The organism is Amycolatopsis sp. NPDC051371 (assembly GCF_040682155.1).
GTDB lineage: Bacteria > Actinomycetota > Actinomycetes > Mycobacteriales > Pseudonocardiaceae > Amycolatopsis.
The window spans coordinates 1-55,313 of record NZ_JBFBAG010000030.1; the positions used below are offsets into that span (position 1 = coordinate 1).

Below are 55,313 nucleotides of genomic sequence, written 5' to 3' on the forward strand. Positions count from 1 at the left end.
ACGAATGGCGCGACCGGCCGTCCTCGACTCGGGACGAGGAGAACACATTGCTGCTGAAACATATCGAACGGATTCATGCCGATTCTCGTGGCACCTACGGCTCGCCGCGGGTGCACGCCGAACTGACCATGGGACTTGGATTACCGGTCAACCTCAAACGGGTCGAGCGGCTCATGCGCGAGGCCGGGATCCAGGGCCTCTACCGGCGCCGACGCCACCACACCACGGTCCGTGACCCAGCCGGGCAACCCAGCGCCGACCTGGTCAACCGCCGGTTCGCCGCCGAAGCCCCGGACCGGCTGTGGATCACCGACATCACCGAACATCCGACCGAGGAAGGCCGCGTCTACTGCGCCGCGGTCATGGATGCCTATTCCCGGCTCATTATCGGCTGGTCCATCGCCGACCACATGCGCACCGAACTGGTCACTGACGCGCTCGGCATGGCCATCCTCCGCCGCCAACCCGAGAACAATGCCACCATTTTACATTCCGATCACGGCTCGCAATACACGTCGTGGGCCTTCGGGCAACGACTCCGCGCCGCCGGAATACTCGCCTCCATGGGCACGGTCGGCGACTGCTACGACAACGCCATGATGGAATCGTTCTGGGGCACTCTTCAGCTCGAACTTCTCGACGCGAAAACCTGGAAAACCCGCGACGAACTTGCCAACGCGATATTCGAATGGATAGAGTGCTGGTACAACCCGAAACGGAGACACTCCAAGATCGGGATGCACAGCCCCGCCACGTTTGAGGCTCTCAACCAGCCACCAGATGCGGCGACCTGACCCCACACCCGCCGTGTCCGGCGAACAGGGGGAAGCTCATCGCTACTTTATGGTCGTGTCGTGAAACCCATAAGATGGGCTATCATGGTTGCCCTATTCTTAGGGGCTTTGCCGCTTTGGATGATTGTGGCCGCCATTAGCGAACAACGCCTCCGAAAGAGCAAAACCGGAGTTGAGGAGGAAGATTCTTAGTCTCGGAATCGGTCGACTTCGTGCTGTCGTCCGTCCGAGGATCGGCCGGTGACCGCTACGTGGACCGGGCGTGAAATCCCGTCCTGCCTAAACCTCAAGCACCTCGCGCCCACCGCGCGTTTCAACCTTCGGCCGGGTTGACCGACCCCGATGGCATGCTTGCCCGGCTCGAGCGCAGCCACGAGCGAGGTCCCGGACCTATAGATTGGGGCGAGTGCACCGCGAACGTAGATCCGTCGACCCAGCGGCCGCTTTGGTCGACGGATCTACGCGTCCGAGCTCAACCGGATGTGTGGTCGCAAGCCAGCTGACTTGTATCCCGACCAGGAGTACGTCGTGCGTCGCTGCCTCAAGGGGACCCGACCAAGTGGCGAAGCGGTGTGTGGCAGCGAAATGACCGCACACTCGTTGGCATGAGCTGACGTTAGTCGGGCCTCTGCGATCCCCGCGCTGACGGTTCAACTTACGAGCCCTGTTGGGCGTGTCCTCGGTCGTCAAAGGAGACTGTGACGTCTTATGCCTTCGCCTTGCAGAGGAGTGAACGGACTCACTCATGCATAAGGACGCTTATGCATGAGCGAAACTAGTTTACGGTGTCTTCGGTTACTTCGACGCTGTTCTGCTCAGCCCAGCTCTGTAGTGCGGCACCGATCTGCGTGGTCCAGTACTTGATCCGTATGTGGCCATCGGCGCTGACTTGCAGAGCCTCGGGGTACCCGAACTGCTGCTTCAGGCCGCTGACGAGGGCGAAGGTGGTGGTTAGCAGCTGTGGCCCGTCGCTGGCCAGGTCATCCAAGTCGGCTAACGTCGTGGCGACCGGTGGCGTGACCAGGCTGATTGTGCCTCCCAGTGTCTGTGTTGAGCCGAAGTTGCGGCTGTGGACCAAGCGGGCTGGGAGTTCTGGAGTGACCGGTACCAGCGTGGCGCGGAGTGAGACGGAGCCGCCGGCTGCGGCACGATCACGGGCGTTCTTCGCGAGGAACTGCAGCCCGCTGATGACTCGTGCTGTGAGGTATTCGTCCTCGATGTCGGAGGAGCTCGAGTCTTCCCGTCGGCGGTCGACGGCTGCGGCGAACGATCCCGCTCCGGTGCGGTGCAAGACGAAGGCGATGAGGTCCATGCGATGATCGCCGTACCCAGCGTCCGTCATCAGCCGGTCTGGTCCGACGAATGCGCGCTTGAAGTCGGTCCCCGGGTAGATCTGCATCGGGTCCCGGTTGAGCATCGCCGTCCGGAACGCGTTGAACGACGAATAGTTGATCTCGACGTGGCCGTCCTGGTCGGGCACGAGAGTAAGGACGACGTAAGTCATCAGGTCGGTATTCAGACGTTCAAGCAGGAATCGTTCGTGGACCTCAGCGACGTCCAGCCTGCTCTGAAGCCCGGCGAACCGCTCCCGGTATGCCTGGGCCACCTCAGGTTCGGACAGGTAGGCCGTTGTACGGCCGTTCCGGCGCGGGAACCGCAGCGAGTCGTTGACTAGGACGGCGTGCGGGGCAGTCAGACTGCGAGGTACGGCAATCAGGTAGAAGCCTGTGCCCGGTTTCTCTTCGTTCTCGACGATGCGGATATCCATCGACGGGAGCGGTCCTACTCCCGCCGCAACGATCTGTGACATGCGGTTGACCTCGGCGTCGGTTACCGCGAAGTCCTCGACCGGCTTCAACGCCCGGGCTTGATCGTCTTCCTCCATCCCAAGGATGATCAACCCGCCGGCGGTGTTGGCCATGGCAGCGACGTCGATCGACAGGTTTCGTTTGCCTTCGTCGCTGGGCTTGTACGTCTTGCTCTTGAAGTCGAGATCAAAGTCTTCCGGAGCCTTGGCTGAAGCCAAGCCGGCTACCTGCCCGTACGAGGCATCGGCAACCAGCGCCCCCAGCAGGGCCTCCAACCGACGAGAACGCAACGGCGCCATCGGCCAAAGTTACTCCATCTGGTGCAGCTCGACGTTGTGCCCTTACCTCAAGCTCCTGGCCACTGTCGTGTTCGCGCGCAACTTCAAACGGCGTGACGACGACGCACCCTTCGGAACCGCCCCCACGCGTGCCTGCAGCGGCTCAATCGATGGGTGGCCGGTGCGGAGGGAGCACGACCTCGGTTTCGGATAGTCGTCGAAGGTGGTCCTGGACTTCGACGACGAAGCGGGGCGCCACGTCGGCGAAGCGAGCGAGGAACTCCTCCAGCACAAGCGGCGGTCGGTGCCGTCCGGCGACGAGGTCGAATAAGCACTGGAGCGTTTCGTCTGGGTAGAGCTCGAGTTGGTCGAGCAGGAAGTCGTCAGGGGGTACCGCGGTGATGTCGTAGGGCGCGAGTGCTTCCGGCGGGAAGTCCTTGAGGTTGAACGTGACGATCACCGCGGCGTCGGCTCGCACCGCCGCGGCCAGAACGTGCCGGTCCTTCTTGTCGTTGGTCATTGTGCTGATCAGCGGTTCGAAGCCGGTGACCATGGCGTCCGGGAAGGCCTCTCGCATCGTCGTCAGCCGCCGCTGCGCTTGCTGCGGGGTCTTGCCGAGCTGGTTGACGAGGTTGCGTTGGACCTCGTCGAGGATTTGCTCGGACCACAACATGCGGAACGTGTCGGCCTCGGCCAGGCGCAGCAGCAGGTCCGCTGTGTTGAGCGGGATGAGGACGTTGGCGTCGAGCAGCGCGGGAAACGGCACGATTAGCGAGTCTGGATGATCCTGTCGACGTTGTCAGCCTCAACGTCGGATTCTTCCTCGCTGGCCCGCGCGGTCATCTCGTCCAGCGCCATGCGGCGCCGGTGGCGCGCTCGCTGCTGGTAGTCGAGCACGTCCTGCAGTCGGACCTTGCGGTGCCGGCCAGGCTGTTCGTAGCGGATCTCGCCCGCCTCCAGCAGCTTCACCAGCGTTGGCCGGGAGATGTTGAGCATGTCCGCGGCCTCCTGGGTGGTCAGCACCGCGTGCCGCGGTACGACGTTGATCGCCAAGCCCTGGGACATGGCGGTCACTACCTGCCGCAGTACCTCATAGACCTCGTCAGGCAGCTCGACGGCGCTGCCATCCGGTCCGATCAGCCGCGCGTGGGCCGCGGCCGCGGTCCGGCTGCCCAGCAGGCCCAGCAGGCTGTGCAGGGCGTGGTGAGAGCCGGTGTCCGCGTCGGCCGGCGGAAACACCGTGTGCTGCTCAAGTGCCGAGGTCATCGCGTCTCCGGTTCATGCTGGTCAGTGGACGTGAGCACTACCCAAAAGGGTAATCGAAAGAAACGAAAAAGGCGACAGGCGGCGACGGGATGCGACTCACGCCACAGCGGACCGCGCTCCCTGCGCCTGTGAATGCAGTGGCGGACGCGACCTCGACTCGGCATGCGCTCGGCGGGCATCACAACGAGCTCGCCGCGCCCCGGTTGCTTCGGGGGCGTAGGGCGGGGGGCTGAACAGGTGGCAGTCTTGATCCGGGCCGGTCAAGAGATCGCTCCTCCCCGGGTGGGGGACACGCGTCGCACTGCGCTAGACGTGACAGAAAATTAAGTGATATAACGTCCTCGTTGCGCGGATCGAAAGCGGTCGGCGCTTGGCCACCTGGAGGTCCGGATGGGGCAGCTGAAGCCATCGGCGTGGGCGTGTGCCCGGTTCGGCACCATGGCTGCCGACTTGCTGGAAGCGATCCCGGTGGCGCTGCGGCGGGCGCATCGACGTGCCCTGGCCAGCCATGTCGAGATGGGCTTCAGCACCAATGAGGCCTATGGCCTGATCTGGAAAGCGCTGCACGAGGAGCTGGTCTCGGCGATCGGTGATCACTCTGGCGTTCGTAGAACGAAGCCGAAGGGCGCGTCCTACGAGCTGGTCGTCATCGGCGAGCACAACGTCATCCTGTACCCATGGCGCTACGGCGACGACGCCCACACTCGGGTCGAGGATAAGCGGATGCGCCTGTCCGAGGTACGCAACAACCTGCTCACCCTGAACCCTGAGTCGCCCGAACCCCAGCTCACGCTCGAACACGCCGAACTGACCGAAGACGACCTTGCCTCGCTGTTCGAGGAAGAGCGCCGCGATGCGCAGTCGATGGCATCAGCTGGTCGTGCAGTCGTGCTGGCCTACGCCAGCAACCCGGACGCCGGCCTCCTGCGCCTGTTCTGGGGCGACGCCGAGAAGGCCGATGAGGACGGGTACCTCCGCTGGACCCACCTCGAAGAGATCTCGTTGCGGGCCGCCGACGACGGCACCGACGCCGGCGGCATCGGTGCACGGCCGCTCGTGCCCGTTGGACCCGACACGGCAGCCGGTCGCTTCGACCAGGCGCCTTTGGAAGAACCCGTCCTGGGCGTGCGACCGCCGCTGACCTCGCCGGACACAGATCCCACAGCAACGCCGCAGCCAGAAACCGGAAGCGATGCCTGACCTGCCTCCACAGCTACGCCTGTTCGGTGACCACGAAGAACCACTAGGCGCCGCCGAGATCGCCGCCGTGTTCGATCCGGCACGCCTGACTCAGGCCCGCTGCTTGGCCGGCATGACCAAGGCTGCGCTGGCCGACCGGGTCGGGGTGTCGGCTCCGGCCGTCACCCAATGGGAGGCCCGCAGCAGCCCACCTCGCCCCGACCATCTGCGCACGCTCTCCGAGGTCCTCGACGTTCCCCTGGGGTTCTTCGCCGCCGGTCGACCGCACGCCCGGCTTGATGCCTCCACGGCGCATTTCCGTAGTCTGCGCTCGACCCGGTCGTTCCAGCGCGCCAAGGCTGTCGTATTCGTCGAACAGGTCTGGGAACTCACCCATGCGCTGGAGAAACGGATCGCCCTGCCGTCAGTGGACCTTCCCGGCTTCGTCGCCGGCGAGGACGACCCAGACCATCCCAATATCGTCGAGTGCCAGGACATTCCGACCGACCCTGTGGCCGCTGCGGGACTGCTACGGCAACGGTGGGGGCTGGGCGTCGGTCCCATCCCGCATCTGATCCGAACCATGGAGACCCGCGGCATCGTCACCACGATGGTGCCCTTTGCCGGTGAGGACACGCCTCGCATCGACGCCTTCTCAACATCCCGGCTCCCTCGACCGCTGGTCATCCTGACACCCGATCGAGCGAACGACGTCTACTGGCACCGCTTCACCGCCGCCCACGAGCTGGGGCACTTGCTCCTGCACCGCGACAGCGTGCCCGGCGACCCAATGCAGGAGCAGGAAGCCAACCAGTTCGCCGCCGAGCTACTCACCCCCGCAGCATCGGTCAAGGAACTGCTCCCATCCCGCATAGATTTTGCCGCGCTGGAACGACTCGGGCGTGAATGGGGCGTATCAGTCAAGTCGCTGATTTATCGCTCCCGAGAGCTTGGTGCGCTATCCGACGCGAGCGCGCGGCGCGCCTATCAGAAACTCAACCAGCTAATCAGCGTGGGCCTACTGCCTGCGCAGCCGGTCGTCAACTATCCCGGCGAAGTACCCAGCCTGCTGGCCAAAGCATTTGCCTTGGCCGAGGAACACCGACTGCTCACCTTGGTTGGACTGGCTCGAGAACTTCAGTGGCGCGTGCCTCGCCTGCGACTTCTGTTGGGACAGGTCGACGAACGTCCCGCTCTCCGGCTCGTGTGAGAGCGCATCTAACAACTTCCCTTCTTGGTCAAGTGTCCCGGCCAGCTCGGTCCGGAGCCGATCGGACCGTCTCCAACGTCATCGCCGCCGACTATCACGGCGCCGCGCCGACCGCGTTCTCGCTGGGAGCCGACGGAGACGTCAACCGCATAGGTTTGCGTGCGCTGCAGTGACTGCGGAGACTGCCGGGCCACGCCGGGGGTAAGTGTTGACTGGGGCGCCAGGCATGCAAGACGTTGAGGCGGCGAGCCCGATCTGCTGCGATTGCATTCGCAGTACTGTTCGAGCAGGTCGCCCGACATCGCGTTGCATGAGTATAACGGTGCAGCGACGCGGACGTTCACTTGTAACAAAGTTGCCCAGCTCGACGAGTGGTAGTTCAACGGGCTGCCGGTAAGGCGGTCGCTTCCGGCACACGAGGAGGTCTGGTCTTGAGCCGGACACGGTCAGCGTGGCTATGGTCCGCTCTCGCCGCGGCGATCGCTGGCGGCGTTGGAATCGCGATCAATTTTGCCACGGACCTGAGGACCAGCGTTCTCGCGTGGAGTCTCGTCGGCGGGTTTGCGGTGGCGGCGGCTGCGGCGGCTGCGGCGGCCGCGGGGGCTGGTCATCTGCCGCGAAGCGCGGAGTCTAAACTCAGGAATGCGGTAGTTGACAGGCAGCTTCGCAAATTAAATGAGTCCACGGGCGACGAAGCGGTAGTGGAGTCGATTGAAATCATCGCCGAATTGCGCCGCCTTTCTCAATTTTCAGGGATGCGGCGTTCATTTTCACGACCAACGGCGATGAGTGTAAGGGCCCATGATTCAGTTGTGAACCTCAATTCACCTGCGACTTCGCCCGTATCGCAACTCGGTTACAGTATCTTCAAATGGCTACTGCTGCTCGCTGGAATTCTCATCGGAATCATTTCGCTGTACGCCTTCCCGACCTATCCGAGTCCGTCGGATGTTGCTGCCCTGATCGGTAGGGGTGGCGGTCAAATTGATGCCGTAGAAGCATCACGTCGACTGCACGCGGACTGGCTGCAGCAAATAAAGGACTTGGGTCAACTATTTCTTCTTACGCCGGTATTTCCGCTTATTGCCGCCGTGATTGGGTACATTTTCGGCGTGCGCAATGGGAAGCATGAGCTAATCGTCTCCGACGCTGATGTCGCTGGCGAAACCCCGAAAAAGGAGGACTAGGAAGTCGGCAATGTGTGCGCGCTTAGTGCATTCAGGTCACGGCAATGGGGCTAGTGTCGCGCGACGTTAAATTAGTTTACGGCTGTGGGTTTGCGATGATGGGTCATGCCTTCGTCGGGTTTGATGGTCAGTGACGAGGATCGGGCCATCCTGGAGCTGATTGTCAGCGTTGAGGTATCGGTACTTAGCGACCGGTGCCGGGCGTGTTGCGGCGGTCAGCCACCCGAAGGCGGAAATTCGAGCGGCTCGGCAATGCGCTCGGCGGCCGGGCCATTTATCGACCTGAGCCGTAAACTGGTCTCGTACAGGACTGAAGCCGGTGTTGGCTTTCCGCGGATCGAGAGGGGCTCGCGATGGCGATCATGCTCTACTACCCGCTGATCGAGCCACCGCGAGACGTGATGTACCAGGGTCTGCTGTATTGGGACATGATCAGCACGATCGTGCCGGATCTCGCAGATCCCGACCGGGAGTCCGGGTGGGTTCGGCCGAGCATGATGTCTCCTGACATGGCCGCCGTCGCGGATGCAGGCCTCTACACCCCGCTGAGCATCGCTTCTCACGTTGAGCCGTCGGTCGGCATCGGCGGAGTCGACCTGACAGCTAAGCTGCGGGCCGCACTCGCGGACCTTTGCTCGGAGATGCCCGAACGCGAGTTGAAACCACGCCCAGCGGTCGAAGACCCCGAACAGGAAATCGTCTACTCGGACAAGTTGCCACCGCATTGTGTTGATCTCCTGTTGGAGAACGGACTGGCCCGGGTCGCCAGACGAGAGCCAATGCTGATCGTCTCCCCGGCCGTGCACTTCACCCTTCTGAGCGTTCTGGCCCGCCAGTTGGCCCACGATCTAACCGCGTGGCAGCGGGTGGCCGACCGCGCGGAGCCGTGCCTTCCCTACACCGACCAACCGTGGGCGTTCCGCTTGGCTCACCTGCCTGCGACGGGGAAGCCGGAAAGGTGCTGGCAGGTGGAACTCGGCGGGCTATTGCCCGTGCCTGATCCGTCTGTGCCAGTGAGCGAGGTCATCGCGTTCCGGTTGAAATACAACGACGAGCGAGTCAGATTGGTGCGTGCGATACGGAACCTTCTGCGCCGGCTGGGTGGTGGTGAAGATCCGGACGAAGTGTTCGCGGAACTCCGGGCTGAACTCGCAGACGCGCTGTCCGACTTAGACCGTGCCAGTCAGCGCAGGCGCGTCCACTGGATGCGCAGATCAGTGTCTGTCCTTGTCGCGCTGGGCAGCGCAGCCGGTGCGAAGGTCAGTCCTGACTACGCCTGGCTGCTCGGGCTGATCGGCGGATACGCAGTGAACGTGGCGACGACCAGCATGCCGTCGTTGCCCGGCGATCAAGGAGTCGACCTCAGCTACCTCCAGCGCATCCGGAAAGCAGTCGAGTGAACTACAACCCGGGAGTTCGGCCGCCGTCGCCGTGGTCGCTTCGCAAGCTGGTGCTGGAGCACGTCCTCGCGGTGGAACACCTGTTGTTTGGTGGGGCCAGCAACCCGGCAATGTGGTGGACAGGTCAACTTGATCGGTTGGCTGTTGGCGTCGGCGAGCGTTGTCGGTCACACCCCACCGCGGCCGCGGAATCCGGACGACGTCGATCTCTGAATCGATCATATCGATGGGATCCGCCAAGGTGGGACCTCCCTCCAGCTCGTTGCTTGATACTCCACCGAGTGGGCCCGCCACGATGAAACTCTGCAAGAAGAGCCGCCAGCTTTCCGAACTGGAGTTGTCCGGTCTCCGTCGTCAGGACTGGCTGGGACGCGTCCGGGTCGGTGTTAGGTGACCCGCACCGGACGCGTCCCGTTGAACCATGATCAGTCCCTCGAAGACTTCGTATGTTCGGGCTGGCGGGCGTGGTGAGCGAGCGTCGCGGGGGCGTCGATCCAGGTTGCGCCGTCCCATGGCGAGAGGGTCGGCATCGTCAGTAGCGCGTCGGTGGCCCGCTCCGCGGCTAGCGCTCGGAGCAGGTCTGCCGTCGCTGTGTCGGATCGGCCAGCGCCGGAGGCTCGTGTGGCGCGGGCCAGGCGGTGCCGGCTCCAGGGGGTGAGTTCCGGTTTGGATGCGAGTCGGGCGGCGCGGGTGAGGGCTCGTTCGCGGCGGATGACGATCCAGGTTTGGTCGCCGGTGCCGGCGCCGACGTAGGACAGCAGGTGCTGACCGACTGACCGTAGGGCTTGGCCGAGTCGGCTGAAGCGTTGGCGGGTGCCTGTGGCTCGTAGTTCGAGTCCGAGGGCCAGGTGCAGCGCGAGTACTGAGGCGACTGGTCCGCCGAGGGCTCGCCATAGGCTGCCGGGCCATTCGGAGACGAGCAGGGCGGCGACGACGCCGAAGCCGGAGAGCAGCCAGACGACCGAGCCGTACATGCCGGGGCGTCCGGTTCGTTTCAGGTTGGAGCGCATGGCGAGGCCGGAGCCGAGCAGGAGTATTTCGACGACGGTGAAGAACGCGGCGGCTTCCCAGAGGTGGACGTGGAGCACGTCGTGCCACACGCGGAACGAGGCGTCCGCGGACGCGGCCAGGGCCCCGGTGAACCCGAAGTAGAACACGCGTGCCTCCACTGACAGCGGCTGCAGGGTCACCTGCCGTCGCGGAGCGTTCCTCCAGGTAATGCCTGCAAGAGCGATAACCAGCGCACCTGCGATTCCCGCGGCTCCGGCGATCCGCCAGTCGACCAGCGGCAGCAGGCGAGTAGCGAGCAGCCGGTCGGCGACCACTCCAGCCCCGCTGGCCAGCACGAGCGCGCACCCGATCAGGGCGAGCACCGGTGCGGCCCAGGTTTGCCAGCCGAAGCGGATCATCAGCTTCACTGGCGGTGTCCGGTCGAGCGCCGGACGGGTGTCCTCCGCCGTCGACTTCGCGGTAGCTGTCGTCCGGTTGAGGACGTCGTCAGCCGAGGTGACCGTATCTGCCTGCTCCGCCAAAGCGGTCGTGACCGCAGGACGCGCAGGGACGAAGCCGGACGCGTCCTCGGCGTGCTGGCCTGCGGGTTCCGGTGTCCGGTCAGCGACGCCCCTGCTCGGAATCGCCTCGGTCGCGGTGGTGTCCGGCCAGGTGGCGGACGCGTCCGGTCCGGTGGCCGGTTGCCTCGGGAAGGCGTCCGCTCCGGGGTCCGAAGGCGCAGCCGGAGGGGACACTTGGGTCGTGGTGGGGCGTCCGGTCGGATGTATCCCTGGTGTCTCGATCGAGGGGAATGGGACGACGACGCCCTCGTCCGGCACGGGCGGGATCGGGGACATCCCGGCCGGCGTCCAGTGCGGCATTCGACTGCTGGTCGTGTCGAGGTTGTGCTGGCGTCGGTAGGCGGCGACCACCGGGGAGACGCGGTTGCGTTTCTGGCCGTGGGGGTCGTTCTCGCCGTAGCCGTAGGCAGCCAGCCACGCCATGACCGCCGCTGTCGACACGCCGGATGGGTTGAGTCGGTGCAGGACCTGGCACGCGTACCGGGTCCGGTCTTGCTTGAACGGGATCTCGTGGAGACGTGCCACGTGGTGAGGATCGAGTTCGGTCCGGTGAACGTCGGTCAATTTTCGAGCCTTGATCACGGCTTGGTCCCCTCGTACAGCGCATGGAACGGTGAGATCGACGCGGCTGTGTTGCCCTGGGACCAGCCAGCGCTGGGCCGCCGTGGGTCGCGCGGTGCGCGGGTCGTGCCGGCGGTGGTGAGTGGGTTCATCGGTCTCCTGCCACGGCGGCGAGCAGGCCGGGGTTGTCGGGTGACGAGGCGAGTTCGTGGGGGTGGCAGCGTGGGCATCGGCGGACTTGGTCGCGGCCGGGCACGGGGATGGTGCGGGCGGCGATCGTGTCGCCGGGGCGGGCGTCGCATTGCCCGCAGGGCGGCGGCACCGGCGCGGCCTCGCCGCCTTGCGCGCGGGCTCGCGCGGGACGGTTCCTGGGTGGTTCAGGGACGGTTCGGGGGCAGGCTCTGCCCCCCGTTGAGGCGTGGTCTGCCCCTCGGACCTGTGCTGCGTGCCCCCCGTCCTGGTCAGCGGGCGGCAGACTGTGCCCCTCGTGACTGACCTCGCCGTAGCGGTTGTCCACAGGCTGGGTGGAGTTGTCCACACTTGTGAGTGACAGGTTGAGGTCGTAGCCGTTGGGGCGCCGGTCGGCGCGGCTGATGTAGGCGGCGACGATGCCGGGGTCGGACGGGTGGATCAGCTCGAGGGTGGCGAGTTCGCGGAGGATGTTGCGGACCGAGCGCTCGGATAGTCGGGTGTAGCGGGTCAAGGTGGCGTTCGAGGGGAACGCGTTGCGGCCGTCGGGGTCGGCGTGGTTGGCCAGTCCGACGAGCACCATCGCCAGCGACGAGGCGTCGCGTCGGTCGGTGGGGATGGGTGCCTCGTTGAGTGCCCAGGAGATCGCTTCGATGCTCATCGCCCACCTCCGGACGAGGCTGCGGTGGGCGCTGGCTCGCGGCGGACGCTGAGCTGATTCACGCGCCCGGGAGCGGCTGCTCGCCGGCTACGTGGCGTGACCAACGAGGCGCCCGTTGCGTAGCCCCGCGGCGTCGTCGGCGGGCCCTGGGGAGACGGCGGCAGACCGTGCCCCGGCGTCTCGATGATCTTGATGTGGGTATGCGGCTGGGTGCCCGGTGATGGGTGGTGGGCGTGGTCGTTCATGGGTCCCTTTCGGCCGCCGCGTCTCACACACGTCTCACGGACGTGGTGGACGGGGCTGGACTCGGGGCCCCTGACCTGGACGTGACCAGCCGAAACGTGCTACCCCGGACCCTCCTGAACTGATCTTGTTTGACTACGGATCAGAAGGTCAGGGGTTCGAATCCCTTCGGGCGCACGTCTGGTTGAGACAGCACTAGAGCCCCCTCGCAAGAGGGGGCTCTTTTGTGTTCGTCTTCCAGTCGGGCGCATCAGGCCCGTTCGACCTCGTAGTCGTCACCGGGAAAGCCCTCGGGGATGACCGAGGCTTCGATCCTCCCGGCGGCGAGGTTCTCCCAGAACTCGCCAAAGCCACCGTCGAACTCCCACCACTGGCCCCAGCATCGACAGGGCCTTCCGAATCCGTTCACCGTGGGCCAGGAGACTCAACAGCTCGTCCGGTGCGTTCGGGTGCAGGACGGTGCCGAGTTCGGCTTCATCGACTGCTTTGCGTAACTGGACTGGACCAGTGAACACGCCAACGTCTCAGCTGGTCAGCTGCCCGTCGGCACTCTCCGTGGTTGTGCTTCCCTAATTGGTCTGGACCACGTAACGTCTTCGCAAACGGCGCATAAGCACCACCCCGGTCCCCGCCTGGTGGTCCCGCCGTCCCCGTACCTGGCTCAAAGGAGAGCGATGTCCAGAAAGAGATGGCACCTCCTCGGTCTGTTCACCGCGGTCGGCGCGATCGCGGTCGGTCTCGTCACCGTGCCGGCGAGCGCCGCCGGCGGCGTGGGCGCCAGCTTCACGAAGGGCTCCGACTGGGGCACCGGCTACGAAGGCAAGTACACGATCAACAACGGCTCCGGCTCGACGCTGGCCGCCTGGACGGTCGAGTTCGACCTCCCGTCCGGCGCGAAGATCGCCTCCCTCTGGGACGGCAGCTACACCGCGGCCGGCCAGCACGTCACCGTCAAGAACAGCTGGAACGGCAACGTCGGCAACGGCTCGACCGCCAGCTTCGGCTTCAACGTCAGCTACTCCGGCACCTACTCGGCGCCCGCGAACTGCAGGCTGAACGGCGGTTCCTGCGACGCCGGCGGTGGCACCCCGACCACCACGCCGACGACCCCGACGCAGCCGACGACCACCCCCACCACCCCGACCACGCCCCCGACGACCACCACGCCGCCCCCGCCGGGCGGCCTGAAGAACGTCGGCTACTTCGTGCAGTGGGGCGTCTACGGCCGCAACTACCACGTCAAGAACATCGAGACGTCGGGCTCGGCCAGCAAGCTGACCCACATCAACTACGCGTTCGGCAACGTGAAGAACGGCCAGTGCACGGCGAACGACGACCCGTACGCCGACTACCAGAAGACCTACGACGCCGCGGGCAGCGTCGACGGCGTCGCCGACACCTGGGACCAGCCGGTGGCCGGCAACTTCAACCAGCTGCGCAAGCTCAAGAAGCTGCACCCCGGGCTCAAGGTGATCTGGTCGTTCGGCGGCTGGACCTACTCCGGCGGCTTCGGCCAGGCGTCGCAGAACGCCGCCGCGTTCGCGCAGTCCTGCTACAACCTGCTCAAGGACCCGCGCTGGGCGGACATCTGGGACGGCATCGACATCGACTGGGAGTACCCCAACTCCTGCGGCCTTTCCTGTGACACCAGCGGTGCCGCGGCCTACAAGAACCTGATGGGCGCGCTGCGGTCGAAGTTCGGCTCCTCGTTCCTGGTCACCTCGGCGATCACGGCCGACGGCAGCAACGGCGGCAAGCTCGACGTCGCCGACTACGGCGGCGCCGCGCAGTACGTCGACTGGTACAACGTCATGACGTACGACTACTTCGGTGCTTGGGCGGCGCAGGGTCCGACGGCTCCGCACTCGCCGCTGACCAACTTCGCCGGTATCCCGACGCCGGGCTTCTACTCCGACGCGGCGATCCAGAAGCTGAAGAGCAAGGGCGTCCCGTCGAGCAAGCTGTTGCTGGGCATCGGTTTCTACGGCCGCGGCTGGACCGGCGTCACGCAGAGCACGCCGGGCGGCACGGCGACCGGCCCCGCGCCGGGCACCTACGAGCAGGGCATCGAGGACTACAAGGTCCTCAAGAACACCTGCCCGTCGACCGGCACGTTCGCCGGCACCGCGTACGCCAAGTGCGGCAGCAACTGGTGGAGCTACGACACCCCGTCGACCATCAACGGGAAGATGTCCTACGCCAAGCAGCAGGGTCTCGGCGGCGCCTTCTTCTGGGAGCTGACCGGCGACACCACCGGCGGCGAGCTCATCACCGCGATGAAGAACGGCCTGTCGTGACGCGCCGGTGGTTGCCCGCACTCGGGCTGGCGGCCGCGGCCGCCACGATCGGCGCGATGTTCGTGATCGCTCCGGCGAACGCGGCGGGCGGCGTGTCCGCGAGCTTCGCGAAGGGCTCCGACTGGGGCACCGGGTACGAGGGCAAGTACACGATCGCCAACGGCTCGGGCTCGACGCTCGCCACCTGGACCGTCGAGTTCGACCTGCCTTCGGGCGCGAAGATCTCTTCGCTGTGGGACGGCAGCTACACGGCGTCCGGCCAGCACGTCACGGTGAAGAACTCGTGGAACGGCAACGTCGGCAACGGCTCGAGCGCGAGCTTCGGCTTCAACGTGGCGTACTCGGGTTCGTACGTCGCGCCGTCGAACTGCAAGCTCAACGGTGGGTCGTGTGCGGCCGGGGGGACACCCCCCACTACGACACCGCCGCCTACGACGACGCCCCCGCCGACCACCACCCCGCCGCCAGGGACAGGTGGCAAGGGCGCGCCGTACCTCTACATGGGCTGGGGCAGCCCGCCCAACCCGCAGACGGTGATGAACGCGACCGGCGTCAAGTGGTTCACCATGGCGTTCATCAACGCCTCCGGTGGCTGCAACCCGGCGTGGGACAGCAGCCGTCCGCTTTCGGGCAGCGCGGACGCGAGCGCGATCGCGCAGATCAAGGCGGCGGGCGGCCAGGTCGTCCCGTCGTTCGGCGGCTGGAGCGGCAACAAGCTGGGCCCGAACTGCTCGACGTCGGCCGCGCTGGCCGGCGCCTACCAGCAGGTGATCAACGCGTACGGGCTGAAGGCGATCGACATCGACATCGAGAACTCCGACGAGTTCGAGAACGAGGCCGTGCAGGACCGGATCCTGGGCGCGCTGAAGATCGTCAAGCAGAACAACCCGGGCGTGCAGACCATCCTGACGTTCGGCACGTCGACGACCGGCCCGAACTACTACGGCAACCGGCTCATCGACCAGTCGAAGGCCCTGGGCGCCGGCGTGGACGTGTACACGATCATGCCGTTCGACTTCGGCGGCGGCTCGAACATGTACCAGAGCACCGTGAACGCGGCGAACGGCTTGCGCGACAAGCTGAAGTCGACGTTCGGCTGGAGCGACGCCACGGCGTACAGCCACGTGGGCATCTCGGGCATGAACGGCCTGTCCGACCAGCAGGAGCTGACCGACCTGTCGACCTGGACCCAGATCACGAACTGGGCCAAGTCGAATCGCCTCGGCAGGCTGGCGTTCTGGTCGGTGAACCGGGATCGTGGGTGTCCTGGCGGTGGCGTGCAGTCGGCCTGCAGCGGCATCGCCCAGAACGATTGGGACTTCACCAAGGTGACGGCGGGTTTCTGACGTCGTCGTGAATGAAGGCCTCCTTGCCGGCTCCCCGGGCCGGCAAGGAGGCTTCTTCGTTTTCAGAGCGTCTTGACGGCGTCCCCGATCGCTTCGTCCAGGATCGACAGGCCGAGCGAAATCTCCTCTTCGGACGCCGTCAGCGGCGGCGCGATCCGGAACACCCCGCCCATTCCGGGCAGCTGCACGATGTTCATGTGCAGCCCGAGCTCGAGGCAGCGCGCCGTGACCCGCGCGCCCAGCTCGTCCGAGCTGCGCTTGGTCTCGCGGTCGACGACCAGTTCCAGCCCCGCCAGCAGGCCGCGGCCGCGGATGTCGCCGACGACCTCGTGCCGGTGGGCGATGCTTTCGAGGCCGTGGCGCAGCAACGAGCCCAGCTGGAGCGCACGCTCGTCGAGGCGGTCGCGCTGCAGCACGTCCAGGACCGTGTTGCCGACGGCCGCCGGCAGCGGGTCCGCGACGTGCGTGGTGAAGAACAGGAACCCGCGCTCGTGCGCCTCCTGCTCGATTTCCGCGCTGGTCAGCACCGCCGCTAGGGGCAGGCCGGCGCCGAGCGTCTTCGACAGCGTCAGGATGTCCGGGACGACGCCGTCGCGCTCGAACGCGTACCAGTTCCCGGTGCGGCAGAGCCCGGTCTGGGCTTCGTCGAGGATCAGCAGCATGCCGCGTTCCCGGCACTTCTCCTTCAGCGCGGCGAAGTAGCCGACCGGCGGTTCGATGATGCCGCCGGAGCTGAGGATCGGCTCGACGATGCACGCGGCGAGGCTCCCGACCGACTGCGCGTCGATCATCTCGAACCCGAAGTCGAGCTGGCGCCGCCAGTCGAGCTTGCCGTCGGCGTCGGTGAAGTCCGGCCGGTACGCGTTGGGCGCCGGGATGGCGAAGTTGCCGGGCGCGGCAGGCCCGTACCCCTTGCGGCCGGCGCTGTAGGTGGCACTCGCCGCGGCCTGCGTCATGCCGTGCCACGACCGGGCGAACGAGACGATCTCGTGCTTGCCGGTGACGAGCTTCGCCATCCGGATGGCCGCCTCATTGGACTCGGCTCCGGTCGTCAGCAGGAGCGCCTTCTCCAGCGGGTCGGGCAGCGACTCGGCCAAGCGCCGCGCGAGGTCGACGACCGGGCGGCTCAGCATGCCGCTGAACAGGTGGTCGAGCTTCGCGGCCTGCCGCTGGACGGTGTCGACGATCTCCGGGTGCGAATGCCCGAGGATCGCGCTCATCTGGCCGGAGGTGAAGTCGAGGATGCGGCGGCCGTCTTCGGTGAAGACGAAGCTGCCTTCGGCGCGGTCGATGATCTCGTGGGTGAAGGCGCCGCCGTAGCGCACCAGGTGCCGGTCGGCGTCGGCCCAGAAGGCTTCGGACGTGGACAGTTCGGAGGTCGGAGCAGCCATGCATCGACGGTAAGTCCGGTCCGAGCGACACGTCCAGCTCACAATTCCGGCTGTCCTGTTCGGATTTTCCGTACAAGAATAGGGCGATGCTGAACCCGTGGCGCCTGCGGCTGCTGAGCCGGCTCGACACGCTGGGGACGGTCCGCGCGGTGGCGCAGGACGCGAACCTGAGCGCGTCGAGCGTGTCGCAGCAGCTGGCCGTGCTCGAGGCGGAAACCCGCACGCAGCTGCTGGAACGCACCGGCCGCCGGGTGCGGTTGACGCCGGCGGGCCTGATGCTGGCGCGGCGCGCGCGGTCGATCCTCGACCACATGGACACGGTCGAGGCGGAGCTGCGCAGCCTCGGCGAGGAGCCGGTCGGCCAGGTCCGGCTGGGCGCGTTCCAGAGCGCGATCCACACGATGGCGGTCCCGGCGGTGACGCGGCTCGCGAGCGCGTACCCGCACCTGGAGGTCGAGCTGCTGGAGCTGGAGCCGCACGAGAGCATCCCGGCCCTGCGCGGCGGCGACGCGGACGTGATCATCACGACGACCGACTTCGTGCAGCTGCCGCTGGGCCCGGACCTGGACATCGTCCCGCTGGCGACGGACCCGATCGTGCTGGTGACCCCTTCGGAGGGCCCTCGCGGCCCGGCGGTCCTGTCGGCGTACGCGGACTCGCCGTGGGCGCTGGACACGCCGCGGTCGTACATGGCGAACCTGACGCTGCGCCTGTGCCGCGAGTCGGGTTTCGAGCCGCGGGTGGCGTGCCGGTTCAGCAACTACTTGATGACGTTGCAGCACGTCGAGGCCGGGTTGTCGATCGCGCTGCTGCCGGAGCTGGCGGTGGACCGCCGGTACCGGGTGTCGACGCGGGAGCTGGCGTCCCCGGTGACGCGCACGATCGCGGCGGTGGTGCGAAGGGGAACGCCGTTGCGCGCGGGGGTGAACGTGGTCTTGGATGCCCTGCGGCAACCCCCGGATCTCCCGGCTCTCACCGAGTGGAGCGCGTAGCGGCTATTTCTTGTCGTCCTCTTCGGGGTCCGGCGGCTCTTCCGGCATCATCGACGGCTCGCCGCCGCGCAGTGATCTGAACGTGTCCGTGAATCCTTTGAGCCCCCGCTCGGACAGCGCGGCGATACCCAACGCGGCGGAGGTGAGGACGCCGATGGTCGGTTCCGGCGGCGGCACCGAATCGATCCTCGCCTCGTGACCGGTCCGGATCTCGGTCTTTTCGTGGCCGGTCCTGGGTTTTTCGTCGCTGGTTTCGGCTTTCTTCTCGTTTTCGGGACGCCCTTCGATGACCGAGTCGACGTACTCCTCCGCTTCCTCGGACTCTTCCAGTTCGTCCTTCTCCGGATCTTCCGGCACGTCGTCTTCGGCGACCCCGACCTCTTCACGGTTCGGCTTGTCGCGCTCGGGAGCCGGCTGACCCGGGGTTTGCCGCTCCTCGAGTTCTCCGCGTTCGTTGACGACCGCCAGGTAGTCGTTCGGCCCCAATTCCGGGATCCTCGACTCCGGCGGGGGCGGGCCTCCGGGGTCGTCGTCCGCTCCGGGGTCGTCGGGCGGGTCGCCGGCCGACGCGTCGGGACCGCGCGGCCGGCCGGAATCCCGCGTTTCCGCGCCGTCGGCGAGCCGGACCTCCGACGAGTCCGCGCCGGTCTGCCGGACGCCCAGGTCCAGCTCCTGCTGATCTTGGCGCGCCGGAATCTCGACGGGCGTCCGCTGCGGGTCCTCGGGTCGCGCTTCGGCTTGTTCCGGTCCGCCGGGGATCTCGGGGATTTCCCGGCTCGGCGCCTGCTGCTCGACCCGTGCCTCGGCGGACGACTCGTTCCCGGCTTGGGCGCGCGGGTTGAGTTCCCGCTCTCGCTCGAAGTCGCCGTGCTCCGGGGGCGCATCGCGTTCGGTGGCCGGCTCCTGCCGCTCATCCCGATTCGGCTCGGCTTCCTGTGGGGATTCCGCCGGCTCCTGGTGCTCTTGCTCGGTGGATTCCGCCTCGGCTGCCGGTTGTTCGGTCTGAGCCTCGGGAGTCGTCGAGTTCCAGGGGCCGTCCCAGCGCGGGTCGTCCGGCTTCAGCTCTCGTTCCCGTTCGACGTCGTCCGGGTCGTCGGCGCCGGTGTCGGACTGGTCGTCTTCGGGCTGGGCCCGGTCTTCGGTGGGCTCGGTGTCCTCGTCGTCGCGGCGGTCGGTCTCGTCCGCGGTGGTGTCGTCTTCGAGGCGCTCCCCTTCGTCGGTGTGGTCTTCCGCGCCCTCGGTGTCTTCGGGAGGGTTGGGGTCTTCGGTTTCTTCGGCGTTGGTGTTTTCGGGAGGGTTCGGGTCCTCGGCCTCTCCGGCGTCGTCGCCGGCGGGCGGAAGCTCCTCAGCGCCATCGGTCTCGTCGGTGGCCTTCTCCTCGGGAACCTCAGCGTTGTCGGGTGCCGGCTCGTCGTCCTCGACCGGGCCCTCCTCGGGCACCGGCGCCTCGGCCGAATCCACCGGCTGGGCGCCGTCCTCCACCGGGCCCTCCTCCGGAGGAGCCTCCGACGACTCCGCAGTGCCCGGCTCCTCGTCCTCCACCGGGCCTTCCGCGCGATCGCCATCCGGCGGGTCCGGGGGCGGCTCCGGTGCCTCCGGCGCGTCGCTCGTCTCGCTCACCTCAGCCCCCTCGCTTCGTGTCCATCCTCAGGACCCGGGCCGCCGGGAACTTCAGATTCAGGAAGCCCGTCGCCGCGTTGAACTGCTCCACCCGGTCTCGCGCGTTGCTCAGGCGGCCGGCGGCCACGCTGATCAACGTCGGCGACGTCGTGCCCAGCACCGTCGCGTCGTCGTTGCGCCACGTGTCCGGGCGTTGTCGCAACGACGAAAGCTGCTCTGCGGGCGTCGAACCCGGAAGCGTCAACCCGCGCGACGTCGTGTCCACCGATTCGTCCCGCTTCAGCGCCACCAAGACGTCGTACCAGCGGTAGCTCCCCGCCTGCCAGCGGACCTCGGGCCCGGAACAGGCCGAAGAACCCGACAACGTCTGCCAGGCGGAAGAAACCAAATGTGAGAGGAACGCGTCCGCCGAGTTGTACTCCGTGATCCCCGCGTACCGGGCGTCCACCGCCGTCTGGAGCCGGTGTGCCACCGCGCATTCCAACGTCCGCGCGTCGTGGGCAGCGTGCAGCGAAGCGATCCAGGAAGCGGACGGCGAAGGGGACGGGCGGCCGGTGATGTGCGCGACCGTCAACAGCTCCAGCCACAGCACCAGTCGCGGGTCCTCGTCCGCGAGGTACACCGCGTCGCCCAGCTCGCGCAGCGAACACGGCCGGGTCGCACAAGCCTGTCCACACGCGACACTTCGCCGGGAGGCCAGAGCCGGAGCCGAAGAAACCAGAGCAGCGTCCTCGCGAGCCGAACCGAGCGGCATCGAGAGGCGCAACGGCCGGTCCATCCCGTCCGTGAACACCGCCGCGCGACCCGGGGGCAGCGTCACGACGTGGCGTGATTGGGCCTCGCTCAGGTTCATCGTCGCGCCGACCGCTGAACGGTCGTCCAGAGCCGGGAGCCGGTGGAGGATCTTGCACGCCGTGTTCTTGATGACGTCGGGGACGATCTTGCCCGGGATCTGCTCGGCGACGACGATCCCCTCGCCGTACGCCCGGATCTCCGCCAGCAGCGACGTGAACAACTCCACCGCGTGCTCCGTCGGGCTCCCCGGCTCGGCCCGCTTCAGCAGCCGGTGCGCCTCCTCCAGCACCAGCACGTGCTTGAGACCCGACGAACCGGCCACGTGGTGGACGCGCAGGTGCTCGAACAGCCGGATCAGCACCGCGCCGATGAAGAACGCCTTGTCCATGTCGGACCCGATGTCCTCGATCTCCAGCACCACGTTGCCGCGCAACAACTCCGCGACGTCCAACGGGTGGCCGCCCTCGAAGAAGCGGCCGGGTGTGCCCAGGCGCAGGGAGCCGATGCGGACGTCGACGAAGCCGCGGACGTTGTCGGCGACCTCCTTGCCGTAGCCGATGCCCTTGACCACCTCGATCGCCGTCGTCTGCAGGTCGCCGAGGCTCGGGTACTTCACCGGCCCGACGCGCCCGCGCACCTCGCCGGTCACCGGGTCCCAGCCCTGCTCCGTGTAACACCGGGTCAGCGCCTGTGCGAGCACCTGCGGGAACGGCTCGTCCGCGTCGAACGCCGCCAGGAACAGCGCGCGCGTGAGGTCGAGGTGCGTCTGCAGCGGGAAGCCCGCCGCCGGTTCCAGCGGGTTGAGCCCGGCCGGGTACGCGTCCGGGTCGCCCGGCCGGATCACCGTGACGCGGCCGCCCGGCCCGAGCCGGCCCGCCATCGCCGCGTACTCGGCCTTCGCCGGTTCGATGACCAGCCACGGGACGTCCGCGTCGTGCAGGCCCTCCAGCAGGTGCCGGACGGTCTGCGACTTGCCCGAACCCGTCGCGCCCGCGACGAACGTGTGCCGGTTGAGCGTGTCGAGCGCGACGCGGAACTCGCCCACCGGCTGGTCGGCGTCGTCGAGGACGGTGCCGAGCGGGATCTCGCCGGTGAACTCCGGCGTGACGTCGAACAGCGGCGGCTCGGTCATCCGGATTCCCGGCAGCTCGCGCCGCGGCGGGCGCGCGACCGCCGCGACGAACTCGCCGGTCGCGGAAAACGGCGAGGTCAGCGTGCCGGAGGTCGGCTTTTCCCACACTTCGGAGAGACCGGCGCAGTCCGCGCCGGGGGTCAGCACGTACGGCAGCGCGTCGAGGTCGCTGGCGCTGCAGAGCAACGCCGCCGCCGCGCGGGTGCTCGCCTCGTCCGGGCCGCCGACCAGGACGTGCACCGTCCACAGCCCCGCGGGCCGCGCCCGCGACAGCTCCCGGTACCGGCCTTCCGCCCGCAGCAGCGCGATCCGGTCCGGCTCGGAGTTTTCGCGCTGGCGCAGCCGCGGAATCGTCGTCTCGAGCCCGAGCAACTGCCGCTCGACGGCCTCGGCGCCCAACGGCTCGGCGACGACGAGCCAGACGAACTCGCCGGGCAGATGGGCGACGTAGTCGTCGAAGCCGCCGCGGCCCGGCGCCGCCGAGCCGGCCTCCGGTGTCCACAGTGGATCGGGACCGCCCGCGCAACGCGTCCACGCGGGCAGCGCCGCCCAGTCCGGCGTGGGCACGGGCGTGCCGAGGCTGCCCGGCGGGTAGAGGATCGGCACCGGACCGGGCGACGCCGGCCGCGCGACCGGCGAGTGCGGGCGTCCGCCGACCAGCACGCGCAGGGGGCGCGCGCCGCCCGAGCGCTCCCAGGCGACGGCGAACGCCGCGTTCGGACCGCGGTAGCGCAGGTCGGCGTGGGCCGCGGTCAACGCGGCGAACAGCTGGGCCGGGGCGCGGCCGCCGGTCTCCTCGGGCCGGTCGACGCCCGTGGCCAGGTCGTCGCCGCGCGGGACGGACAGCAGCCGATGGAAACTGAATTCGGCCGGAAAGGACATCAGCGCGGCAGCGCGTCGCGGGCGACCCGGTCGAGCAGGACGATGCCCGGGTTGCAGTCGCCCATGACCACTCGCCGCCCGCCGGGACCGGCCTCGACCAGCACGAACGCCGTCGGCGCGAGCGACTGCAGCGCGGTCGGTTCCACCTGGAACTCGTAGACGCGGCCCCGGGTCTCGCCTTCGCTGCGCGAGATCGCCTCGGACTGGTTGACGGTGTCCTGCCAGTTGCTCTCGCGCGAGCTCGACGAGCTGGTGTTCCGGCTCCAGTTGGAGCCGGACGACCACGACCCGCCGCTGCCACCACTTCCGCTGTTGAAGCTGCTGCTGCCGCCGACGCTGTAGCCGCGGCTGCTCGACGAGCCCACGGAGCCGCCGGTGCTGGAGGAGTTGCCCTCGGTGAAGGTCTTGCCCATTTCGGCGGTGAGCTGGGAGAGGACGAACTTGAAGCCGCGGCCGATGAACTCCGCCGCGTTCGCCGCCTCGTTTGCGTTGCCCAGCTGCATCAGCAGGCTGACGCTGCCGGAGCCGCCCAGCAGCTTCTGCAGGTCGTCGCGCAGGTGCCGGAGCAGGAAGACGAGCCGGACGCCCGCGCGCCGCGCCTGCTGGGCCATCGCTTCGAGCGCTTCGAGGCCGATCTGGTCGGCGCCCGCGACGACCAGCACCTCACGGCCGGTGGTCTCACGCGAGTGCAGTTCTTGCAGCGCGCGGTGGAAGACGACGTGGTCGAGGAACCGCTTGTGCCGCCCGATCTTCGTCCGGGTCGCGACGACGGAGAGACCGCGCGAGGGCCAGCTCGCGCGGAACCCGGTGGGCGCGCCTTCGGCGGCATCCTCGGCTCGCGCCAGCCCGCGAATCTCGCCTTCGAGCGCGATCAGCTCGTTGCGGACCTGCTCGGTGTTGCCCACGGTGTCCACATAGGAGTTGAGCTTCCGCAGCTCCTCGGCCGACAGCGTCTCGTCGGAGCCCGCGTCGTACACGCGGCGCAGCACCTGCAGCCCGGCGACGAGCTTGGTGAACGTGACCGGCCCGCTCAGCCGCTCGGCGACGGTGGTGAGCAGGTCGGCGTGCAGACCGCGCAGGTCCTGCCCGAGCGCCGTCCGGTTCAGGTTGTGCATCGCCTCGGCGAGGACCTCGGCCAGCTCGTGTGGGTCGAGATCGGCGAGCAGGCCGAACGCGCCGAGGTCGCGCGGCAGCTCGTGCACCGCGACCTCGTAGCCCTTGCCGGCCGCGGCGATCGCCAGGTCGTCGCCGACGGCCATGTCGGTCAGGTCCAGCAGCAGCATCGACGCGCCGCCGGCCAGCTGGGCGGCACCGCTGGTGGCGAGCAGGCTCGCCCAGCCGTCCTCGGTCCCGCCGAAGACGTCGACGCGGTTCGGCCGCGAGCTCAGTTTCACCGGCTGCCACAGCATCGCGGAGCCGACACGGTCGCGCTCGCGGCGGTCGTGCTCGGCGACGCGCTGCTGCCAGGCGAAGTGGGCCTGCGTGTACGACTCGAGCGCGCGGTTGTAGTTGGACTCGTAGCCGCGCTTCATCACGGTGAACCGCCGCCGCGTCCGGAAGAAGTGCACGATGGCGAGCAGGACGCCGACGCCGAGCACGACGCTCGTGGTGATCTCGGCGGCCAGCGGGATCGTCTTCGAGACGGCGTCCATCATGCCGCCGACCAGCACGACGAGGACGACGGTGAGCGCGAGCCAGCCCAGCAGCCCCAGCCACGCGCGCTTGCTGCGCTTCTGCCGGAACTGGTAGTCGTGGGGCGCGTACACCTGCTCGGCGACCGGCGGCGCCGCCGCCTCCGGGCTCACGGTGACCGCCGCCGGCGGGGTGAACTCCCAGCCCCAGTTTTCGCGCGCCCCGAAGAGCCGCTCCCACATTTCGGTCGTGCCGCCGACCGCAACGTCCCGCCCCTGCACTGGCCCCTCCGGAGTCCGCCATTCGCCCGGTTGCCGGATCAGTCTGCCCCAGGACGAGCAGGGAAGTGACATCGTTCCCCCGATCGTCCACATCCGGACACTGTCCGGTGGACGGCGTCCGGCCGCAGGCGGACACTCGGTGCGTGGACCAGCGCGTACGCGTGGCGATCAGGGTCGGCGGGGTCGTTCAGGGCGTCGGTTTCCGGCCCTTCGTCCACGGTCTCGCGCGCCGGCTGGACGTCGGAGGGTTCGTCGGCAACGACGTGCACGGCGTCTTCATCGAGGCCGAAGGCCTTTCGTGGCAAGTCAAGGCCTTCGCCGAGGCACTGCGGGAGCAGGCGCCGCCGCTGGCCGTCGTCGAGGACGTCGAGACCCGCGAAATTCCCCCGATCGGGGACGCCGGCTTCGTCATCGTCACCAGTCCGACGGGCGGAGCCGCCGACACGCTCGTCTCGGCCGACTCCGCCACCTGCGCCGACTGCCTGCGGGAGCTGCGCGACCCCGGCGACCGGCGGTTCCGGTACCCGTTCGTCAACTGCACGAACTGCGGCCCGCGGTTCACCATCGTCCAGGGCGTGCCCTACGACCGGCCGCTCACCACCATGGCCGCCTTCGCGATGTGTGCCGGGTGCAAGCAGGAGTACGAGGACCCGGCCGACCGGCGGTTCCACGCCCAGCCCGTCTGCTGTCCCGCCTGCGGACCCGCGCTCCGGTTCGAGCCGGGTGGCGGGGAGCCGATCGCGAGCACCGCCGAAGCCCTGCGCGCGGGGAAGGTGGTCGCGATCAAGGGGCTCGGCGGCTACCACCTCGCCGTCGGCGCCCGGCACGAAGAAGCCGCGCGACGGCTCCGGCAGCGCAAGCACCGCGAGGACAAGCCGTTCGCCGTCATGGTCGCTGACCTGGCGGAGGCCCGGGAACTGGCCGAAGTCGACGATGTCGCCGCGCGCACCCTCGAAAGCCGGCGACGGCCCATCGTGCTGCTGCCCAGGAAAGGCGATCTCGCCGACGCCGTCGCGCCGGGGAACCGGCGGATCGGGCTGATGCTGCCCTACACCCCGCTGCACCACCTGCTGCTGGAGCAGACCGGTCCGATCGTGCTGACCAGCGCGAACGTCTCCGACGAGCCCATCGTCCACCGCGACGAAGACCTCGGCCGCCTGGCGGGCATCGCCGACGCCTTCCTCACCCACGACCGGCCCATCCACGTCCGGACCGACGACTCCGTCGTCCGGATTTCCCGCGGCGAAGCGCAGCTCCAACGGCGTTCACGGGGTTACGCGCCCGAGCCCGTGACGCTGCGAAGGCCTGCGAAGCGGCACCTCCTGGGCTGCGGCGCCGAACTCAAGAACACCTTCTGCCTCGCGAAAGGCCACCACGCGTTCGTCTCGCACCACATCGGCGACCTCGAGAACTACGAGACGCTCAAGTCCTTCACCGAGGGCATCGCCCACTTCGAACGCCTCTTCGCCGTCGATCCCGTGCTGGTCGCGCACGACCTGCACCCCGACTACCTGTCCACGAAGTACGCCCAGGACCGCGAAGACGTCGAACTGCTGGGCGTCCAGCACCACCACGCCCACATCGCCGCGTGTCTCGCCGACAACGGCGAGGACGGGCCGGTCCTCGGCGTCGCCTTCGACGGCACCGGCTTCGGCCCCGACGGCACCATTTGGGGCGGCGAGTTCCTCCTCGCCGACCTGACGAGCTACCGGCGGCTCAGCCACCTCAGACCGGTCGCGATGCCCGGTGGCGTCCAGGCCATCCGGCAGCCGTGGCGGATGGCGGCGTCTTATGTGGACGAACTGGGGCGGCCGGCGCGCGAAGACATCGTGAAGCTCAAGCGCAGCGGCATCAACTCACCTCTGACGTCCAGCGCCGGGCGCCTCTTCGACGCCGCCGCGGCGCTGCTCGGCGTCCGGGACACCATCACCTACGAGGGCCAGGCCGCCATCGAGCTGGAGCAGCTGGCCGACCCGGCGGAGCAGACCGCCTATCGGGCCCGCGTCGACGACGTCGTGCACGGAGAAGACCTCATCGCCGCCCTCCTGGACGACCCCGATACCAAGCCGAGGAGAGCCGCCCGGTTCCACAACGGGGTGGCCGACGCGATCGCGCGGACCTGCGACCGCTTCCGGGATCACAGCAGCACGGTCGCGCTCTCCGGCGGCGTGTTCCAGAACGTCCTTTTGCTCAATCGAACCCTAGAAGCTCTGGAAGAAATCGGCTTCCGCGTCCTGACCCACCGGAGGGTGCCCACCAACGACGGCGGGATCAGCTTCGGCCAGGTCGCCGTAGCCAGTCGTGCCACTCGGTGACGCCGTCCCCGCGGGTCGCGCTGACCTGGATCAGCGCAGCCGACGGGTTCACGCGGCGGACGTCCCGCTCGAACTCGGCGACGTCGAAGTCGACGTACGGGAGCAGGTCGACCTTGTTCAGCAGCACCAGGTCCGTCGCGGCGAACATGTGCGGGTACTTCAGCGGCTTCCCGGGCCCCTCGGTCACCGACAGGATCACGACCCGCGCCGCCTCGCCGAGGTCGAACAACGCCGGGCAGACCAGGTTGCCGACGTTCTCGATGAACAGCGTCGAACCGTGCGCGGGCGCCAGCGAATGCAGTGCCCGGTGCAGCATCGACGCGTCGAGGTGGCAGCCGGCACCGGTGTTGATCTGCACGACCGGCGCGCCCGTCGCCTTGATGCGCTCGGCGTCGAGCAGCGTCTCCTGGTCGCCCTCGATCACCGCGCAGGGCGTGTCCAGGACACGGATCGTCCGCTCCAGCAGCGTCGTCTTCCCGGCGCCGGGCGAACTCATCAAGTTGATCGCGAAGACATCGGACGAACGCAGGTGCGCGCGGTTGTGCGACGCGAGTTCGTCGTTCTTCGCGAGGATGTCCTGCTCCATGACCACCGTATGGGTGTGGTCGGTGATCCGGACGTCCGAATCCGAGCAGCCGCAGGTGTCACACATGGCTGACCTCCACCGAAGTGATGCGCAGTTCGCGCCCCGCGAGCACCGCGACGTCGGCGCTGCCGCAGGGACACAGCAGGATGAAGTCGTCGAGGGTGAACTCCTCGTCGCAGTCGCGGCACCGAGCGCGGCCCATCGGCTCGGCGATGTCCAGCCGGGCGCCGTCCAGGGACGTGCCGGCGCACAGGACGTCGAAGCAGAAGCGGACGCTGTCCGGCACGACCCCGGACAGCCGCCCGATCTCCAGGCGCACGCACGACACCCGCGCGTCGCCGAGCCGGGTGACGATCGTGTCGACCACCGACTGCGTGATGGACATTTCGTGCACTAGCAGATCCTCGGCAGCGGGTCCCCGACCAGCAGGTCCACGATCCGGGTGCCGCCGAACGCGGTGTTCAGCAACACGATCCCGGGCGGGTCGTCAGCGATCCGCCCGATCACCGCGGCGTCCGCACCGAGCGGGTGCGCGCGCAACGCGGCCAGCGCATCGTTGGCCTGTGAGCCGTCGACGACGACCACGATCCGGCCTTCGCAGGCGACGTACAGCGGGTCGATGCCCAGCAGCTCCGACGCGCCGCGGACCTCATCGCGCACCGGGACGGCCTTCTCGTCGACGACCACGGCGACCTCCGCCGCCTTCGCGATCTCGTTGAGGATCGTCGCGACACCGCCGCGGGTCGCGTCCCGCATCGCGCGCACGCCGGGCACCGCGGCCAGCAGCCCGGCCACCAGGTCGTGCACCGGCGCGGTGTCGGACTCGAGGTCGGCGTCGATGTCGAGCTCGCCGCGGGCCAGCATGATCGTGACGCCGTGGTCGCCGATCGGCCCGGAGACGAGGACGGCGTCTCCGGGCTTCACGGTGGCCACGCCGAGGCCCGTGCGGGTGAGCACCCCGACCCCGGCCGTGTTGACGTACACGCCGTCGGCCTTGCCGCGCTGGACGACCTTCGTGTCGCCGGTGACGATCTGGACGTCGGCCGCGAGAGCCGCGGATTTCATCGAGTCGACGATCTTCAGCAGGTCCTCGACCGGGAAGCCTTCTTCGAGGATGAACCCTGCGGTCAGGTACAGCGGCCGCGCGCCGGACACGGCGAGGTCGTTGACCGTGCCGTTGATCGCCAGGTCGCCGATGTTCCCGCCGGGGAAGAACAGCGGCGAGACGACGTAGGAGTCCGTGGTCAGCGCCAGGCGGGCGTCGCCGATGGTCAGCGACGCCGCGTCTTCGAGGGGTTCCAGCAGCGGGTTGCGGAACGCGTCGAGGAACACGGCCTCGATCAGCGTGTGCGTCGACTTGCCGCCCGCGCCGTGCGACAGCGTGATGCGCTCTTCACGCACCTTCGCGCGCCGGCGCCGCGCCCGCTCGATGCGGTCGAGAACCTGCTGCTCGCGTTCGGTGGTGGTCATGCGCGGCTCGCCTCCCGCACGCGCTTCCGGCTGAACCGGCCGAAGTTGTAGTACGCCGCGCAGGCGCCTTCGGGCGAGACCATGCACGTCCCGATCGGCGTCTCCGGGGTGCACGCCGTGCCGAACACCTTGCACTCCCACGGCTTCAGCACGCCCTTGAGCACCTCGCCGCACTGACAAGCCTTCGGGTCGGCGACGCGCAGGCCGGGGATCTCGAAGATGCGCTCGGCGTCGAAGGCCGCGTACTTCTCGCGGATCGCCATCGCCGAGTGCGTGATGAACCCGAGGCCGCGCCACTCGAAGTACGGCCGCAGCTCCATGACCTCGTTGATGGCCTTCAAAGCCACGATGTTGCCGTTCCAGGGCACGACCCGCGAGTACTGGTTCTCGACCTCCGAGCGTCCCGAAGAGAGCTGAACCATCAGCAGGTAGATCGACTGCAGGATGTCCAGCGGCTCGAACCCGGCGACCACGACGGGCTTGCCGTAGTCGCGCGCGATGAACTCGTACGGCCGGCAGCCGATCACCGTGGAGACGTGCCCCGGGCCGATGAAGCCGTCGAGCCGCAGGTCGGGGGAGTCGAGGATGGCCTTGATCGCCGGGATGATCGTGACGTGGTTGCCGAACACCGAGAAGTTCTCGATGCCTTCGGCGGCCGCGCGCAGCAGGGTCATCGCGGTGGACGGCGTGGTCGTCTCGAACCCGATCGCCATGAACACGACGCGCAGGTCCGGGTTCTGCCGCGCGATCTTCAGCGAGTCGAGCGGCGAGTAGACCATCCGGATGTTCGTGCCCTCGGCGTTGGAGTCGAAGAAGTTCCCGCCGGACCCGGGCACGCGCATCATGTCGCCGAACGACGTCATGAGCACGCCGGGCTGCCGGGCGATGTGGATGGCATCGTCGATGCGGCCCATCGGGATCACGCAGACCGGGCAGCCCGGCCCGTGCACCAGCGTGATGCTCTCGGGCAGGTAGTCCTCGAGGCCGTGCTTGTAGATGGTGTGCGTGTGCCCGCCGCAGACCTCCATGAACTTGTAGTGGCGGCCCGGCTCGCACAACGACGTGATCTTCGCGGACAGCGCCCGCGCCTTCTCCGCGTCGCGGAACTCGTCGACGAAACGCATGACGACTCCTACTCGATCCGGGATTCCAAGAGCGCGGCCATTTCGTCTTCGTACGCCTTGCCGATGCTTTCGAGGAAGTCGAGGGCGGCCGCGGCCTCTTCTTCGTCTATTTTGGACAGAGCGAAGCCGACGTGGATGAGGATCCACTCGCCGGGCTTCGGCGGGTCGTCCTCGAGCAGGCCGATGTTGATGGTGCGCTTGACACCGCTCACGGACACCTTCGCGAGGTCCGGGCGCTCCTCGCTGATTTCGATGATCTCGCCCGGGATCCCGAGGCACATGGTCAGACCTCCGTCTTCTCCTTGAGCGGCAGCTCCGGACTGGTTCCCCAGGCGAGCTCGGTGACGGCGCGGACCGCGGCCGGAATGGCCGCGGTGACTTCGGGTGACAGCCCGATCCCTTCGTCGAGGCAGGCCGGTTCGCAGCCGACGAGCAGGACCCGCCCGGCGTCGCCGCCGAGCAACCTGAGCAGCCGGAACACCGCGTCCGGCTGCATGCCGTGCGCGTCGATCGACGACGTCGCCAGGTCCTCGGTGTCGGCCTCGATGAGCGAGAGCGTGCCGGGTGGCCGGCCGTGCGGGGTGGCGTCGAGCAGGATCGTCGTGTCGTAGCCGCCCATCAGGTCGTAGGCGAGGTGCATGCCGGCGATGCCGTAGTCGGCGATCTGCACCCAGGGCGGCAGGTCGGTGCCCTCCAGCTCCTTGATGACCTCGACGCCGAAGCCGTCGTCGCTCAGGAAGATGTTGCCGATACCGGCGACCAGGACTCGTGGCCTCATTCCGTGACCTCCAAGGGCTCGATCTCGTCAGGGGAGAAGTACCGGTACCGGCCGTGCGTGTGCTGCAGGTCGGCGCCCGGGTCGTCGTCGAGGGTCACCGCGACGTACGTGACACCGTCCACATCGGACAGAACGACCCGGACGGTGGCGGTCTTGCCGGTGAGGAACATGTCCTGCGCGTCGGCGCCACGCAGGTTCGGCCGCAGGCGCACCTTCGACCCTTCGGCGACCCGCACCCCGGCGACGGTCACCGAAGGCTTGACCGGCCGCAGGGACCGGACCGCGCCGTGCAGCCGTTCGAGCAGCTCGGGCGGCATCGTGTCGACGCGGTCGACGATGGCTGCCGCGCGCGGGTCGGTGGCCCGGGCCTCGCGCTTTTCCTCGTCGGTCAGGGTCATCGTGCGCAGCGTGAGGATCTCGTCGATCTCGGTGCCGTCGAAGAGGTCACCCGGGCTTTCCGGCGCGATCGCCGGGTCGTCGTAGAGGATGATCGGCGACGCGAGCATCACCGTGCTGCGCGAGGTGTCGCCGATCAGCACCGGCCACAGCCGCTCCTGCCGGCAGGCTTCGACCGCCGGTTTCGCCCACTCCGGCGGGTCCAGCATCGACAGGAAGTGCCCGGTGTCGACGCTGAGCACGAGGTGGGCGGCGAGCAGTGCGTGGCGCAGGGCGTGCTCGCGGACGCCGTCGGAGTGCCACGACGTCGTGTTGTGCAGGTCCACGCGCAGCCGGGTCCCGCCGAACGGCCCGTCGCCCGGGTCGACCCGGGCGGTGAGGATGCCGGACAGCTCGTGCGTGCCGTCTTCGCCGACCGGCACGGGGAACGGCGTCTCGACCGGGAGTTCCGAAAGCGGCAGCTCGAAGTCGATCTCGTGCTCGACAGCTTCGTCCCACGTCGTGTCCTGGACGAGCCGGGTCCGGGCCTGCAGGAACCGCAGCTTGACGCGCAGGATCGTGTGTTCCAACGGTTCGAGAACACACTCGACGCGCGCCGACGCGTGCTCGCCGATCTCCGCCGACGCGTACGACGGCGGCACCAGCACACCCCACTGCCAGCGCACGCGGTTCTTCCCCGCCGACGCCCGGTACGGGTAGAGGAGGTAGCCCTCGTAGAGCACGGCGTCACCGACCGCGCGGGCCTGGTCGAGAACGTTCACGGCGCACCGGCCAGCAGCTGCTCGACGGCGGCTTCCCAGGTCGGGATCGCGTGCCGCGCCTTGTACTTGAGCAGCGCGTCCACCGTCTCGCGCGGCAGCTTGATCCACGCGACGTTCGGGAAGTAGCGGGACATCAGCTCGTCCCAGACGGTCACCGGCATCCGGCACTCGGCCTGCGTGTGCCACGGCACCTGCTCGACCCAGAACCCCGGCCCGCCCTTGCCGAACACGGTCCCGCTGAACAGCAGCACCATCGGCACGACACCCTCGGTCAGCGCGTGGAAGTACTTGCCGGCCGCGACTTCGAGGTCGTAGGTGCACGGCACCTCGGCGTCGACCTCGGTGGCGCCGGAGAACCCCGGCACGGTCACCGAGATCGTCGTGAACTGGAACGGCTTCAGCGTCTCGCCCCACCGGGAGCGCTCGCCGAAGAGGTGGGTGAGCAGCTCCGACTCGTCGTCGGCGTACCGGCGGCGCTGCGGTTCGATGCGGATCTGGACGCGCAGCACCATCGCGTGGACGGGCTGCCCGGTCAGCTCGGAGATCCGCAGCTTGAACGCCAGCGTCGGCGACGCGGCGTACTTCAGCGGCCGGACGTCGATGCAGTCGAAGGTCAGCTCAGCCATCGGCCACGACCTCGCTGCGCGCCCGCAGGTGCGCGAAGAACCCGTCGATCGCCTCGTGCGCCTCGGTGCCGCCGTCGAAGCCCCGCCACGTCGTCCGGACGAGCCCGACCAGCTCGTAGCAGACGTCGATCGGTACCAGGAAGCACTCGAAGCCCAGGTCGAGCTTGTTCATCAGCAGGGCTTCGACGTCGTCGGCGATGTCGGTGAAGGCCGGCGTGCCCGCCAGCAGCTCGTCCCACGTGCCGAGCGGCAGCAGCGACTCGGTCGCCCCCGCCGGGCTCGGGTAGAACGCGACCGGGCGGTCCTGCACCGAGTTGCGGAACAGGAACGCCGTCTTCACCGGGATCCCGGCCGACTCCCACAGCGCCGTCCCCGGCCCGAACCGCGGCACGTGCCGGAACCGGTCCGGCACCGCCCGGTGCCGCTTCCCGCCTGCCCCGCGGTGGGTGAAGAGCAGGTAGCAGCCCCGGCAGGTGCACAGGATCGTCCGGGACTCGAGGTCGATGACGTGCCCGTGCTCCGCGCTGATCGGTTCCGCGCACATCTCGCACCGCTCGCCCGGCGCGGGGCGAGCGGCGGGAGTGCGGAACCTGCGCAGGCCGCCCGTCACGGGACCTCCACGGGACACGGGACCAACGGCAGCAGCGGCCGGCCGCCCGGACCGGTCTCTTCCGGTACGACTCCCTCGACGACGACGTCGGAGATCTCCGGCGCCGCTTCCCGGACCACGCGCTCGATGGCGTACTTCGCGGTCACCGTCGACGACGGGCAGCCGTCGCAGGTGCCCTGCAGCCGCAACCGCAGGACACCGTCGGCTATCTCGACGAACTCGACGTCACCGGCGTGCGAACCCAGGTACGGCCGGACCTTGTCGAGCGCCTCGGTGACCCGCTCGTGCGTCGACCTCGGGTGCAGGTCGTGCAGCACGAGCAGGCCGCGGATGTGGTCGTCTTCCGCGAGGCGGTCGAGCAACGGCCGGTCGACGACCTCGACGATCCGGGCCAGGCCGGCGCCGTAGAACTCGAGCAGCGTGTGGACGAGGTCCTCGGCGAGCTCGGCGTCTTCGCCGGAGAACTCGCCCAGCAGCTGCTCGATGCGCTCGCCGACCCGGTCGACCTCGGTCATCCGAGCTCCCCGCCGAACGCGTGCGGGGTGTGCAGCCGCTCGATGACCTTCCCGGACCCGGTGTACATGTGGACGCCGCAAGGCAGGCACGGGTCGAAGCTGCGGACCGCGCGCATGATGTCGATGCCCTTGAAGTTCTCCTGCGTGTTCTCCTCGAAGATCGGCGTGTTCTGCACGGCGTCCTCGTACGGCCCCGGCGTGCCGAAGCTGTCGCGGACGCTGCCGTTCCACGGCGTCGGCGGGTACGGGTGGTAGTTCGCGATCTTGCCGCCCTTGATCACCATGTGGTGCGAGAGCACGCCGCGGACCGCTTCGGTGAAGCCGCAGCTCACGCCTTCGTCGGGGACCTTGAACGGCTCCCACGTCTTCGTGTTGCCCTGGCGGACCTCACCGAGGGCCTGGTCGGCGAAGTGCAACGCCAGCGCGGCCGCGTACGCCTGGAAGTACGTCCGGGCGCGGTTGCGCTCGAGCGCGTTGCTCCACTTCGGGATCTTCCACTCGAAGGTGACTTCGGGCTTGGTCGCCGTGCGCGGCAGGTTGATCACGACGCTGTGGCCGGTCGACTTCAGGTACGGCGTGTCGACGAGCCCGGCCAGCGCGGTCACCCACAGGCGGGCGATCGGGCCGCCGCCGGTGTCGAGGGCGAGGTGGTCCTTGCCGTCGAACCAGCGCGGCGACATCGTCCACGAGTACTTGCCGTCGAAGTCGCGCTTGGCCGGGCGCGGGATGGTGTGCTGGTTCCAGGGGTGGCGCTGGTCGACCGGGTTGCCCAGCGGGTCCTGCGTGACGAACATCGGCTGGTCGGCCCAGTCCTCGTAGAACGAGCTGCCGAGCAGGATCCGGATGCCGAGGTTGATGTCGAGCAGGCTGGTCGTGACGAGCTTGCCGTCGACGACGACGCCCGGCGTCACGAACATCTTCCGGCCCCAGGACTCCATGTTCTCGTAGGTGAAGTCGCAGTACTCGGGGTCGTTGAGGCTGCCCCAGCAGCCGAGCAGGATCCGCCGCCGGCCGACCTCTTCGTAGCCGGGCAGGGCTTCGTAGAAGAAGTCGAAGAGGTCGTCGTGCATCGGCAGGCAGCGCTTCATGAACTCGACGTAGCGCATCAGCCGGGTCAGGTAGTCGGTGAACAGCTGCACGGTCGCCACCGTGCCGACGCCGCCGGGGTACAAAGTGGACGGATGGACGTGCCGGCCTTCCATCAGGCAGAACATCTCGCGCGTGCTGCGGGAGACCTGCAGGGCTTCGCGGTAGAACTCGCCTTCGAGCGGGTTCAGCGAGCGCATGATGTCGCCGATGGTGCGGTAGCCGTGGTCGCCCGCGTGCGGCGCTTCGGTGCGGTTGGCCAGCTCGAGGACGCCGGGGTTGGTCTCGGCGACCATCTTCTCGCAATAGTCGACCCCGACCAGGTTCTCCTGGAAGATGTTGTGGTCGAACATGTACTCGGCGGCCTCGCCGAGGTTGATGATCCACTCGCCGAGGTGCGGCGGACGGACGCCGTAGGCCATGTTCTGGTTGTAGACCGAGCACGTCGCGTGGTTGTCGCCGCAGATCCCGCAGATCCGGCTGGTGATGAAGTGCGCGTCGCGCGGGTCCTTGCCCTTCATGAAGATGCTGTAGCCGCGGAAGACCGACGACGTGCTGTGGCACTCGACGACCTTCTTCTGCGCCCAGTCGATCTTTGTGTAGATCCCGAGGCTGCCGACGATCCGGGTGATCGGGTCCCACGCCATCTCGACGAGGTCGGTCTTGTCCTTCATTTCGGTCATGACCAGGCCCCTTTCAGCGCCACGAGGACTTGTAGCCGGTCTTGAGCTTCTCGCCCGTGCGCCGCCACTTGGGCTCCTTGTCGAGCTTGCGCTCGGTGATCTTCCGCAGCCGCCGGATCACCGACCCGTACGCGCCGCTGGCCAGCGACGACACCTGCGCGCCCGGCGGCTCGTCCATGAACGGCATGAACTTGTCCGGGAAGCCCGGCATGGTGCAGCCGATGCAGATGCCGCCGACGTTCGGGCAGCCGCCGACGCCGTTGATCCAGCCGCGCTTCGGCACGTTGCACTTCACGACCGGTCCCCAGCAGCCCAGCTTCACCAGGCACTTCGGGGAGCCGTACTCGGTGGCGAACTCGCCCTGCTCGTAGTAGCCGCCGCGGTCGCAGCCCTCGTGCACGGTCGCGCCGAAGAGCCACTGCGGCCGCAGGTGGTCGTCGAGCGGGATCATCGGCGCCTGCCCGGCGGCCTGGTAGAGCAGGTAGGTGATGGTCTCGGACAGGTTGTCCGGGTGGGTCGGGCAGCCGGGCACGCAGACGATCGGGATGCCGGCGCCGGACTTCCAGTCCCAGCCCAGGTAATCGGGCACGCCCATCGCGCCGGTCGGGTTGCCCTCCATCGCGTGGATGCCGCCGTAGGTGGCGCAGGTGCCGACGGCCAGCACGGCGAGGGCCTTCGGCGTCAGGCGGTCCAGCCACTCGCTGGTCGTCATCGGCTGGCCGGTCTCGGGGTTGTTCCCGAACCCGCACCAGTAGCCCTCCTCCTTGATCGCCTCGTTCGGGATCGAACCCTCGACGACCAGCACGAACGGTTCCAGCTCGCCGCGGTCGGCTTTGTAGAACCACTCGATGAACGTGTCGGCCCCCTTGTCGGGGCCGCATTCGAAGTCGATCAACGGCCAGTGGACCGCGATCTTGGGCAAGCCGGGCAAAGCGCCGAGGACGATTTCCTCGATGCTCGGTTGCGTGGCGGCGGTCAGTGCGACGGAGTCGCCGTCGCACGACAGGCCGGCGTTGATCCAGAGGATGTGGATGGGCTGCTCTTCTTGCTGCGCATGCGTCACGGCTGTTCAACCCCGGGGTCGTCGAGCGCGCCGAGGGTCAGCTCCCACAGCGCGTGGTAAAGGGTCGTCTGGGCTTCCTGGATGCGGTGCACGGACGGTGACGGGACGACGAAGAGGTGGTCGATGCTGTCCAGCTCGGCCATCTTCCCGCCGTCGTAGCCGGCGATGCCGACGGTCACCAGGCCGCGGCGCGCGGCTTCGTCGAAGGCGCGCACCAGGTTCGCGGAGTTCCCGCTGGTGGACAGGCCCACGGCGATGTCGCCGGACCGCCCGAACGCGCCGATCTGCCGGGCGAACACAACGTCGAACCCGATGTCGTTGGACAGGGCGGTCACCACCGCGATGTCGTTCGTCAACCCGAAGGCGGGCAACGGTTTCGCGTCGCCCGCCGGGCTTAAGAACAGGCTGGCGAGGTCCTGCGCGTCGGTCGAGCTCCCGCCGTTGCCGAACGCGAGCAGCCGGCCGCCGCCGGCGAACGCGCGCGCGAGGTCCTGCGCACACGCGAACAACCGGTCGCGGTCGGCGGCGAGGACGTCGGCGCGCAGGGCGACGATCTCGCGCACCTTGTCCACAGTGGACTGCTCGACCTGGCGGAGGACGGCGTCGAGGTCGCTCGTGCCCGAGTACAGGAACGGGTACAGCGCTTCGAGACCGTCGGTGACGGGGTGTTCCCGCGTCATGCCGATTCTCCCGCGGCTAGGCTGTGCTGTTGTTCCTGATCCGACCACAGTCACGGCCGGATGGCTTTCGTAGCAACGGTTGCTGCCGCTAGGCGGCCGGCCTGCTTTTGGCCGGATCAGGAACTCTCCAAGCGTGCGATGGCTTCCCCGGCGTGCACCAGGATGCGGTCGCCGACGCCGGCCTCGACCAGCGCGACACTGACCTCTTCCCGGGTGGATCCGGTGTCCACGACGGCGAACTCGTCTTCGAGGAGCTCGACCACGGTCACCTCGACCGCGGTGTCGGAGCAGGTGATGCACACCCCGTCGTGGCAGACGGGGCCGGTTGCTCTGTCGGCGTCACGGGCGCTCACGACGCCACCTCCGGGGTCAGCAGACCGGGTTGCTCGAAGAAGACGTGCACCAGCTCCCACAGCACGTGGTAGGTGGTCACGTGGACCTCCTTGACGACGCGCGGGTCGGCCGAGCGGGCGATGAGGACGTGGTCGAGCCCGGGGGTGGCGGCGATCGCCCCGCCGTCGCCACCGGTCAGCGCGACGGTGAACATCCCGAGGTCCCGAGCCGTTTCGAGGGCGCGCCGGACGTTCGCGCAGGCGCCGTCGGTGGAGATGCCCAGCGCGATGTCGGCGGGTTCGCCGATGATCCGCAGCTGGTGGGCGAAGACGTCTTCGAGGCCCACGCGGTTGGCGACGCCGGTGACCGTCGCGACGTCGGCGGTCAGCGAGAGCGCCGGCAGCGCGCGCTTGCCCACGATCACCGGGTGGACGAACTCCACCGCGACGTGCTGGGCGTCGGTGCTGGGGCCGCCGTTGCCGAACACCACGAGCTTGCCGCCGCGGTGGAACCGGCGGGCCATGCCGTGGCACGCCTCGGCGACCGTGTGCGCGTCTTCGGCGAGAGCGAGCACGGGTGCCTTGCGGCGCGCGAAGAGGGCGTCGACGGAGTCCGGGTGATTCGGTGACCACGACATCGCGGCACTTCCTCGGGGCGACTGCTCGGTGGTGGGAGCTCATCTCAGGCTAGAGGTGTGAGATGGATCACACAAGAGAGCCGAGGGTGGTCTGCGCCCAGTGGGTGAGCCTGATCGGTCGCTCAGACGTGGTGCTCGCGGTCGTCCTGCAGGTGCTCCGCCCGGGCGAGCCACTGTTCGGCCTCATGGCCGGACCCGCGCGACCGCAGCATCCGGGCGAGGCTGAGCATGCCCTGGACGTCGCCCGTCTCCGCGGCCCGCCGGAACCACTGCTCGGCTTCCGCGAGGTCTTCCCGGTGCTCGGCGAGGTGCCCGAGGTTGGTGAGCGCCGGGACGCTGCCGTGTTCGGCCGCCTTGCGGTACCAGGCGGCGGCCTCGCCCTCGTCGCCCCGGTTGCGGGCGAGCACGCCGAGGTTGGTCATCGCCGCGGGGTCGCCGCGCTCGGCGGCGTCGAGGTACCAGTTCTCGGCTTCTTCGAGGTCGCCGCGACGGTGCAGCAGCAGCCCGAGCCGGACGATCGCCTCGACGTGCCCGCCGGTCGCGCCCTGGCGGTACCACGACTCGGCGTCGCCGGGCCGGCCCAGCCGTTCGGCCTGCCTGCCCAGCTGGCAGGTGGCCGCGAGGTCGCCGGCCAGCACGGCCGAACGCCACCAGCGGGACGCTTCGGCGGCCTGGCCACGGTCGCGCAGCACGATGCCCAGGTCGATCATCGCGCCGGTGAACCCGGCGTCGGCGGCCTGTCGCAGCCACGACTCGGCCTCTTCGGTCCGGTGCTGCTCGCGGAGCAGGTGCCCGAGCGCGGCGATCGACGGCAGGTCGCCGGTGCGGGCCGCCTCGCCGTACCAGTGCTGGGCGTCTTCGCGCTTGCCGCGCCGCTCGTAGGAGCGGGCGAGGTTCAGCATCCCGTGCGGCTCGCCGGCCAGGGCGGCCTCGTGGTACCAGCGCTCGGCCTCGTCGTGGACGCCGCGCTCGGCCAGCAGGTGGGCGAGCGAGGTCATCGAGACGCGGTCGCCGCCCATGGCGGCCTTGCGGAACCACGTCTCGGCCTCGGCGAGGTCACCGCGTTCGCGCATCGCCGACCCCATGCGGGCCATGGCGACGACGTTGCCGCCCTCGGCAGCTTTGCGCTGGAAGAACTCGTCGAACTTTTTGAGCCGGCCGGGCATCGGCTGCTCCCTCCGGATGGGTCCTGCTCCGGTAGTCGCAGATGATCGGCTCGGTGTGACATCTCCGCCATGGGTGGGCGAGATCACATTCGCGCCAGGTTGTCGTGTCGGCGCGGTTTTCCCACGTCGGCGGAGGTGAGACTACGCGGCGCGCACGCGCAGGTGAGAGGAGAAAATCTTGGCGGCCCGCGGTTTTCGGCTCAGCGTGACGCAGCGATCTCTGCTGGTAGTCGCGGTCCTGGCGATCGCTCTCTTCGGCTACTGGGCGACGAGCAGGAGCTCCGGCGCGACCCCGCCGCCGTCGTCGTCCCCGGCACCGGTTCCGGTCTCCGCGGCCGACGCGCAGAAGCAGCTCGGCGAGCTGACCATCGCCGCGCGGACGTCCATGGACGGCTACTCGCGCGAGAAGTTCCCGCATTGGGCCAGTCAGGGCGCCAGTTGTGACACCCGCGAAGTCGTCCTCAAGCGCGCCGGCAAGGACGTGCGGACGGACCAGGACTGCAAGGCGACGTCCGGGACGTGGACCAGCGTCTACGACGACGAGACCTGGACCAAGGCGACCGACCTCGACATCGACCACATGGTCCCGCTCGGGCAGGCCTGGGCCAGCGGCGCCAAGACGTGGACGACCGAGAAGCGCCAGCAGTTCGCCAACGACCTGACCCGGCCGCAGCTGTTCGCCGTCACCGACAACCTGAACCAGCAGAAGAGCGACAAGGCGCCCGACCAGTGGAAACCGCCGCTCGTCGCCTTCTGGTGCACCTACGCGACCGACTGGATCGTGGTGAAGCACTACTACGGGCTGACCGTCACCGAAGGGGAGAAAACCGCCTTGACGGACATGCTGCGGCGCTGCTGAGCTGGCCGGCATGACTACGTTCGCGCTGATCCACGGGGGTGGCGGCAGCGGGTGGGACTTCCACCTGCTCGGCCCGGAGCTGGTCGCCCGCGGTCACGACTTCGTCGCCCCGGACCTGCCGATCACCGACTCGTCAGCCGGACTTTCCGACTTCACCGACGCGGTGCTGGCGGCGCTGGGGGACGCTTCGGACGTCGCCGTCGTCGGGCACTCCTACGGCGGGTTCACGGCACCGCTGGTCGCGTCGAAGCTGCGGGCGCGACTGCTGGTCTACCTGGCCGGGATGATCCCGGCGCCGGGGGAGCAGCCGGGGCAGTGGTGGGGGAACACGGGCTTCGCGGCGCCTTCGGGGTTGAGCGACGTCGAGACGTACTTCAACGGCGTCCCTTCCGAACTCGCTGCGCAGGGCTTGGCGCACGGGCGCGAGCAGGTGAGCAAGGAGTGGGACGAGCCGTGGCCGCCGGCCGCTCACCCGGACGTCCCGACCCGGGTGGTGCTGTGCCGCGACGACCGGTTCTTCACCCCGGACTTCCAGCGTCGCGTCGCCCAGGAGCGCCTGGGCATCGAGCCGGACGAAGTCGACGGCCCGCACTGCGCGCCGCTGAGCCACCCCGCTCAGATCGCCGACCTCCTGGTCAGCTACCTCTAGGTCCGACTTGGGCCGTTCGGGGTAGCGGAAAACTTAAAGGTCTAGACCTATTGACTGTGTGGTCCAGGCCACTTAACGTCAGTTCCGCGGCGAACCCGCACCTCCCCACCTGCGTCACCTCCACCCCGGTCCCCACCATGGAGGTCTCTCCGTCATGCGCATCGCCCAGGGTCCTCGGGCTGGCGGCCCTCACCGCCGGCAGCATCCTCGTCGCTCCCGCCGCCCCCGCGTCGGCGGCGGCTTTGCCCGCCTGCCAGCACTTCTACCAAGGCACGATCCCGGACCGCCCGGTCACCGGCGGCCACGGTCCCGGCACGCTCGTCGGCGCCGTGAACGTCGGCAACCGCCTGCCCGCGCCCGGCTCGGTCGCCGGCGGCCTGGGTACCGACGGCAAGGTCACCTTCACGTTCGCCCGCGTCGCCGGCGCGAAGGCCTACCGCGCGTTCCGCAACGGCCAGGCCCTGCAGTGGATCAGCGACTGGGGCCAGCCGACGCTCACCGTCACCGACGCGAGCCCCTGCCAGAACGCGAACTACCAGCTCTACGCGATGACGGCCGAGGACAACTCGCCCGGCTCGCTCGGCCAGATTTCCACGGCGTACCGCCTCGACGGCGCGAGCCGGCTCGCGACCTACCGCATCCCGGCCGGCACCACGCTGAACTACCGCGTCACGTCCTACAACGACGTCGCGCAGACCGCCTTGGGGTACAGCGCCGGCCCGGGCTTCTGCGCCGTCGACGCTCGGATCATCCCGTGGGGCACCAGGTTCTCCGTGCCGGGCTACGGCGAGTGCTACGCGGCCGACATCGGCAGCTGGATCAAGGACGACATCGTCGACGTCTGGCTGCCCGGCTCGCAGGCCGACGCCTGGGGCATCCAGCGGCTCACCCTGACCGTGCGCTGAGAGGCACGCCATGAAAGCCAAGCTCGCGCTCGCCGCGACGATCCTCTCGGTGGCGACGGTGCTCGTCGTCTCCCCGGCGAACGCCGCCACCGCACCTTCGGCGGCCTTCGCCAAGGATTCCGACTGGGGCTCCGGCTACCAGGCCAAGTACACGATCAGCGCGGGCACGTCCGCGCTGACGAGCTGGAAACTGGAGTTCGACCTGCCGGCCGGCTCGACGCTCGGGTCCTACTGGGACGCGCTCGACACCCCGAGCGGCGCGCACCACTCGTTCGCCAACCGCGAGTACAACGGGAACGTCGCCGCGGGCGCGTCGACCAGCTTCGGGTTCCTGGTCAGCGGCAGCGGCCTGCCCGCGAACTGCAAGCTGAACGGCCAGCCGTGCGCCGGAGGGACTTCGCCGACGACCACGCCGACGACCACGACGACGCCTCCCACCGGGGGCAGCGCGCGCGTGTCGCCGTACATCGACATCACGATGGCGACGCCGTCACTGGTCTCGGTGGCGAACGCGACGGCCCAGAAGAACTTCACGCTCGCCTTCGCGCTGGGCAGCAGCCTCGGCTGCGACCCGCAGTGGGGCGGCACGGTCCCGCTGCTGGATTCGCGGATCATCAACGACGTCAACGCGTTGCGGGCCATGGGCGGCGGGGTCACGGTGGCTTCGGGCGGCGCGCTGGGCCCGTACCTGGAGAACGTGTGCGGCTCGGTGGACGCGCTCTACAACGCGTACGTCAAGACGCTGGACGCGGTGGGCAGCAACAACCTGGACGTCGACGTGGAGGCATCGATCCCGACGGCTCTCGTCAATCAGGCCCTGCTCCGGCTGCAGCAGCAGCGCGGCACGCACATCAGCTACACGATGCGGATCCAGGGCCAGGACTACGGGATGGACCCGTTCTCGGTGTCGATCCTGCAGGACGCGGCGGCGCGCGGGCTGAACGTGGTGGTCAACCCGATGCTGATGGACTTCGGCTACAGCGGTTCGTGGGGTGACGCGCTGGTGTCCGCGGCGAACGCGACGCTGGGTCAGATGAGGACGATCTGGCCGTCGAAGTCCGACGCGCAGATCAAGGCGCTCCTGGGCCTGACGCCGATGATCGGCCGCAACGACACGGGTTCGGTGACAGACCAGGCGGCGGCCCGGCAGCTGCTGTCGTTCGCGCAGGCGAACCACGTGGCGAGCATCGGCTTCTGGTCGGCGGGCCGCGACAACGGCGGCTGCCCGGGCGGAGGAGCGGTCGCGACGTGCTCGGGGATTTCCCAGTCGCTGTACGAGTTCACGAACATCTTCAAGGCGTACACGGGCTGAGCCACCCGACCGCCGAAAGGCCGTGACGGCCTCCTTGCCGACGTCCCCCCTCTGCCCCGGCAAGGAGGCCTTCATGGCTGCTCACCAGCGGTCGAGGTGCAGCACCTCTTCGAGGGGCTGCCGCGCCGCGGGCTTGAAAGTGTCGCCCGTGTAGAACGCCGTCGGGATCAGCGCCGCCTGGTGCACGTTCTTCGGCAGCGCCAAGACCTCGGCCGCCTCCTGCTCGTACCTCAGGTGCAACGTCGTCCACGCCGTCCCCAACGTCACCGAGCGCGCCGCCAGCATGTAGCTCCACACCGCCGGCAGCAGGGACGCCCACATCCCCGCCTGGTTGCCCGCCGGCAGCTCCGCCGACGCCGTCTCCAGGCACGGCACCACCAGCACCGGGACGTCACCCATCCGGTCGGCCAGGTACTCGACGCTGCTGCCGACCCGCTGCTGCACAGCGGCCCGCGACGGGTCGTCCGCGAACTGCTTGCCGGCCGCGTTCGGCGACGCCAGGTACTCGTGGCACGCCCGGCTGTAGATCTGCCCGAGCGCCGCCCGCTGGCCGGCGTCGGTGACCACCAGCCACTGCCAGCGCTGGGTGTTCGAGCCGCTCGGCGCCTGCAGGGCCACCTGCATGCAGTGTTTCACCAGGTCGAGCGGCACCGGCCGGTCCAGGTCCAGGCGCTTGCGGACGGTCCTGGTGGTCGTCAGGAGCTCTTCGGGCGTCATCATCGGCCCATCATGCCGGGACTACCAGCGATCGTGCACCAGCGGCCGGATCAGCTCGTCGTACGTTTCGCGGACGCCCGCCAGCGCCTCGTCGGACAACGGCGGAAGCGACGCTGCCGCCGTGTTCGCCGTGGCCTGCGAAGCGTTCCTCGCGCCCGGGATCACCGTGCTCACGCCCGGCTGGTCGACGATCCACCGCAGCGCGAACTGCGCCAGCGTCTGCCCGGCCGGCACCAGCCCGCGCAGCCGCTCGACGGCCGCCAGCCCGACGTCGTACGGCACGCCCGAGAACGTCTCGCCGACGTCGAACGCCTCGCCGTGGCGGTTGAAGTTCCGGTGGTCGTTTTCGGCGAACGTCGTGGAACCCGTGTACCGCCCGGAGAGCAGGCCCGACGCCAGCGGCACCCGCGCGATGATCCCCGCGCCCGCCGCCACCGCCGCGGGCAGCACCTTCTCCAGGGGCTTGAGCCGCAGGCAGTTCAGGATGATCTGGACGGAAGCGACGTTCGGCCGCGTCAACGCGGTCAGGGCTTCCGAGACCGTCTCGACGCTCACGCCGTACGCCTTGATGCGGCCTTCGGAAACCATCTCGTCGAGGGCGTCGTACACCGCGTCGGACGAGTACACCGGCGTCGGCGGGCAGTGCAGCTGGACCAGGTCGAGCGTCTCGACGCCGAGGTTGCGGCGCGACCGGTCGTTCCACTCGCGGAAGTTCGCGCGGACGTAGTTCTCCGGCACCTGCTCGACCCGGCGGCCCATCTTGGTCGCCACGAAGACGTCGCCGCGCTCGGCCCGGAACCGGCCGACCAGGCGCTCGCTGCGCCCGTCGCCGTAGACGTCGGCGGTGTCGAAGAAGGTGACGCCGGCGTCGGCCGCCGCGTGCAGCACCGCCAGGGCGTCCTGCTCGTCGACCTCGCCCCAGTCGGCGCCGAGCTGCCAGCAGCCGAGTCCCACGACGGACACCTCGCGGCCCAGGCGGGCGATCTTCCGGTTCTCCATGCCGCGATCCAAGCACACGCTCCCCGCCTATGATCGGCCGTCATGGCCATGACGTCGGGTCCGGACGGACTCGGAACCCGGATGCGGCACGTCCTCGAGATCCTCGAGGGCGACGTCGCGCAGTTCCTCGCCGACATCGGCCTCGACGACTACCGCCCGCGGTACTCGGGGGTGGTGCGGGCGCTGCTCGCGCGCGGCCCGCTGGCCATCCGCGACCTCGCCGCGGAGATGGGCGTGACGCACTCGGCGGCCAGCCAGACCGTCGCGCAGATGAACCGCGCCGGGCTCGTCAGCCTCGAACCTGGTACGGACGCCCGGCAGCGGATCGTGTCGCTCACCGCGAAGACGCGCGAACTCCTGCCGCTGATCGAGGCGGAGTGGACGGCGACTACCGAGGCGTCGGAGGCGCTGGAGGCGGAGCTGCCGTACCCGTTGCGCGGGGTGCTGGACGCGATCGTCGAAGCGCTCGAGCGGAAGCCGTTCCGGCAGCGGATCGGGGAGACCGGCGCGGCGCGGGAGCTGCTGGAGCCCTGATCAGGCGCAGGGGAGGCGGAAGACGGCCCAGACGAACTTGCCGCCGGGGCAGGACTCGAAGCCCCAGTACTCCGACAGCGCCTGGACCAGCACCAGCCCGCGGCTGCGTGCCTTGGCGGGGGACGGCGCCCGCAGCTCCGGCAGCCGGCTGCCGGAGTCGTGGACCCGCAGCGTCAACTGTCCTTCGAAGTAGGACATCTCCAGCCGTTGCGGGCACTCACCGTGCTCGAAGGCGTTCGTGACCAGCTCCGACGTCGCCAGCAGGACGTCGTCCAACTGCCACTCGTCCAGGCCGAGCCCCAGCAAGGCCGCGCGGACCTCGTGCCGCGCCCGCGCCGGAGCCGTCACGTCGTCGGGGAGGAGCACCGTCAGCGGCGCGGACGGCACTGCCGTGCGCTGCGGCATCTTCGACATCGTCATCGGTCCCCCTCCCAGTGAGTTCCGGTACCGTCCGCGAGGTACCCAAGCCGTTCAGCGGCTAATCAGGTGCCGTCGGCGAGCTCGGATTCGTCCAGTCCCGAACGCAGCTTCTTCAGGGTCGCGGCGAGCAACCGCGACACCTGCATCTGGGAGACCCCGACGCGGCGCGCGATGTCCGACTGGCTCATCCCGGACCCGAACCGCAGCGCGACGATCTTGCGCTCCCGCTCCGGCAGGCTGTCCAGCATCGGGCGCAGTGCCTCGCGCAGCTCGGCCTGGCCCAGCTCGGCGTCCGGCGCCCCGAACCGCGTGTGCGCCGCGTTCTCGAGCAGGTGGTCCAGCGACGCGCCGTAGCGGCCCTGGCCGGCGCGAAGCCCTTCGTAGACGTCCTCGATCGGGACGCCGAGGCGCCCGGCGATCTCACTGGGCTTCGGCGCCCGCGAGAGCTGCACAGTGAGCTCTTCGCGCGCGGCGGAGATGTTCGCGTTCAGCTCCTTGAGCCGTCGCGGCACCCGCACCGACCAGCTGTTGTCCCGGAAGTGGTGGCGCAGCTCGCCGGAGATGGTGGGGACGGCGAAGGCCAGGAAGTCCGTCCCCTGCTCGGGGTCGAACCGGTCGACGGCGTGGATGAGCCCGACCGTGGCGATCTGGACCAGGTCCTCCATCGCCTCGTCGCGGTTGCGGAACTTCCGGGCCAGGTTGCGCGCGAGCTCCAGGTGGCCGCGCACCAGGGTGTCCCGGACGCGCTCCCGTTCCGCGGAGCCTGCCGGCAGCCCGGCGAGTTGGGTGAACAGCGCGCCGACGTCGAGGTCGCTCCCGCTGCTCCCGGCGGGATCGCTCACGAGTCCGTCGCCCGGCTCTCCCGGACGAGGTCGACCCGGGACAGGTAGCGGCCGTCCTCCGGCGTCACGGTGCGCTGGGCCGACGTCGCGAGCGCGGTCAGCAGCTGCCACGACAGACCGGAGTCGTCTTCGTGGTCGGGGGTGTCCGAAAGCACCGACACCGAGACCTCGATGCGCGGCCCGCTCCACGAGAAGACACAGGTGAGGCGGCCGTCGGAGCTGGCGGGGAGCAGCAGCGAGCAGGCTTCGTCCACCGCCATCCGGAGGTCCTCGACGGCGTCGAGGTCGAAGTCCTGGCGCATGGCGATGTCCGCGACGATCGTGCGCAGCGTCGGCACGACGTGCGGGATCGCGGCCGTCCGCACCTCGATGACCTGCGCGCCTTCCGGGACGAGCGGGGCGTTGTCCTCCACGTTTGTTCCTTTCTCCGGCTCGCGCTCCAGGGGGTTCGGCGATGTCCTCTTCACGCCCGGTCGCGAGATGCCCGTGGGGTGAGCAAACCAAACCCGCGTTTGATCCGCTCCACCGGCGGGCATGTAGCGGGCGAGATGCTCATCCTGGGAAAGGCAGGGACGACATGGCTGACGTCAGCCGGCTGCCCAACGTGGTTGCTGAAGAGTGGGAATGGCAGCTGAACGGCTCGTGCCGAGGTGCGGACAGCAGCCTGTTCTTCCACACGGACAACGAGCGGGGTTCGGCGCGGGAGCGTCGCGAGTCGCGGGCCAAGGCCATCTGCCAGACGTGCCCCGTCCTGGCCCAGTGCCGCACGCACGCGATGACGGTCCAGGAGCCCTACGGCATCTGGGGTGGCCTCGGCGAGATCGAGCGGCGGCAGCTGTTCCTGCGCCAGCGCAGGGCGGCGCGGAAGGTGATGAGTGCGCACTGACCAGGCAGGATTCGATCGCACGTGAGCAGTCAGCGCGAAAGGACGGCGGCCGTGGCGGGCTCGGTCGCATCCTGGGTTAGGGTTGGCCCCGGAGTTGCCTTGACCGTGCCACCGCGAGCTTCGGGGAAGGCACGGTGACACGGTTGCCGCTTGAGACAGCAGGCGCGTACCCGGCGCAGGAGCAGCGCCTGACGAGGAGAAACTGCATGCCCGCAGCCGACCAGAACGCCACCCCGCCCGGGTTCGGCATCACGCTGGACACCGACGCGACGGAGCCCCGGGTGGTGGTCACCGGCGAGCTCGATCTGCTGACCAGTCCGCAGCTGCAGGAAGCCCTGGCGGGGCTGATCGCGGACAAGCGCGCGCAGCGGGTCGTGGCCGATCTGACCGGGGTGACCTTCTTCGATTCCTCCGCGCTGAACGTGGTGCTCCGCGCACAACGCCAGGCCGGCGAGCAGGACGTCGAACTCGAGGTCGTCCCGAGTCCCGCGGTGAGCCGGGTGATCGAGCTCACCGGCGTGGCCGAACACCTGAGCGTGTCGGAAGACCCCCAAGCCTGATCGCCCGCTAGGTTCCTGCGGACTGATTTCGGTTCGCGGACCTGGGGGCGGCACGATGATGGGGCGGACGCATGCCCTGACCGGCTGGTGCGCGGGCTTGGCCCTGGCGCCCGCGGTCGGGGCGGGTTCGGTGCACCAAGCGGTGGTTTTCGCCGCCACGACGGCGGGCTTCACCCTGCTGCCCGACCTCGACCACCCCGGAGCGAGCGCGTCCCGTCTGCTCGGTTGGCTGACGGGCGCTTTGTCGTGGCTGCTGCGTCGGGTGTCCGCGGCGTTCTACGCGCTGACCAAAGGACCTCGCGACGAGAAGGTGACGGGCCAGCACCGCCACCTGTCCCACACGGTGCTGTTCGCGGCCGGCTTGGGTCTGCTGACCTCCTGGGGCACGGAAGCCGGTGGCCCGTGGGCGGTCGTCGGCGTGGTGATCTTCGGGTTGATGCTGGCGGAAGGTGCACTGGGCGACTGGCTGCTCCCGGTGAGCGGCGTCGCGGTGGCCTGGTGGTTCTTCACGGCACCGCCCGACCGGGCGGGTGAGCTGGAATCGATCACGGGCTGGCTGGGCATCGCGGTGGCCGCGGGCTGCCTGACCCACTGCCTCGGTGACGCGCTGACCGAGTCCGGCTGCCCGTTCCTCTTCCCGATCCCGATCGCGGGAGAGACCTGGTACGAGCTGGGACCCCCGAAGGCCCTGCGGTTCAAGACGGGCAAGAAGGTCGAGAAGCGGCTGATCTTCCCGGTGTTCGCGGTGCTGGCGGTCTTGCTGGTGCCCGGGGTGTGGGACTACTCGGTGAGCACGTTCGAGCGTCTGTTCATCCCGCCGGCGACTCAGCAGGCGACAACGCCTTGAGCCGCTCCGCCGCGGCGGCGGTGTCGGTGTAGTCGCGGGTGTGCGTGATCTGGCCGTCCTCGATCGTCATCACCATCACGTACGTGGCCACGAAGCTCTCGCCGCTCATGTCCTGGCGGAGGTCGAACTCCGCGACGAGCACCGCCGGGTCGGCCGTCTCGTGCACGATCACGTTGTCCGCCTTCGTGATCCGGCGGGCCGCACCTGCGCGGCGGAACCGGCGGCGCAGCTCCTCGCGGCCTTTCGTCACGCGGGGCGCCCCCGGGAGGGTGAAGGGCATTTCGAGGACGACGTCCTCGGCGTAGCAGTCGGCGAGGTCGTCCCAGCGGTTCTCGACGGAGGCGGCGAGGAAGCGGTCGAAGACGGCACGGGCCGGGGACACGGTGCTGGGCATCGGAATTCTCCTGGAAGACTGGACGTTGAATCGGAACGGTGCACCCGCTTACGACGATACGGAGCGTGCGTTCCGGTTGTCAACGAGGAGACGACATGGAAAAGATGCGCGCGGACGCGCGGCGCAACCGGGCGAAGGTCCTGGCTGCCGCCGAAGAGGCGTTCGCCGCCGACGGGCTCGCCGTGCCGCTCGACGACATCGCGCGGCTGGCCGGGGTCGGTGCCGGGACCGTCTACCGGCATTTCCCCAGCAAGGAGGCGCTCTTCCAGGCCGTCGTCCTCGAGCGCATCGAGCAGTTCGCCGAGGAGGCCCGCGGACTCGCCACGGCCGAGAACCCCGGCGAAGTCTTCCTCGACTACTTCGTCCGCGTGATCAAGCAGGCGTCGCTCAACCGCGCCATCTGCGACGCGCTGGCCGAGACCAGCGGCCACGCCTTCAAAGCCGGCGCGGGCGACGACTTCCGGGTGGCACTGGCGGAACTGTTGCAGCGGGCCCAGTCGGTTGGCGCCGTCCGGACGGACATCGACGGCGACGACCTGCGCGCCCTCATCGTCGGCTGCCTCGCCGTCGAGCGGTACTCGCCCGGCAGCCGGCACCTCGTCCGCATCGTGGTCGACGGGCTTCGCGCGTCAACCGGGAACCAGGTCACGTAGCTTTCGCAGCGGAGACACCAGGACCACCGCCGACGCCAGGACCCCGGCCGCCGCGACGTGCAGCGTCACCCGCATCCCGAACGCGCTCGCCAGGACGCCGCCGAGGAGGCTGCCGAGCGGGACGACCCCGAGGATCAGCGTGTGCGTGATCGAGTTGACCCGGCCCAGCAGCTCCGGCGGGGCGACGGTCTGCTGGAAGCTCATCCCGAACACGTTCAGCACGATGATTCCGTAGGTCGCGAAGAACCCCGCGGCGACGTAGCACGTGAGCGCCCAGCCGCGGCCGGTGAACGGGTAGAGCTGGTACGCCAGGCCGAACAGCACCGCGGCGCCCCACAGCGCCCGCGCCTCCCCGATCCACGCGCCCAGCCGCCGCGCGGTGAGCCCGGCCGTGAGCGCTCCGGTCAGCGACACGGTGCCGAGCAGGCCGATCGCCCACGGGGAGAGCCCGACGTCGCGGGCGAGGAAGACGATCACGATCGCCAGGTGCACCGACTGGAAGAAGCTGGACACCGCGCCGTGGACACTGATCGCCAGCAGGATGCGGTTGCCGCGGACCACCCGAAGTCCGTCGCCGATCTCGCGGAGCAGCCGCCGTGGTCCAGGCTCCGGCCGCGCGTCCGGCGTCTCGATCCGGCGCAGCCAGAAGGCCGAGCAGAGGTAGCTGACGGCGTCGACGGCGAGCGCCGTGGCGTTGCCGAGCGCTTGGACGATCAACCCCGCCAGGCCGGGCCCCGCGACCGCCGCCATCGACAGGTTCGTCTGAAGCCGGGCGTTCGCGTCCGGCAGGTGCTCGCGGGGCACCAGCCGCGGTACGTACGTCTGGTGGGCGACCTCGAAGAACACGCTCAGAACGCCGACGCCGAGAACGACGGACAGCAGCTGAACCAGCCCGAGTGCGCCGAACAGCGCGGCGATCGGGACCGACGCGATCAGCAGGGCGCGCCCGACGTCCGCGGCGATCAGCACCGGACGATGGCGCATCCGGTCGCACCACGCGCCGACCTGCAAACCGAGCACCAGGTAGGGCAGGGTCCCCGCGACCCGGAGCAGCGAGACGTCGAAGACCGACGCGCCCAGCGCGGTCGCCGCGAGCAGCGGCACCGCGAGCACGTCGATCCGGCTGCCGAGCTGACTCGCGAGGTCGGCGACCCAGAGCCGCCGGAAGTCCGGGTTCCCGAGTGCCCCCATGATCCCAACGTGGCAGGTGCGCGTCGCGGGCACAAGAAAGTTGAGTCTATTACGCTCAAGGTGAACGGTCTGTAACACCAGCTAAGATCAACGCGAGTTAGTCCTCGTACCTGCGCTGCGCGTGGCGAGGGGGTGCCGGATGCACGGTCGACCTACCTATGGCTCCGCCGCGGTGACCGGGCTGGCGGGCTTCGCCACCGGGTTGCTGGTGGCCGCGCTGCTCGTCGCGGGCCATCCTGCCCCCAAGCCCGCCGATGTCGTCGCCCCGCCGACCAGCACCGTTGCGGCCGTGCCGGTCACCGTGACCGCGTCCGTGCCGCCCGCCACCGTCACGTCCGTCCAGACGTCGCCGCCGAGCACCGCCACCAGCGTCGTCGAGGTCACCGTGACGCCTACCCCGACGTCGGCCGCGCCGACCTCCACGTCGCCCGCTCTTCCGTTGACCAGCGGATGGCGCGACTGACTCGTGCAACCTCCGCGCGGGCGGCTCCGTCTGGACGGGCATGCGAAGGATTCCGTGGATCGCGGCACTCCTGGTCGTCACCGCCGGCTGCGGCCAGGCCGGCTCGGGGACGGAGGTCGCCTGCCCGGCCATCGGCACCCGGGTCGGCATCGGCCTGGCCGTCCCGGAGCCCGCGGGCATCACCCGCGCGACGCTCGAAGCGTGCTGGGGTGACCAGTGCGTCACGCGCCCGGTCGACCTCTTCCCCGAGACGGCCGCCGGCGCTACGACCTGCACGGGAACCGGTCCGGACGGCTCCTGTGGTGTCTCGATGGTCCAGACCGGCGGCCTCCAGGGCTTCGCCGACATCCCGGGTCTGCAGGCGGAGCCGATCCGGGTCACCGTCCGCTTCGACGACGGCAAGCCGCACACCGCGGTCGTCACGCCGGCCTTCAGCGAACCGGGCGGCCCCGCCTGCGGGAAGGCGGGGCCTCAGGCTCAGCTGGTGGCCGGTCCCGACCGGGAGATCAAGCCGCGCTAGCCGACGTCGCGGCGCCGCCAGCCCACCAGGCCGGCGACCAGGGCGACGACCGCGACCGCCGTCAGCCAGACGAGCGGGGTCGCGACGAGTTCCTGGCCGGGAATCTTCGGCGGGTGCTGGAACGGCGAGACGTCCAGCACCGCCTGCGGCAGGTTGACGACCGGGCCGAACAGGCTCAGCAGCAGCGCCAGCGAGCCGACCGCCCAGGCCGCGGCCGAAAAGCCCGGCAGCAGCCCGAAGATCGTCACGGCCAGCGCGACCACGACCCACGCCGCGGGCAGTTGGACGAGCATCCCGGCGAGGGAGTCGCCGACCGAGCCGCCGACGTCGCCGGTGCGCAGTCCGTTGGCCAGGCCCATGAACAGACCGCCCGCCAGCAGCAACACCGCCGTGCCGAAGAACGCGAACACGAGGTGACCCGCCGCCCAGCGCAGCTTGCCGACGCTCGTGGCCAGCACCGGCTCGAGCCGGATCGCGGTCTCCTCGCCGCGCATGCGCAGCACCGCCTGGATCCCGTACAGCGACGCGACCATCGCGAACAACCCGGCCATGGCGGCGAGGAACGCCTGCGTGAGCGCTTCGCTGCCGCCGAGGCGCGCCATGATTTCCTGCGCCTGCGGGCTGGAGCCGACCAAGCCGCCGATGCCGCTGGCGATCGAGCCGAACACCGCACCGACCACGGCCATCCCGATCGTCCAGCCGAGCAGCGGTCCGCGGTGCAGCCGCACGGCGAGCGCGAACGGCGTCCGCAGGCTCGCCGCCGCCCGCGCCGGGCCCGGCCGCGGCGGCAGGATGCCGACGCCGACGTCGCGCCGCGGCAGCAGCCAGTACCCGGCCGCGCCGACGACCAGTGCGAAGGCCACCGGCAGCAGGAGCACCCACCAGCGTTCCCCGGCGAACGCGCGGACCTGCTGCACCCAGCCGATCGGCGACAGCCACGACAGCCAGCGAGCGTCCACAGTGGAGTCCCCGGCGCCGCGCAGCAGGAACGCGGCGCCGACCACGGCGGTGCCGATCCCGTTGGCCGTGCGGGAGTACTCGGCGAGCTGGACGGCGACAGCCGCGACGGCCGTGAACACCAAGCCCGACAACGCTTCCGACGCGCCGAAGGCGAACGAGCCGGCGGCGGGCAGCCCGGCGCCGACCATGCTGCCGTACTGGATCAGCCCGATCAGCACGCTCGCGCCGCCGGCCACCAGGACGGCCGACGTCAGCGCCGCGTACCGGCCGACGACCGCGGACGCGAGCAGCTCCGCGCGGCCCGTGTCCTCCTCGGCGCGGGTGTGCCGGGTGACCGTGAAGACCACCATCAGCCCGGTGAGCAGGGCCAGGAACCCGCACATGCGCCAGGAGATGAACCCGCCGGCGGTGGTCAGGTCGAACGGCGGCCCGTAGAGCAGCGCGTAGGACGGGTTCGTGTTGGCGCCCGCCTGCAGCGCCTGCCGGTCGGCGACGGTCGGGTAGAATTGCGTGAACGTCTTGACCGTGCTGGCCGGGATGATGCTGAGCAGCACGATCCAGATCGGCAGGACGACGCGGTCGCGGCGCAGCGCGAGCCGGGTGAGGTGCCAGGTGCCGGCCAGTTCGTGGGCCGGCGCGACTTCGACGGGTCGCTCGAGCGTCGCGGTCATTTCGCGCTCGCCTCGGTGGTGTAGTGGCGCAGGAACAGCTCTTCCAGCGTCGGCGGCTGGCTGACCAGGCTGCGGACGCCGACCTGGGTCAGCCGGCGCAGGGCTTCGTCGAGCGAGCGCGTTTCGACGTCGAAGCGGACGCGGTTGCCGTCGACCTTGAGGTCGTGGATGTTCTCCAGCTTCGCGAGCCCGTTCGGCGGCCCGGCGAGCTCGGCGGTGATCGACGTCCGGGTCAGGTGGCGCAGCTCGGCCAGGGTGCCGGACTCGACCGTGCGGCCGTTGCGGATGATGCTGACCTTGTCGCACAGCGCCTCGACCTCGGCGAGGATGTGGCTGGAGAGCAGCACGGTCCGGCCCTGCTCGCGCTCTTCCTGGATGGCGTACTGGAACGTCGCCTCCATGAGCGGGTCGAGGCCGGACGTCGGCTCGTCGAGGATCAGCAGGTCGACCCGCGACGCGAGCGCCGCGACGATGGCGACCTTCTGCCGGTTGCCCTTCGAGTACGTCCGCCCCTTCTTCTTCGGGTCGAGGTCGAACCGCTCGACGAGGTCGGCGCGGCGCTTCTCGTCGAGCCCGCCGCGCAGGCGGCCGAGCAGGTCGATCACCTCGCCGCCGGAGAGGTTGGGCCAGAGGTTGACGTCGCCGGGCACGTAGGCCAGGCGGCGGTGCAGGCTCGCGGCGTCCTTCCAGGGATCGCCGCCGAGCAGCCGGACGTCCCCCGAATCCGCGTGGAGCAGGCCGAGCAGGACCCGGACGGTGGTCGACTTCCCGGCACCGTTCGGGCCGAGAAATCCGTGTACTTCCCCAGTAGGTACCTGCAGATCGAGGCCGTCCAAGGCCTTGGTCCGGCCGAACGACTTGTGGAGGCCGGAGATCGCGATGGCGTTTTCCATGCTTCGGAAGCTACACTGGTTTCACAAAGTTGTGAAGTTAAGAAAATGTCTAGATCGAGTGATCACGTTGGGGGCGATACGGGAGGATGGGCCGATGACGACGCCTGACACGAAGCGAGATGAAGACGCCGTCCGCCGGTACGTCGAGAGCCTGGGGCTCGTGCTTTCGCAGATCGGGATGCCGCGCATGTCCGCGCGGGTGTTCTCCGCGCTGATGACCACCGACGACGCCCGGCTCACCGCCGCCGACCTGGCCTCCCAGCTGTCGGTCAGCCCGGCGGCGATCTCCGGCGCCGTCCGCTACCTCGAGCAGATCGGTCTGGTCGCCAAGGAGCGGGAGCCCGGCGAGCGCCGCGACCACTACCGCCTCTTCGACGACCTCTGGTACGCCACCTTCCTCAAGCGCGACCGCATGATCATCATGTGGCGCGACGCGGCCGAGAACGGCATCGAGGCACTCGGCGAGGACTCGCCGTCCGGGAAGCGCCTCGGCG

55 protein-coding genes (1 of these 55 running past the window's edge) are annotated in these 55,313 nt (G+C 69.1%); 21 read left to right on the forward strand and 34 right to left on the reverse strand.

Features of this window, described 5'->3' with window-relative positions; all coding sequences use genetic code 11:
* The coding region (locus tag AB0M59_RS31790; protein WP_364622545.1) for an IS3 family transposase at window positions 1–794 on the forward strand (794 nt) is incomplete at its 5' end.
* 775 nt (window positions 795–1,569) lie between these two features.
* Here the strand turns inward: AB0M59_RS31790 and AB0M59_RS31795 are convergent.
* From AB0M59_RS31795 to AB0M59_RS31805, 3 genes are all read right to left on the reverse strand, one after another.
* Window positions 1,570–2,901 (reverse strand): ATP-binding protein, encoded by a 1,332-nt coding sequence (locus AB0M59_RS31795; protein ID WP_364622548.1) that lies wholly within the window; start codon window positions 2,899–2,901, stop codon window positions 1,570–1,572.
* Window positions 2,902–3,043: 142 nt separating this feature from the next.
* Complete coding sequence (locus AB0M59_RS31800) at window positions 3,044–3,646, reverse strand: PIN domain-containing protein (RefSeq protein ID WP_364622551.1); 603 nt, start codon at window positions 3,644–3,646, stop codon at window positions 3,044–3,046.
* Between the two features lie 2 nt (window positions 3,647–3,648).
* The gene (locus AB0M59_RS31805) at window positions 3,649–4,146 is read right to left on the reverse strand and encodes a helix-turn-helix domain-containing protein (RefSeq protein ID WP_364622553.1); all 498 of its coding nucleotides are present in this window, start codon (window positions 4,144–4,146) and stop codon (window positions 3,649–3,651) included.
* Between the two features lie 390 nt (window positions 4,147–4,536).
* Between AB0M59_RS31805 and AB0M59_RS31810 the strand changes: the two genes are divergently transcribed.
* From AB0M59_RS31810 to AB0M59_RS31825, 4 genes are all read left to right on the forward strand, one after another.
* Window positions 4,537–5,346 (forward strand): hypothetical protein, encoded by an 810-nt coding sequence (locus AB0M59_RS31810; RefSeq protein ID WP_364622556.1) that lies wholly within the window; start codon window positions 4,537–4,539, stop codon window positions 5,344–5,346.
* Complete coding sequence (locus AB0M59_RS31815) at window positions 5,339–6,535, forward strand: XRE family transcriptional regulator (RefSeq protein WP_364622559.1); 1,197 nt, start codon at window positions 5,339–5,341, stop codon at window positions 6,533–6,535. Before AB0M59_RS31810 ends, AB0M59_RS31815 begins: the two co-directional genes overlap by 8 nt.
* A 431-nt stretch (window positions 6,536–6,966) precedes the next feature.
* The gene (locus AB0M59_RS31820; RefSeq protein WP_364622561.1) at window positions 6,967–7,722 is read left to right on the forward strand and encodes a hypothetical protein; all 756 of its coding nucleotides are present in this window, start codon (window positions 6,967–6,969) and stop codon (window positions 7,720–7,722) included.
* A gap of 353 nt (window positions 7,723–8,075) precedes the next feature.
* Window positions 8,076–9,122: a DUF6236 family protein gene (locus AB0M59_RS31825; RefSeq protein ID WP_364622563.1), complete on the forward strand. Its 1,047-nt coding sequence runs from the start codon at window positions 8,076–8,078 to the stop codon at window positions 9,120–9,122.
* A gap of 425 nt (window positions 9,123–9,547) precedes the next feature.
* Here AB0M59_RS31825 and AB0M59_RS31830 read toward each other — a convergent pair whose 3' ends face one another.
* Together AB0M59_RS31830 and AB0M59_RS31835 are read right to left on the reverse strand one after the other, a co-directional pair.
* Entirely contained in the window at window positions 9,548–11,275 is a 1,728-nt protein-coding gene (locus AB0M59_RS31830) for a hypothetical protein (protein ID WP_364622566.1), read from the reverse strand.
* A gap of 127 nt (window positions 11,276–11,402) precedes the next feature.
* Window positions 11,403–12,104, reverse strand: coding sequence for a helix-turn-helix domain-containing protein (locus AB0M59_RS31835; protein WP_364622569.1), 702 nt, complete (start codon window positions 12,102–12,104; stop codon window positions 11,403–11,405).
* Between the two features lie 917 nt (window positions 12,105–13,021).
* On the opposite strand from AB0M59_RS31835, the gene AB0M59_RS31840 reads away from it, so the two are divergent.
* Both AB0M59_RS31840 and AB0M59_RS31845 read left to right on the forward strand, forming a co-directional pair.
* Window positions 13,022–14,644: a glycosyl hydrolase family 18 protein gene (locus AB0M59_RS31840; RefSeq protein WP_364622571.1), complete on the forward strand. Its 1,623-nt coding sequence runs from the start codon at window positions 13,022–13,024 to the stop codon at window positions 14,642–14,644.
* Complete coding sequence (locus tag AB0M59_RS31845) at window positions 14,641–15,990, forward strand: cellulose binding domain-containing protein (RefSeq protein ID WP_364622574.1); 1,350 nt, start codon at window positions 14,641–14,643, stop codon at window positions 15,988–15,990. The genes AB0M59_RS31840 and AB0M59_RS31845 overlap by 4 nt, the downstream gene beginning before the upstream one ends.
* 62 nt (window positions 15,991–16,052) lie before the next feature.
* Here the strand turns inward: AB0M59_RS31845 and AB0M59_RS31850 are convergent, their stop codons facing one another.
* Window positions 16,053–17,381: an aspartate aminotransferase family protein gene (locus AB0M59_RS31850; RefSeq protein ID WP_364622576.1), complete on the reverse strand. Its 1,329-nt coding sequence runs from the start codon at window positions 17,379–17,381 to the stop codon at window positions 16,053–16,055.
* A gap of 86 nt (window positions 17,382–17,467) precedes the next feature.
* Between AB0M59_RS31850 and AB0M59_RS31855 the strand changes: the two genes are divergently transcribed.
* Window positions 17,468–18,373 (forward strand): LysR family transcriptional regulator, encoded by a 906-nt coding sequence (locus AB0M59_RS31855; protein ID WP_364622579.1) that lies wholly within the window; start codon window positions 17,468–17,470, stop codon window positions 18,371–18,373.
* A gap of 3 nt (window positions 18,374–18,376) precedes the next feature.
* Here the strand turns inward: AB0M59_RS31855 and AB0M59_RS31860 are convergent, their stop codons facing one another.
* The 3 genes from AB0M59_RS31860 to AB0M59_RS31870 are packed head-to-tail and all read right to left on the reverse strand — an operon-like array spanning window position 18,377 to window position 24,715.
* On the reverse strand, window positions 18,377–19,993 hold the full coding sequence (locus tag AB0M59_RS31860) for a hypothetical protein (protein WP_364622582.1): 1,617 nt from the start codon (window positions 19,991–19,993) through the stop codon (window positions 18,377–18,379).
* 1 nt (window position 19,994) lies between these two features.
* Entirely contained in the window at window positions 19,995–22,802 is a 2,808-nt protein-coding gene (locus AB0M59_RS31865; protein WP_364622585.1) for a helicase HerA-like domain-containing protein, read from the reverse strand.
* Window positions 22,802–24,715: a hypothetical protein gene (locus tag AB0M59_RS31870; RefSeq protein WP_364622588.1), complete on the reverse strand. Its 1,914-nt coding sequence runs from the start codon at window positions 24,713–24,715 to the stop codon at window positions 22,802–22,804. The genes AB0M59_RS31865 and AB0M59_RS31870 overlap by 1 nt, the downstream gene beginning before the upstream one ends.
* A 143-nt stretch (window positions 24,716–24,858) precedes the next feature.
* Between AB0M59_RS31870 and hypF the strand changes: the two genes are divergently transcribed.
* Window positions 24,859–27,030 (forward strand): carbamoyltransferase HypF, encoded by a 2,172-nt coding sequence (gene hypF, locus AB0M59_RS31875; protein WP_364622590.1) that lies wholly within the window; start codon window positions 24,859–24,861, stop codon window positions 27,028–27,030.
* Here hypF and hypB read toward each other — a convergent pair.
* From hypB to AB0M59_RS31955, 16 genes are all read right to left on the reverse strand, one after another.
* Window positions 26,987–27,682, reverse strand: a complete 696-nt coding sequence (hypB, locus tag AB0M59_RS31880) for a hydrogenase nickel incorporation protein HypB (protein WP_364622593.1) — start codon at window positions 27,680–27,682, stop codon at window positions 26,987–26,989. The genes hypF and hypB overlap by 44 nt on opposite strands.
* Complete coding sequence (locus AB0M59_RS31885; RefSeq protein WP_364622595.1) at window positions 27,675–28,010, reverse strand: hydrogenase maturation nickel metallochaperone HypA; 336 nt, start codon at window positions 28,008–28,010, stop codon at window positions 27,675–27,677. The genes hypB and AB0M59_RS31885 overlap by 8 nt, the downstream gene beginning before the upstream one ends.
* Complete coding sequence (gene hypE, locus AB0M59_RS31890) at window positions 28,010–29,086, reverse strand: hydrogenase expression/formation protein HypE (RefSeq protein WP_364622597.1); 1,077 nt, start codon at window positions 29,084–29,086, stop codon at window positions 28,010–28,012. Before hypE ends, AB0M59_RS31885 begins: the two co-directional genes overlap by 1 nt.
* Window positions 29,083–30,210: a hydrogenase formation protein HypD gene (gene hypD / locus AB0M59_RS31895; protein ID WP_364622600.1), complete on the reverse strand. Its 1,128-nt coding sequence runs from the start codon at window positions 30,208–30,210 to the stop codon at window positions 29,083–29,085. The genes hypE and hypD overlap by 4 nt, the downstream gene beginning before the upstream one ends.
* A gap of 8 nt (window positions 30,211–30,218) precedes the next feature.
* A complete protein-coding gene (locus AB0M59_RS31900) occupies window positions 30,219–30,491 on the reverse strand; it encodes a HypC/HybG/HupF family hydrogenase formation chaperone (RefSeq protein WP_364622602.1) in 273 nt (90 codons plus the stop codon).
* Window positions 30,492–30,493: 2 nt separating this feature from the next.
* A complete protein-coding gene (locus AB0M59_RS31905; protein WP_364622604.1) occupies window positions 30,494–30,988 on the reverse strand; it encodes a hydrogenase maturation protease in 495 nt (164 codons plus the stop codon).
* Entirely contained in the window at window positions 30,985–32,145 is a 1,161-nt protein-coding gene (locus AB0M59_RS31910; RefSeq protein ID WP_364622606.1) for a hypothetical protein, read from the reverse strand. Before AB0M59_RS31910 ends, AB0M59_RS31905 begins: the two co-directional genes overlap by 4 nt.
* Window positions 32,142–32,771, reverse strand: coding sequence for a DUF6084 family protein (locus tag AB0M59_RS31915; protein ID WP_364622609.1), 630 nt, complete (start codon window positions 32,769–32,771; stop codon window positions 32,142–32,144). Before AB0M59_RS31915 ends, AB0M59_RS31910 begins: the two co-directional genes overlap by 4 nt.
* The gene (locus AB0M59_RS31920) at window positions 32,764–33,381 is read right to left on the reverse strand and encodes a DUF5947 family protein (RefSeq protein ID WP_364622612.1); all 618 of its coding nucleotides are present in this window, start codon (window positions 33,379–33,381) and stop codon (window positions 32,764–32,766) included. The genes AB0M59_RS31915 and AB0M59_RS31920 overlap by 8 nt, the downstream gene beginning before the upstream one ends.
* Window positions 33,378–33,896, reverse strand: a complete 519-nt coding sequence (locus AB0M59_RS31925; protein ID WP_364622615.1) for a NifU family protein — start codon at window positions 33,894–33,896, stop codon at window positions 33,378–33,380. Before AB0M59_RS31925 ends, AB0M59_RS31920 begins: the two co-directional genes overlap by 4 nt.
* On the reverse strand, window positions 33,893–35,665 hold the full coding sequence (locus AB0M59_RS31930; protein ID WP_364622618.1) for a nickel-dependent hydrogenase large subunit: 1,773 nt from the start codon (window positions 35,663–35,665) through the stop codon (window positions 33,893–33,895). Before AB0M59_RS31930 ends, AB0M59_RS31925 begins: the two co-directional genes overlap by 4 nt.
* 13 nt (window positions 35,666–35,678) lie before the next feature.
* Complete coding sequence (locus AB0M59_RS31935; protein ID WP_364622621.1) at window positions 35,679–36,728, reverse strand: hydrogenase expression protein HypE; 1,050 nt, start codon at window positions 36,726–36,728, stop codon at window positions 35,679–35,681.
* Window positions 36,725–37,408 carry an SIS domain-containing protein gene (locus AB0M59_RS31940; protein WP_364622624.1) on the reverse strand — a complete coding sequence of 228 codons (684 nt, stop codon included), beginning with the start codon at window positions 37,406–37,408 and terminating at the stop codon, window positions 36,725–36,727. Before AB0M59_RS31940 ends, AB0M59_RS31935 begins: the two co-directional genes overlap by 4 nt.
* A gap of 116 nt (window positions 37,409–37,524) precedes the next feature.
* Complete coding sequence (locus AB0M59_RS31945) at window positions 37,525–37,710, reverse strand: HypC/HybG/HupF family hydrogenase formation chaperone (RefSeq protein ID WP_364622898.1); 186 nt, start codon at window positions 37,708–37,710, stop codon at window positions 37,525–37,527.
* A 47-nt stretch (window positions 37,711–37,757) separates the two neighbouring features.
* Window positions 37,758–38,378 carry an SIS domain-containing protein gene (locus tag AB0M59_RS31950; protein ID WP_364622626.1) on the reverse strand — a complete coding sequence of 207 codons (621 nt, stop codon included), beginning with the start codon at window positions 38,376–38,378 and terminating at the stop codon, window positions 37,758–37,760.
* A 122-nt stretch (window positions 38,379–38,500) separates the two neighbouring features.
* Window positions 38,501–39,544: a tetratricopeptide repeat protein gene (locus tag AB0M59_RS31955; protein WP_364622629.1), complete on the reverse strand. Its 1,044-nt coding sequence runs from the start codon at window positions 39,542–39,544 to the stop codon at window positions 38,501–38,503.
* 178 nt (window positions 39,545–39,722) lie between these two features.
* Between AB0M59_RS31955 and AB0M59_RS31960 the strand changes: the two genes are divergently transcribed.
* The 4 genes from AB0M59_RS31960 (at window position 39,723) to AB0M59_RS31975 (ending at window position 43,269) form a co-directional block, all read left to right on the forward strand.
* Window positions 39,723–40,403: an HNH endonuclease family protein gene (locus AB0M59_RS31960; protein ID WP_364622631.1), complete on the forward strand. Its 681-nt coding sequence runs from the start codon at window positions 39,723–39,725 to the stop codon at window positions 40,401–40,403.
* Between the two features lie 10 nt (window positions 40,404–40,413).
* Window positions 40,414–41,052 carry an alpha/beta hydrolase gene (locus tag AB0M59_RS31965; RefSeq protein WP_364622634.1) on the forward strand — a complete coding sequence of 213 codons (639 nt, stop codon included), beginning with the start codon at window positions 40,414–40,416 and terminating at the stop codon, window positions 41,050–41,052.
* A gap of 137 nt (window positions 41,053–41,189) precedes the next feature.
* A complete protein-coding gene (locus AB0M59_RS31970) occupies window positions 41,190–41,957 on the forward strand; it encodes a 3D domain-containing protein (protein ID WP_364622636.1) in 768 nt (255 codons plus the stop codon).
* A gap of 10 nt (window positions 41,958–41,967) precedes the next feature.
* Window positions 41,968–43,269 (forward strand): cellulose binding domain-containing protein, encoded by a 1,302-nt coding sequence (locus tag AB0M59_RS31975; protein ID WP_364622638.1) that lies wholly within the window; start codon window positions 41,968–41,970, stop codon window positions 43,267–43,269.
* An 81-nt stretch (window positions 43,270–43,350) separates the two neighbouring features.
* Here AB0M59_RS31975 and AB0M59_RS31980 read toward each other — a convergent pair whose 3' ends face one another.
* Both AB0M59_RS31980 and AB0M59_RS31985 read right to left on the reverse strand, forming a co-directional pair.
* Window positions 43,351–43,989, reverse strand: coding sequence for a nitroreductase family protein (locus AB0M59_RS31980; RefSeq protein ID WP_364622640.1), 639 nt, complete (start codon window positions 43,987–43,989; stop codon window positions 43,351–43,353).
* Window positions 43,990–44,007: 18 nt separating this feature from the next.
* Window positions 44,008–44,985 carry an aldo/keto reductase gene (locus AB0M59_RS31985; protein ID WP_364622641.1) on the reverse strand — a complete coding sequence of 326 codons (978 nt, stop codon included), beginning with the start codon at window positions 44,983–44,985 and terminating at the stop codon, window positions 44,008–44,010.
* A gap of 42 nt (window positions 44,986–45,027) precedes the next feature.
* Between AB0M59_RS31985 and AB0M59_RS31990 the strand changes: the two genes are divergently transcribed.
* Window positions 45,028–45,519, forward strand: coding sequence for a MarR family transcriptional regulator (locus tag AB0M59_RS31990; protein WP_364622644.1), 492 nt, complete (start codon window positions 45,028–45,030; stop codon window positions 45,517–45,519).
* On the opposite strand, the gene AB0M59_RS31995 is transcribed toward AB0M59_RS31990, so the two are convergent.
* The 3 genes from AB0M59_RS31995 to AB0M59_RS32005 form a co-directional block, all read right to left on the reverse strand.
* On the reverse strand, window positions 45,520–45,939 hold the full coding sequence (locus tag AB0M59_RS31995) for an ATP-binding protein (protein WP_364622647.1): 420 nt from the start codon (window positions 45,937–45,939) through the stop codon (window positions 45,520–45,522).
* Between the two features lie 62 nt (window positions 45,940–46,001).
* Window positions 46,002–46,781 carry a SigB/SigF/SigG family RNA polymerase sigma factor gene (locus AB0M59_RS32000; protein WP_364622650.1) on the reverse strand — a complete coding sequence of 260 codons (780 nt, stop codon included), beginning with the start codon at window positions 46,779–46,781 and terminating at the stop codon, window positions 46,002–46,004.
* Window positions 46,778–47,194 (reverse strand): anti-sigma factor, encoded by a 417-nt coding sequence (locus tag AB0M59_RS32005; protein WP_364622653.1) that lies wholly within the window; start codon window positions 47,192–47,194, stop codon window positions 46,778–46,780. Before AB0M59_RS32005 ends, AB0M59_RS32000 begins: the two co-directional genes overlap by 4 nt.
* Window positions 47,195–47,358: 164 nt before the next feature.
* Between AB0M59_RS32005 and AB0M59_RS32010 the strand changes: the two genes are divergently transcribed.
* The 3 genes from AB0M59_RS32010 (at window position 47,359) to AB0M59_RS32020 (ending at window position 49,074) form a co-directional block, all read left to right on the forward strand.
* Complete coding sequence (locus AB0M59_RS32010) at window positions 47,359–47,667, forward strand: WhiB family transcriptional regulator (RefSeq protein WP_155548578.1); 309 nt, start codon at window positions 47,359–47,361, stop codon at window positions 47,665–47,667.
* A gap of 206 nt (window positions 47,668–47,873) precedes the next feature.
* Window positions 47,874–48,227 carry an STAS domain-containing protein gene (locus AB0M59_RS32015; RefSeq protein WP_086862300.1) on the forward strand — a complete coding sequence of 118 codons (354 nt, stop codon included), beginning with the start codon at window positions 47,874–47,876 and terminating at the stop codon, window positions 48,225–48,227.
* A 58-nt stretch (window positions 48,228–48,285) separates the two neighbouring features.
* Window positions 48,286–49,074, forward strand: a complete 789-nt coding sequence (locus AB0M59_RS32020) for a metal-dependent hydrolase (protein WP_364622900.1) — start codon at window positions 48,286–48,288, stop codon at window positions 49,072–49,074.
* Here the strand turns inward: AB0M59_RS32020 and AB0M59_RS32025 are convergent.
* Entirely contained in the window at window positions 49,037–49,468 is a 432-nt protein-coding gene (locus AB0M59_RS32025; protein ID WP_364622656.1) for a nuclear transport factor 2 family protein, read from the reverse strand. The two genes, AB0M59_RS32020 and AB0M59_RS32025, sit on opposite strands and share 38 nt — an antisense overlap.
* A 95-nt stretch (window positions 49,469–49,563) precedes the next feature.
* On the opposite strand from AB0M59_RS32025, the gene AB0M59_RS32030 reads away from it, so the two are divergent.
* Window positions 49,564–50,121 (forward strand): TetR/AcrR family transcriptional regulator, encoded by a 558-nt coding sequence (locus AB0M59_RS32030; protein ID WP_364622659.1) that lies wholly within the window; start codon window positions 49,564–49,566, stop codon window positions 50,119–50,121.
* On the opposite strand, the gene AB0M59_RS32035 is transcribed toward AB0M59_RS32030, so the two are convergent.
* On the reverse strand, window positions 50,098–51,312 hold the full coding sequence (locus AB0M59_RS32035; protein WP_364622661.1) for an MFS transporter: 1,215 nt from the start codon (window positions 51,310–51,312) through the stop codon (window positions 50,098–50,100). The two genes, AB0M59_RS32030 and AB0M59_RS32035, sit on opposite strands and share 24 nt — an antisense overlap.
* A 139-nt stretch (window positions 51,313–51,451) precedes the next feature.
* On the opposite strand from AB0M59_RS32035, the gene AB0M59_RS32040 reads away from it, so the two are divergent.
* On the forward strand, window positions 51,452–51,775 hold the full coding sequence (locus AB0M59_RS32040) for a hypothetical protein (RefSeq protein WP_364622664.1): 324 nt from the start codon (window positions 51,452–51,454) through the stop codon (window positions 51,773–51,775).
* 40 nt (window positions 51,776–51,815) lie between these two features.
* Entirely contained in the window at window positions 51,816–52,295 is a 480-nt protein-coding gene (locus AB0M59_RS32045; protein WP_364622665.1) for a hypothetical protein, read from the forward strand.
* On the opposite strand, the gene AB0M59_RS32050 is transcribed toward AB0M59_RS32045, so the two are convergent.
* Window positions 52,292–53,926: an ABC transporter permease gene (locus AB0M59_RS32050; RefSeq protein WP_364622668.1), complete on the reverse strand. Its 1,635-nt coding sequence runs from the start codon at window positions 53,924–53,926 to the stop codon at window positions 52,292–52,294. The two genes, AB0M59_RS32045 and AB0M59_RS32050, sit on opposite strands and share 4 nt — an antisense overlap.
* Complete coding sequence (locus tag AB0M59_RS32055) at window positions 53,923–54,819, reverse strand: ABC transporter ATP-binding protein (protein ID WP_364622670.1); 897 nt, start codon at window positions 54,817–54,819, stop codon at window positions 53,923–53,925. The genes AB0M59_RS32050 and AB0M59_RS32055 overlap by 4 nt, the downstream gene beginning before the upstream one ends.
* A 94-nt stretch (window positions 54,820–54,913) precedes the next feature.
* On the opposite strand from AB0M59_RS32055, the gene AB0M59_RS32060 reads away from it, so the two are divergent.
* On the forward strand, window positions 54,914–55,313 hold the 5' portion of the coding sequence (locus AB0M59_RS32060) for a MarR family transcriptional regulator (protein ID WP_364622673.1). 89 nt of this gene lie beyond the right edge of the window; 400 of the gene's 489 nt are visible here — the first part of the coding sequence; its start codon is at window positions 54,914–54,916; the stop codon falls past the right edge of the window.

Excerpts from the sequence above, each read along its gene's own strand:
- AB0M59_RS31795 (WP_364622548.1), bottom strand. The coding sequence starts at position 2,901 with ATGGCGCCGTTGCGTTCTCGTCGGTTGGAGGCCCTGCTGGGGGCGCTG.
- AB0M59_RS31805 (WP_364622553.1), bottom strand. The coding sequence starts at position 4,146 with ATGACCTCGGCACTTGAGCAGCACACGGTGTTTCCGCCGGCCGACGCG.
- AB0M59_RS31810 (WP_364622556.1), top strand. The coding sequence starts at position 4,537 with ATGGGGCAGCTGAAGCCATCGGCGTGGGCGTGTGCCCGGTTCGGCACC.
- AB0M59_RS31815 (WP_364622559.1), top strand. The coding sequence starts at position 5,339 with ATGCCTGACCTGCCTCCACAGCTACGCCTGTTCGGTGACCACGAAGAA.
- AB0M59_RS31825 (WP_364622563.1), top strand. The coding sequence starts at position 8,076 with ATGGCGATCATGCTCTACTACCCGCTGATCGAGCCACCGCGAGACGTG.
- AB0M59_RS31835 (WP_364622569.1), bottom strand. The coding sequence starts at position 12,104 with ATGAGCATCGAAGCGATCTCCTGGGCACTCAACGAGGCACCCATCCCC.
- AB0M59_RS31840 (WP_364622571.1), top strand. The coding sequence starts at position 13,022 with ATGTCCAGAAAGAGATGGCACCTCCTCGGTCTGTTCACCGCGGTCGGC.
- AB0M59_RS31850 (WP_364622576.1), bottom strand. The coding sequence starts at position 17,381 with ATGGCTGCTCCGACCTCCGAACTGTCCACGTCCGAAGCCTTCTGGGCC.
- AB0M59_RS31855 (WP_364622579.1), top strand. The coding sequence starts at position 17,468 with ATGCTGAACCCGTGGCGCCTGCGGCTGCTGAGCCGGCTCGACACGCTG.
- AB0M59_RS31865 (WP_364622585.1), bottom strand. The coding sequence starts at position 22,802 with ATGTCCTTTCCGGCCGAATTCAGTTTCCATCGGCTGCTGTCCGTCCCG.
- hypB (WP_364622593.1), bottom strand. The coding sequence starts at position 27,682 with ATGTGTGACACCTGCGGCTGCTCGGATTCGGACGTCCGGATCACCGAC.
- hypE (WP_364622597.1), bottom strand. The coding sequence starts at position 29,086 with ATGACCACCACCGAACGCGAGCAGCAGGTTCTCGACCGCATCGAGCGG.
- hypD (WP_364622600.1), bottom strand. The coding sequence starts at position 30,210 with ATGCGTTTCGTCGACGAGTTCCGCGACGCGGAGAAGGCGCGGGCGCTG.
- AB0M59_RS31900 (WP_364622602.1), bottom strand. The coding sequence starts at position 30,491 with ATGTGCCTCGGGATCCCGGGCGAGATCATCGAAATCAGCGAGGAGCGC.
- AB0M59_RS31905 (WP_364622604.1), bottom strand. The coding sequence starts at position 30,988 with ATGAGGCCACGAGTCCTGGTCGCCGGTATCGGCAACATCTTCCTGAGC.
- AB0M59_RS31915 (WP_364622609.1), bottom strand. The coding sequence starts at position 32,771 with ATGGCTGAGCTGACCTTCGACTGCATCGACGTCCGGCCGCTGAAGTAC.
- AB0M59_RS31925 (WP_364622615.1), bottom strand. The coding sequence starts at position 33,896 with ATGACCGAGGTCGACCGGGTCGGCGAGCGCATCGAGCAGCTGCTGGGC.
- AB0M59_RS31930 (WP_364622618.1), bottom strand. The coding sequence starts at position 35,665 with ATGACCGAAATGAAGGACAAGACCGACCTCGTCGAGATGGCGTGGGAC.
- AB0M59_RS31940 (WP_364622624.1), bottom strand. The coding sequence starts at position 37,408 with ATGACGCGGGAACACCCCGTCACCGACGGTCTCGAAGCGCTGTACCCG.
- AB0M59_RS31950 (WP_364622626.1), bottom strand. The coding sequence starts at position 38,378 with ATGTCGTGGTCACCGAATCACCCGGACTCCGTCGACGCCCTCTTCGCG.
- AB0M59_RS31955 (WP_364622629.1), bottom strand. The coding sequence starts at position 39,544 with ATGCCCGGCCGGCTCAAAAAGTTCGACGAGTTCTTCCAGCGCAAAGCT.
- AB0M59_RS31965 (WP_364622634.1), top strand. The coding sequence starts at position 40,414 with ATGACTACGTTCGCGCTGATCCACGGGGGTGGCGGCAGCGGGTGGGAC.
- AB0M59_RS31970 (WP_364622636.1), top strand. The coding sequence starts at position 41,190 with ATGGAGGTCTCTCCGTCATGCGCATCGCCCAGGGTCCTCGGGCTGGCG.
- AB0M59_RS31975 (WP_364622638.1), top strand. The coding sequence starts at position 41,968 with ATGAAAGCCAAGCTCGCGCTCGCCGCGACGATCCTCTCGGTGGCGACG.
- AB0M59_RS31980 (WP_364622640.1), bottom strand. The coding sequence starts at position 43,989 with ATGATGACGCCCGAAGAGCTCCTGACGACCACCAGGACCGTCCGCAAG.
- AB0M59_RS31985 (WP_364622641.1), bottom strand. The coding sequence starts at position 44,985 with ATGGAGAACCGGAAGATCGCCCGCCTGGGCCGCGAGGTGTCCGTCGTG.
- AB0M59_RS31990 (WP_364622644.1), top strand. The coding sequence starts at position 45,028 with ATGGCCATGACGTCGGGTCCGGACGGACTCGGAACCCGGATGCGGCAC.
- AB0M59_RS31995 (WP_364622647.1), bottom strand. The coding sequence starts at position 45,939 with ATGACGATGTCGAAGATGCCGCAGCGCACGGCAGTGCCGTCCGCGCCG.
- AB0M59_RS32010 (WP_155548578.1), top strand. The coding sequence starts at position 47,359 with ATGGCTGACGTCAGCCGGCTGCCCAACGTGGTTGCTGAAGAGTGGGAA.
- AB0M59_RS32015 (WP_086862300.1), top strand. The coding sequence starts at position 47,874 with ATGCCCGCAGCCGACCAGAACGCCACCCCGCCCGGGTTCGGCATCACG.
- AB0M59_RS32020 (WP_364622900.1), top strand. The coding sequence starts at position 48,286 with ATGGGGCGGACGCATGCCCTGACCGGCTGGTGCGCGGGCTTGGCCCTG.
- AB0M59_RS32025 (WP_364622656.1), bottom strand. The coding sequence starts at position 49,468 with ATGCCCAGCACCGTGTCCCCGGCCCGTGCCGTCTTCGACCGCTTCCTC.
- AB0M59_RS32030 (WP_364622659.1), top strand. The coding sequence starts at position 49,564 with ATGGAAAAGATGCGCGCGGACGCGCGGCGCAACCGGGCGAAGGTCCTG.
- AB0M59_RS32035 (WP_364622661.1), bottom strand. The coding sequence starts at position 51,312 with ATGGGGGCACTCGGGAACCCGGACTTCCGGCGGCTCTGGGTCGCCGAC.
- AB0M59_RS32040 (WP_364622664.1), top strand. The coding sequence starts at position 51,452 with ATGCACGGTCGACCTACCTATGGCTCCGCCGCGGTGACCGGGCTGGCG.
- AB0M59_RS32045 (WP_364622665.1), top strand. The coding sequence starts at position 51,816 with ATGCGAAGGATTCCGTGGATCGCGGCACTCCTGGTCGTCACCGCCGGC.
- AB0M59_RS32050 (WP_364622668.1), bottom strand. The coding sequence starts at position 53,926 with ATGACCGCGACGCTCGAGCGACCCGTCGAAGTCGCGCCGGCCCACGAA.
- AB0M59_RS32055 (WP_364622670.1), bottom strand. The coding sequence starts at position 54,819 with ATGGAAAACGCCATCGCGATCTCCGGCCTCCACAAGTCGTTCGGCCGG.